This is a genomic window from Enterobacter cloacae complex sp. SHL022 (assembly GCF_049237785.1).
Lineage (GTDB): Bacteria > Pseudomonadota > Gammaproteobacteria > Enterobacterales > Enterobacteriaceae > Enterobacter > Enterobacter hormaechei_C.
On sequence record NZ_JBMKJH010000016.1, the window covers coordinates 1 to 54,312 of the forward strand.

Genomic DNA, 54,312 nt, shown 5'->3' on the forward strand with positions numbered 1-54,312 from the left:
CGCCGTAGCGCCGATGGTAGTGTGGGGTCTCCCCATGTGAGAGTAGGGAACTGCCAGGCATCAAACAAGAAAAACCCCGTACCGTAAGGTACGGGGTTTTTTGCTTTGGGCGCGGAAAACATGCCGGATGGCGGCTTCCCCTTATCCGGCCTACAATTGTTAAAACAATTTTAACAATGGTGCCGCTTTGACTCGTTCCTTTGATTATCAACAAGATTTTGCCAATATTAATTTTCGCGAACATCCCGAACGGTATCAGGTGGGCCGGGGTGAGCAGGGCGTATTGATGGTCGAGCCTTATAAAAGCGAAATCCTTCCACACTGGCGTTATAGAAATGCTGAAGTCGCAGCGCGTTCGGCAGAAGAGATCTACGCCCTCTTTGAAGAGTACCGCAGGAATAACGATTTTGTAGGTATGGATATGGCGCGTAAATTCATACAGATGGGATACACCCGTGCCCGGCGATACGCCAATCATAAAGGCGGAAAAAAGTATGATGAGAAGCGCCAGGTCAAACCCCTCGATCACGATCCAGTAAAAGCAGAGGCCGCTGCGGTATTCAAAACGTGGTGGGATAAAATTCGTGCCGATGAAGATTATTTGCAGCGAAAAAAGGCTCACCAGCAAGCGTGGGGATAATTACTACGTCCGCTAATAATTCGATACCTGATCGAGTTCACAAAATCCAATGAAACATATTGGAAACATTTTATTTACCTAACGATTCGTTTTAAATCCGGTTTTACTGTTTGTGGGCAATGGCCCGCAATGTGAGACAGGGGATTTTAAAATGACAGAAACCGTAGCCAGTGCAGATACGGATAACACAAATTTAGCAGGCAAGGATACTCGCCGTCGGGTTTGGGCAATTGTTGGAGCCTCATCGGGGAACCTTGTAGAGTGGTTTGATTTTTACGTCTATTCATTCTGTTCACTCTACTTTGCGCATATCTTTTTCCCATCAGGGAACACCACAACGCAGCTTCTGCAAACCGCAGGCGTTTTTGCCGCCGGGTTCCTGATGCGTCCCATTGGCGGATGGCTGTTCGGCAGGATCGCGGACAGGAAAGGGCGCAAGACATCCATGCTCATCTCCGTATGCATGATGTGCGTCGGCTCGCTGGTGATTGCCTGCCTTCCCGGATATGACACTATCGGAACATGGGCACCGGCGTTGCTGTTGCTGGCACGTCTGTTCCAGGGGCTGTCAGTGGGTGGCGAATACGGCACCAGCGCGACATACATGAGCGAAGTGGCTGTTGAAGGGCGCAAAGGTTTCTATGCATCATTCCAGTATGTAACCCTCATTGGCGGACAGCTACTGGCGTTACTGGTTGTGGTGATCCTTCAACAAATCCTTAGCGATGAAGATTTACGCGCCTGGGGCTGGCGCATACCGTTTGCCCTGGGGGCCGCCCTGGCGGTTGTGGCGCTGTGGTTACGCCGTCAGCTTGATGAAACCTCCCAACAGGAGGTCAGGGCGCTGAAAGAAGCCGGTTCGATGAAAGGGCTGTGGCGTAACCGCAAAGCATTTTTGATGGTACTAGGCTTTACCGCCGCAGGCTCGCTAAGCTTCTATACCTTCACCACCTATATGCAAAAATATCTGGTCAACACGACGGGCATGCATGCTAACGTTGCGAGTGTCGTCATGACGGTGGCGTTACTGGTCTTTATGCTCATCCAGCCGATTGTTGGCGCGCTGTCGGACAAAATAGGTCGCCGCACCTCCATGCTGATCTTTGGTGGCATGCTCACCCTGGGGACTGTTCCGCTTTTGACGGCGCTACAGCATACAACCTCTCCGTATGCCGCTTTCGCTTTGATTATGGTGGCACTTATTATTATTAGTTTTTACACGGCAATCAGTGGCATTTTGAAAGCGGAAATGTTTCCCGCACAGGTGAGGGCGCTGGGCGTAGGCCTCTCTTATGCGGTCGCTAACGCCCTGTTTGGCGGATCAGCAGAATATGTCGCGCTATCCCTAAAGTCATGGGGCAGTGAAACGACCTTCTTCTGGTATGTCACCATCATGGGGGCGCTGGCGTTTATTGTCTCCCTGATGCTGCATCGTAAAGGAAAAGGGATCCGCCTTTAATAATGCGCCATCTGCCAGACGGCGTAGCCGGTTGTTGCCCCGGCTACGTCCCAGGCAAAATCTTTCCAGCTCCAGCCGCTTCCCGAGGGGCGGCTATCCCAAAGTTCTTTTGATGCCCCCAGGCTAATGGAGAACATGAGCCCCATTGTGGCACTTCGATCCCGGCTATACCCCTGGTGCAGCGCATACTCATTACCCGCAGCGGACAACATTGCAGACGCCAGAAAGTGTTGAGCTTTATCCTGACCCGACCAGTTATCATTAGCCATATGGCTGCAACCGGTCAGGAAAAGAGGGATTATCAGGAAAGGCGTACGCATTAACAGACTCCATAAAAAAGCCCCGTCGATGACAGGGCTCGTGTATTACAGAATGCGGCTGATGAGGCGGTCGATACGGATCCGACGTAGACGGCGAATCAGCTTGCGAACTTTCACCGGATAATCAGCGATGCTTTGCAGATCGCGATAATGACGAACCACGGTGGTATGCGTGCGTATAAGCTCCAGCTCACGATCGCGTTTCGCGGCTAACGCATGCTGAGGATCATGAATAAGGATGGCGTTTTCCAGATCCAGACGCCAGGCGCGTGGGTTCAGGTTATTACCGGTCAGCAGCATCCACTCGTCATCCACCCACATCCCTTTGAGGTGATAGCTGTTGTCTTCATCTTTCCAGAGACGCACAACCAGCTGGTCCGTGTTCACATAGTACTGTAAACGGCTCAGGAAGCGGCGCAGGTTAATCTCATAGAGATAAGGCAGTGCGCCGATGATCTTGAAAGGCTGATCTTCCGGAATGAAAAAGTCATTTGCCGTTTTATCCCCGACAATGATTTCCACCTTTTTACCATCACGCAGCAGCTGAATGATATTACGCACCAGAACGGCGGGAAGGTTAAAGTAAGGGGTGCAGATGGTGAGCTTATGTTCAGCGCACGGCATCAAATGAAAGATGGTCTTGTTCAGCAGGCTGGATTTCCCCAGGCCTACCAGGGGCGTAACGGACAGTTCTTCATTACTGGCATCACCCTGAAAACGATAAACCGCATCGCGCAGTTCCTGGCGGAAGGAGCGAACGTCGTTTTTGATTTCCGGGCTTTTCGGGCGATGAGGATCGTCAAGACGGTGCACACCCCGACCATGAACCAGGTTTTTATCAACCCAGTTGAACATGATGTCAGCCATCTGCGGATTGCGGATCAGATGGTAGCGATCGTAGCGGTATTTATCGAGCTGATGGAGATACACATCATTCAGGCTGGCGCCGCTATAAAGGACGCTGTCATCAATGATAAATCCTTTAAAATGAAGAACGCCAAGCGCTTCACGGGTATTCACCGGTACGCCATACACCGGGATATCAATACCCGGATTTTCCTGGGCCGTGCGGCAATACCAGTCAGCATTGGTATTCGAGGCAGCCGCACCAATACGGCCACGCTGAGCACGGTGCCAGTCAACCAGCACGCGAACATCCAGTTCCGGACGCTGACGTTTCGCTTCATAGAGCGCGTTCAGGATCGCACGCCCACCTTCATCTTGTTCAAGATAGAGCGCCACAATGCAAATACGTCGCGTAGCGCTGGCAATCTTTTCAAGAAGCGTCTCCCGGAAATGAGCGGGAGCATAAAAGAACTCTACATCATCAACTGACTGAGAAATCTTCGGTAGTTGAGCAAGGTGTTGTTGATGTTTATTACGCTTAAATTTTGACAACATCACAGTGCGTTTCTTCTCTGTTCATTGAAGGGTTGTCTGTACCAGGCAAACAACATAAGCGGACAATGATACCCCAGTGCCGGTAAAAGTGGGTAACATTTCCAGCAGCTTACTCTTGTTTATCCGTCGAAGTCAGGCTGAGGGACAGAGAGACAATGCCTTCATCCAGCTGGATATCAACGTCAAAACCGAGCTTCCGCGCCAGGGTCACCATACCCCGATTGTTTGGCATAGTAATGCCATTCAGGCGTGACAATCCGTGATCGCGCGTATAACCAATGAGTTTTTCGAGCAGCCGTCTGCCCAACCCCAAACCCTTAAGATCGGAACGCACCAGTACGGCAAACTCGGCATCCACGTTATCCGGGTCGGAAATGGCACGCGTCACGCCGAGGATCTCCTCTCCCGCTCCGGAACGGCGGACCGCCACAATCGCCATTTCTCGATCGTAGTCGATCTGGGTCATATTGGCTAAATCGTCATGGGTAAATTCATTGATTTCGCTGAAATAGCGATAGTACAAATCTTCCTTCGTCACCTGCGAGATGAACGCCCGCAGCAGCGGCTCGTCTTCCGGCAGGATAGGGCGAAACAGCGCCCGCTCCCCATTTTTCATCTCCACCCACTCTTCCAGATGAAGAGGATAAGGACGAATGGCGAGACGGCTTTCCGGGTCACCGATATAGGGCGCAATATCCAGCGTCACGTCCAGGGCGGTAAATTCATTTCCGGAGGCAAGAAGGGGGTGAATATCCAGGCGCTGGATCTCCGCACAGTCAACAATGAGGTTGGAGACCTTCACCAGAAACTGGCTTAACCCGGCGATATCAAGCGGCCGCAGAGCGCTTCTCCCGCGGATTTTTTTGCTTTTGATGGCCTGAATAATTAAATAACGCGCCAGGTTCATGTTCAGAGGGGGAAGCGCGACAACCGCCTGTTCTTCTGGCCGCCACTCAACGCCGCCATCACCCAGCATAATGAGCGGGCCAAAAACCGGATCGTGTTCGACAACCACGCGCAGCTCCTGCGCACCCGCACGGTTGGCCATGCTCTGCACCAACAGGCCGTGGATCCTGGCCTGTGGCCACGTCATTTTTACGCGATCTATAATGGCATCCGCGGCCTGTTGTACTTCTGTCGCGGTGCGCAGATACAGCATGACGCCCTGCACATCCGATTTGTGCGGAATATCGGGAGAGCGCAGCTTCAGCGCGACCGGATAACCAATCTGCTCAGCAATATGTACCGCCTCAGCGCTGTCGCCGGCAATCCAGGTGGGCAGGGTTTGCATTCCATAACTGCCAAGAATGGGTTGTACCTCATGTGTATCAAGAGAAGTGGCGCCCTCTTCGATGGCCTGCTGCAAAAGCCTGTGCACATCCACCGAATTTGCGGTGAGATTGCCCGGCAGGGCAGGCGTTTCACGCAGCTGCTTCTGGTTGCGGCGGTATTCAACCATATGCATAAACGCGGTAATGGTGCCCTCTGGGGTACGGTAGGTTGGCAACCCGGCTTCACTAAACAGACGCCGTGCCTCCTGCGAGGAGAATTCGCCGCACCAGTTGGTCAGCAGGGTAACGTATTTACCGCGGGGATGGTTTCGGACCGCCTCAATCAGCGCACGCGCACTTTCGCTGCCTGGCGCAACCGCGCTGGGCGAATGGATAATCATCAGCGCATCAAAGTCCTGGCTATCCAGCAAAATCGTGATCGCCTTAATGTAACGATCGCTGCTGGCATCATCGCACAAATCGAGGGGATTATCGGGAACAACGCTTCCCGGTAACGCATCCCGCAGGCGCTGGAGCGTCTCTTCACCCAGCGTGGCCAGCTTGCCGTTGCGTAGCCAGAGCTCGTCCAGCGCCAGGGCGGCGGGAGCTGCACCGTTGCTGACAATCATCAGCTTTTCACCGCGCAGGGGGCGCATGTGGCTTAACGTTTCGACGGCGGAAAAAAGCTCGTGCGTATCCTGTACCCGCAGTAAACCGGCGCGCTGGATCGCTGCATCCCATGCGGGATCCATCCCGGAACGGGAATGTAGCAGGCGCTGAGCCGCGGGGCTGCGCCCGCTTTTGATGACCAGAATCGGTTTATTACGTGATGCGCTACGCGACGCCGACACAAAACGACGGGCGTCGCTCAGGTGTTCAAGGTAGAGCAGGATAGCGCTGGTTTTGCTGTCACGCGCCAGGAAATCCAACAGCTCATCGACGTCAATGTCCAGGCTGTCGCCGAGGGCAATGAAATAGGAAAAGCCCATCTCACGCTGCTGCGCCCAGTCGAGGATGGTATTGGATACCGCAGCCGACTGCGAAATAAAGGCCAGTTTGCCTTTACGGATCGGAACCGGGGAAAAACTGGCATTCAGCCCTTGCCAGGGCGCAAGCAGACCGAGGCTATTTGGACCAAGAATGCGCATCTGGTAGCGGCTGGCGCAGGTCAGCAGTTCGGGCTGCTGTTCAGGAGGCGAGGAAAGAATAATGCAGGTTTTACAGCCTTTCTGACCGAGCGACTCAAGCAATTCGAGGTTTCGTTTCGCATGCGTACAGAGCACGGCGAGGTCGGGAACAAACGGTAAACTTTGCACGTCCGGCCACGCCAGCACCCCCTGTACCGCCTTATAAGCGGGCGTAACGGGCATGACCGGGCCGTTAAACCCGCCAGCCAGCAGATTGCGCATCATCAGATACCCTGCGCGGTCCGGTTTCATCGAGGCGCCAATAACGGCAATGGATTTCGGACGGAGTAGCGCTTCTAACCCTCTCTGGCTCATGCAGGCCTCCTGTGAATGCAAGCGACCTGATGATTTTAAACGCTTTCTGCCTCAGTTGCTGTGACACTACCCTTATGAACGGTTTTTCCCGCAAGATAACGTTCGCGGAAGCAGGAGAAGTGACTGCCCAGCGCGCCGGCCGCCTGGGTATCGCCCGCCAGATCCAGTAGCGCTATGGCGACTTCAGCGGTGCAATATTGACCGTCGGCATGCGCTTCACGCAAGCGATAGGCCGAAACACGCGACAGATCGACGGAAATCACCGGCAGCGCATCAAGATAAGGGCTTTTGCGAAACATCTTTCTTGCTTCGGTCCAGGTGCCGTCGAGCATAATAAACAGCGGCGGCTTACCGGATGGTGGCGCCGTAAGTACCTGACGTTGTTCGCCTGCATATGATGCCGGGAAAACGACCATGGGCTGATAGTCCGGGCTTGCCACCAGGTCGAGCAGAGCCTGAGGTGGCTCAGTGCGCGACCACTGAAACGCTGCGGTGTTGGGCAGAATATCGGCGATCAAACGCCCTGTGTTGCTGGGCTTCATCGGTTCGGTATCGAACATGACCAGACAAAAGCGGCTTTTCGCCTCGCTCGGTGCAAGCGTTTCGCACAGACACACTTTCAGCGGTAAAAGGCAGCGCTGGCAGCGGCGAATACGATTGCCTCGGGCCAGAAAAGGGCGGGTGGCGCGCGCAAGGCGCTCGGCGCGTAATTGAAGTACAGCGTTATCAGTCATGGGCGAAAAGGCAGGAAAAACCCCATTTTCGCAGAGGAGAGAACGGGGCACAAGATATGCCCCGCGAATGTTACAGGGATTCGTTTAACCAGCTGTCGAAAGGCGCTTTCGGTACTGCACCATTGAGCATGTCGATCACTTCACCATTTTTGAAAATCATAATGGTTGGAATGCTGCGAATGCGAAAACGGGCGCTGAGTTCACGTTCCGCTTCGGTATTCACTTTGACAAAACGCATTTTCCCGCTGCGCTCTTCAGCCACGTCTTCGAAGATGGGCGCAAAGTTACGGCAGGGGCCGCACCACGGTGCCCAGAAATCGACCACAACAGGCAGATCGTCCTTGAGGAGTTTGTCCAGCGTAGCACCCGTCGCGTTAATGACATCGCCATCAAATAATTCGTGGCCACAACGCCCGCATTTCGCACCGTCATCCATCCGATCGTCCGGAATGCGGTTTAAAGCCTGACAGTTGGCACATACGGTATTCATAACTAACCTCTGATAGAGCCGTGGAACAACGGCAGAACGCCGATAATGTTTCTGATATGTTACATATTATCAGTGAGCCTGTATGAAACGACAACGCGTTTTATTCAATGGGAACAATAGTCACAGGCTTTTGTACGAAATTATGGCTATGAGCTTGCACATCGGGTAATCTGCGCGCTTCGCGCAGCGCTGGTGGAGAAAAGCATGAACGACGAAATGAAAAACAAAAGCGGCAAGGTCAAAGTGATGTATGTCCGCAGTGATGATGACTCTGATAAACGCACCCAAAATCCGCGTACCGGAAAAGGTGGCGGGCGTCCGGCGTCTTCTCGTGCAGACGGTGGCCGTCGCCCCGCCCGCGATGACAGAAATAACCGCGGCGATGACCGCAAACGTGATGACCGTAAGCGTGACGATCGCAAACGCGATGATTTTGTCCGCGACGGTGGATCGCCATGGCGTACCGTTTCTCGCGCGCCCGGTGAAGAGACGACCGAAAAAGCCGATCACGGCGGTATCAGCGGAAAAAGCTTTATCGATCCGGAAGTGCTGCGTCGTCAGCGTGCGGAAGAGACCCGTGTCTACGGTGAGAACGCCTGTCAGGCCCTGTTCCAGAGCCGCCCGGAGTGTATCGTTCGTGCATGGTTTATCCAGAGCGTGACCCCGCGCTTTAAAGAAGCGCTGCGCTGGATGGCGGCGAACCGCAAAGCCTACCACGTGGTTGACGATGCCGAGCTGACAAAAGCGTCCGGTACAGAACACCACGGCGGCGTCTGCTTCCTGATCAAAAAACGTAACGGCACTACCGTGCAGCAGTGGGTTAGCCAGGCGGATGCCGATGACTGCGTACTGGCGCTGGAAGATGTGGGTAACCCGCATAACTTGGGCGCTATGATGCGTAGCTGCGCGCACTTTGGCGTGAAAGGCGTTCTGTTGCAGGATGCCGCGCTGCTGGAATCCGGTGCGGCGATTCGTACCGCGGAAGGTGGTGCAGAGCACGTTCAGCCGATCACCGGCGACAGCGTGCTGGAAGCCCTTGAACAATTCCGTAACGCGGGCTACACCATTGTCACCACCTCAAGCCGTGCCGCTACGCCGTTGTTTAAAGCGACGTTGCCGCGCAAAATGGTGCTGGTGTTAGGTCAGGAGCGCGATGGTCTGTCTGATGCGGCACTCTCCAGCGCTGACCTGAGCGTCTCTATCGACGGCACTGGCAACGTTGAAAGCCTGAACGTATCCGTTGCGACCGGCGTGCTGCTGGCGGAATGGTGGCGTCAGAACAAGGCATAAGCCTTTTATGTGCCGGGCCTGACCCGGCACATTCAAACCCTACTCGCTCTCTGCCGGTAACACAGGCATCCAGTCAATCGGCTTTTCGCCACGCTTTTCCAGCCACTCATTCGTCAGAACAAAATGATTACTGCCAAAGAAACCACGATGCGCAGACAGCGGCGACGGGTGCGGCGCCTTCAGCACGTGATGACGCTGACGATCGATAATCGCCCCTTTCTTTTGGGCATGCGAACCCCAGAGTAAAAACACGACGCCTTCACGATGCTCATTGATCAGGCTGATAACCTTATCGGTAAAGGTTTCCCAACCCAGACTGGCGTGGGAGTGTGCCTGACCCGCCCGGACAGTTAATACGGTATTCAGCAACAGCACGCCCTGGCGCGCCCAGCTTTCCAGATAACCGTGATTAGGGCGGGTGAAACCCGGAATCGTTCCTTCCAGCTCTTTATACATATTCAACAGAGAAGGGGGGATGGCCACGCCCGGACGCACGGAAAATGCCAGTCCGTGAGCCTGCCCGGGGCCGTGGTACGGATCCTGCCCCAGGATAACCACCTTTACATCGCTCAGTTCGGTGTAGCGGAAGGCGTTAAACACATCTTTCTGCGGCGGATAAATTGTCTGGCCGGCCTGCCGTTCAGCCGCAACGGTACTGAGGGTATTTATAAAATAGGGCTGCTGCTTCTCTTCAGCCAGCACGTCATGCCAGGTTAAAGGTGTTGTCATCTCGCTCTCCTGCGAATCTCATTCTGTGTCTAGCTTACCTGTTAAACCCCAACGAGCAAAATTACCCGCGGAAAAGCAGGCTAAGTGACTCAATTTATGTTGAAAACCAGGCAGGATAAGTTGAATTAGTAACCCTTTAAAATTGATCTAAAACAAAAAATACAGACCACACTCTTTGTGTGGTTGGTGGTTTTGTTGATTTAAATCAATAAATCACCCGGGTCTGAATGTTATATATACACACAACAAACAATGGTTTTACCAATTGGCCGCAAAAGGCCAGCATCAGTTAATGTAGCCTAAGGGAGGCAACACATGATTACAGGTATCCAGATTACTAAAGCTGCAAATGACGATCTGCTGAACTCTTTCTGGCTGCTGGACAGCGAGAAAAACGAAGCGCGCTGTGTAGTAGCGAAAGCAGGTTTTGCGGAAGACGAAATCGTTCCGGTGAGCAAACTGGGCGAAATTGAATACCGTGAAATTCCAATGCAAGTGCAGCCAGAAGTACGCGTGGAAGGTGGTCAGCACCTGAACGTTAACGTCCTGCGTCGCGAAACGCTGATGGATGCCGTTGAGCACCCGGAAAAATACCCGCAGCTGACCATCCGTGTGTCTGGCTATGCGGTGCGTTTCAACTCTCTGACCCCGGAACAGCAGCGCGACGTTATCGCGCGTACCTTTACTGAAAGCCTGTAAGGTTTCAGCTTTGGGGGTGGAATAAAAAAGCCGGGAATGTCCCGGCTTTTTTTTACTCTTCCGTTTTTGTCTCTGACGCAGCAGAGCTTGGCTTACGGCGCTTACCAATATTTTTGGTATCGCGGTGGCGCTGTTTAACGCGCGGCTTCTCTTTTTCTTTCTCTTTTCTCTCAGCACGTTTCGCGAGCGCTTTCTTGGACGGTTTACCCGTCATTTTTTCACTCGGCGCACGTGTGGTCGGACGAAGTCCGTCAATCACGCGAGCTTTCAGCGGCTCCTCAACGTAGCGGCCAATTTTCTGTAGCAGCAAATAGTCGTGCGCTTCTACCAGAGAGATAGCAATACCTTTGCGGCCCGCACGGCCGGTACGACCAATACGGTGCAGGTAAGTATCACCGCTGCGCGGCATATCAAAGTTGATCACGTGGCTCACGTCCGGGATGTCGATCCCGCGCGCGGCAACGTCGGTGGCAACCAGCACATTCACGCGGCCATCGGTCAGGCGCTTAATCCCTTCGGTACGCTTAACCTGCGCCATTTCACCTTCGAGATAGCAGTTGTTGATACCGGCATTGCGCAGCATTTCTGCCAGTTCATGCACGCGCTCACGTTTGCGTACGAATACGATGGTACGGGTTGCCTCTTCCTGCTTCAGCAGGTGTTTCAACAACTCAACCTTATGCTCAAGGTTATCTGCGCGGTAGTACCACTGGTGGATCTTCTTACGCTCACGGGTCGATGGCGTAGCGGACACTTCCACCGGATCTTCCAGCAGACGTTCGGCGAAATCTTTAATGGCATCCCCTTCAAGGGTTGCCGAGAACAGCATTGTCTGGTTACGCCAGCGCGTTTCACCCGCGATGTGTTCGATATCCTGGGCAAAGCCCATGTCCAGCATGCGGTCAGCTTCATCGAGAATCAGCGTTTCCACTGCGCGGCAGTCGAAGTTCTCTTCTTTTATGTATTGCAGCAGACGGCCTGTCGTCGCGACAACGATATCCTGGTTTTCGCTGAACACTTCGGCGTGGTTCATATACGCTACGCCGCCGGTGATGGTCGCGATATCCAGATGGGTGTTCGCCGCCAGCTCACGCGCGTGTTCGGCAACCTGCATCGCCAGTTCACGGGTCGGGGTCAGGATCAAAATGCGCGGCGGGCCTGATTTTTTACGCGGAAAGTCGAGCAAATGCTGCAACACAGGCAGCAAGTAGGCTGCTGTCTTCCCCGTGCCGGTTGGCGCAGAACCGAGCACATCGCGGCCCTCAAGCGCAGGCGGAATGGCCGCGGCCTGAATGGCGGTCGGGCGTGTAAAGCCTTTGCTCTCAAGGGCATTGAGCAGGCTTTCATCGAGTTCAAGTTCGGAAAAAGTCGTTACAGTCATGTTCTACCTCTGTGTGGGGCGCTGATTATAGACGTTACGGCTGTAATCTTCATCTGTTTGTATGGATATCGCTTTTCGACCACTTCGCTTTCCCCTATGCTACTCCAGTTTCACTCAGAAGGTTGCCCTGACATGTCTCAACTCAAAGCGCAGTTGCGCCGCGATGGTTTTACGTTTAAACAGTTTTTTGTGGCGCACGATCGTTGTGCGATGAAAGTCGGTACAGACGGTATTTTACTGGGGGCATGGGCTCCTGTCGCAGGTGTAAAACGCATTCTGGATATTGGTACGGGCAGCGGACTTCAGGCGCTGATGCTGGCGCAGCGAACGGAAGAACACGTCACGATCGATGCCGTTGAGCTTGATCCTCAGGCGGCCCGGCAGGCAAGTGAAAACGCTGCCGACTCTCCGTGGGCAGAACGCATCAGGGTAGAATGCGCCGATGTCCTGACCTGGGCGCCGGAGCAGACCGCGCGTTACGATTTGATTGTCAGCAATCCGCCATATTTTACGCCAGGCGTGGAATGTGGCACGCCGGAACGCGAGCAGGCACGTTACACCGGCTCGCTCGATCACAAGGCGCTACTGACCAGTTCGGCGGAGCTCATCTCGGAAGAGGGATTTTTCTGCGTGGTCTTGCCTGTAAGCACGGGTAATACCTTCATTGAGATCGCACATGAGATCGGCTGGAATCTGCGTCTTCGTACCGATATTTCGGATACGGAAGGACGCTTACCGCACCGCGTGTTGCTGGCACTCTCGCCGAAAGAGGGCGAGTGCTTTATCGACAGGATGGTCATTCGTGGGCCAGACCAGCGTTATTCCGAAGATTACACAGCTCTGACCCAGGCCTTTTATCTGTTTATGTGAACCTGCGGCGTCAACACCGACGGCCCGGACGTTTCAAGCGGTTCGGGATAGTCCAGCGTATAATGCAGGCCACGGCTCTCTTTGCGCATCATTGCACAGCGCACAATCAGCTCGGCAACCTGCACAAGGTTGCGCAGCTCCAGCAGATTATTAGAAACGCGGAAGTTGGCGTAATATTCATCGATTTCCTGCTGCAACATCATGATGCGGCGTAACGCGCGTTCCAGACGCTTCGTTGTACGTACAATCCCGACATAATCCCACATGAAAAGCCGCAGCTCGTGCCAGTTATGCTGGATTACCACCAGTTCGTCCGGGTTTTCTACCCGACTTTCATCCCATGCCGGCAAGTGTGTTGTCGGACGTGCATAGGGCATGCGTTTGGTAATATCTTCCGCAGCCGACCACCCATACACCAGACACTCCAGCAGCGAGTTTGAGGCCATGCGATTCGCACCATGCAGGCCGGTATAGCTGACCTCGCCGATCGCATACAAACCATCCACGTCGGTACGACCATGATCGTCAACCATCACCCCGCCACAGGTATAGTGGGCGGCAGGTACAATCGGCACCGGATCGCGGGTTAGATCAATACCCAGACTCAGCAGCTTTTCATAAATCATCGGGAAGTGCTGGCGAATAAAGTCTGCCGGTTTATGGCTAATGTCCAGATACATACAGTCCACGCCAAGCCGCTTCATCTCGTGGTCAATGGCGCGGGCCACGATATCCCGCGGTGCCAGTTCACCTCGGGGGTCGAAGTCCGGCATAAACCTGGAACCGTCCGGACGCTTCAGATACGCGCCTTCGCCACGCAACGCTTCAGTTAACAGGAAGTTACGCGCCTGCGGGTGGAACAGGGCGGTAGGATGGAACTGGTTAAACTCCAGATTCGCCACGCGGCAACCTGCGCGCCAGGCCATGGCGATACCGTCTCCGGAGGCGATATCCGGGTTAGTCGTGTACTGGTAAACCTTGGAGGCGCCGCCGGTGGCCAGCACAACGGCTTTTGCCTGGCAGGTTTCCACCTTCTCTTTATTCCGATTCCACACCCATGCGCCGACAACACGGCGCGTGCCGGGCAGGCCAATTTTATCGGAAATAATCAGGTCGACGGCGTTGCTGCGCTCTAGTACCCGAATATTGGGATGGCTGAGGGCTTTGCTGACCAGCGTGGTTTCAACCGCTTTTCCGGTTGCATCAGCAGCGTGCAGAATACGGCGGTGGCTGTGCCCGCCTTCACGGGTCAGGTGATAGCTCTCTTCACCATTAGGCTGAACCTGCGTATCAAACAGCACGCCCTGATCGATAAGCCATTGCACGCAGTGGCGTGCATTGCTGGCGACAAACTCTGCGGCATGCTTATCCACAATCCCGGCGCCGGCAATCAGGGTGTCTTCTACATGCGAGGCAATGCTATCCGTTTCATCAAACACCGCGGCAATACCGCCTTGTGCATAGAAGGTGGAACCTTCGCTCATCGGCCCTTTACTCAGCACGATTACGTTCTGATGTTCCGCCAGGCGCAGTGCGAGGGAGAGGCCGGCAGCACCGCTGCCAATGATCAGTACATCACAATGAAGTTCAGGCGTCGTGTTCATGATGTTTGTTTAATTTACTAAACATGGTGTGGGGAGAATAGCATTGCGATGCGAGATATCGCACGTTTTTTTTGAGGTGTGTTGCAATGACTAAACGGAATCCCGGAGGTTAAATCTGCGCTAAATGGCCGGAAATATTTTGCGAAGCAGATCGTTAGCTTCAGATTTTGTGGTGAAATAAAGCCTGTGTTGCGTTACTCTTCTGACGATAAAGTTAATGATTCTTGTCAGAAAGCGGGTGCGTATCGTGAACAGACTTATAATGAGAGAAAATGAATGGTCTGCGGCGCGATGAACAAAAACAAAGGCGTTACGGAACTTATTGAAGAACAGACACTCTAATTCGGTGCTTGCTCAAAGTGCAATGTTGTTAGAGTGGCGTTTCGATAACGCGTGGAATTTGGTTTGGGGAGACATTACCTCGGATGAGCGAGCAGTTAACGGACCAGGTCCTGGTTGAACGGGTCCAGAAGGGAGATCAGAAAGCTTTTAACCTACTGGTGGTGCGCTACCAGCATAAGGTAGCGAGTCTGGTTTCCCGCTATGTACCGTCAGGCGATGTTCCTGATGTTGTACAAGAGTCTTTTATTAAGGCCTATCGCGCGCTGGATTCATTCCGGGGGGATAGTGCTTTTTATACCTGGCTGTATCGTATTGCAGTCAATACGGCTAAGAATTATTTGGTTGCTCAGGGCCGGCGTCCGCCTTCAAGTGATGTTGACGCTATCGACGCAGAAAACTTCGAAAGTGGCGGCGCGCTGAAAGAAATTTCGAACCCTGAGAACTTAATGTTGTCAGAAGAACTGAGACAAATCGTTTTTCGCACGATCGAGTCGCTCCCGGAAGATTTACGCATGGCAATTACGTTACGGGAGCTGGATGGCCTAAGCTATGAAGAGATAGCCGCCATCATGGATTGTCCGGTCGGCACGGTTCGTTCACGAATTTTCCGTGCGCGAGAAGCCATTGATAATAAAGTTCAACCGCTTATCAGGCGTTGACGATAGCGGGATACTGGAAAAGGTATTAGGCATGCAGAAAGAAAAACTTTCCGCTTTAATGGATGGTGAAACGCTGGATAATGAGCTGCTCGATGAGTTGTCTCATTCTCCCGAAATGCAACAGACCTGGGAGAGCTATCATCTTATCCGCGACACGCTGCGCGGTGATACCAGTGAGGTTCTCCATTTCGATATCTCAGCACGCGTTATGGCGGCCATTGAGAACGAACCTGTTCATCAGACCACGCCGCTGATTCCTGAAGCGCAGCCTGCACCTCACCAGTGGCAGAAAATGCCGTTCTGGCACAAGGTGCGTCCATGGGCCAGCCAGCTCACCCAGATGGGGGTCGCTGCGTGCGTATCGCTTGCAGTTATCGTTGGGGTCCAGCACTATAACACTCAGTCTGAAGCCAATCAGCAACCTGAAGCGCCAGTGTTTAATACGCTGCCGATGATGGGTAAAGCCAGCCCGGTTAGCCTGGGCGTACCGGCAGATGCCTCCGCAAGCGGCGGACAGCAACAGCAGGTACAGGAGCAGCGCCGTCGCATTAATGCGATGTTGCAGGATTACGAGTTGCAGCGCCGTCTGCACTCCGAGCAGCTTCAGTTTGAGCAGGCCCAAACCCAGCAGGCTGCTGTGCAGGTGCCAGGAAACCAAACTTTAGGAACGCAATCGCAGTAATGAAGCAACTTTGGTTCGCCATGTCTTTGATGGCGGGTAGCCTGTTCTTCTCTGCTAACGCCTCGGCTGATGTTTCATCCGGGGCGTTGTTGCAGCAAATGAATCTGGCCAGCCAGTCACTCAATTACGAGTTGGCATTTATCAGCATCAATAAGCAGGGTGTCGAATCGTTACGCTATCGCCACGCCCGCCTTGATAACCAGCCGCTCGCCCAGCTTTTACAGATGGATGGCCCGCGTCGGGAAGTGGTCCAGCGTGGGAACGAAATCAGCTATTTCGAGCCTGGCCTTGAGCCGTTTACGCTCAATGGTGACTACATCGTTGACTCCCTGCCGTCGCTCATTTACACCGATTTTAAACGTCTCGCCCCCTACTATGATTTTATCTCGGTGGGGCGAACGCGTATTGCCGACAGGCTGTGCGAAGTGATCCGCGTTGTTGCGCGGGATGGGACGCGTTACAGCTATATCGTCTGGATTGACGCAGAGACGAAGCTGCCGATGCGCGTTGATCTGCTCGATCGCGACGGTGAAACGCTGGAGCAGTTCCGTGTGATCTCCTTTGACGTAAACAGTCAGGTCGGCAACAGCATGCAGAATCTGGCCAAAGCCAGCCTGCCGCCTTTGCTTTCCGTGCCTGCCGGCGATTCTGTCAATTTTAACTGGGTACCATCCTGGATCCCGCAAGGGTTCAGCGAAGTTTCCAGCAGTCGTCGCCAGCTGCCTACTATCGAAACTCCGGTTGAGTCGCGACTCTATTCCGATGGGCTGTTTAGCTTCTCGGTGAATATTAATCGCGCTACGGCGAACAGTTCCGAACAGATGCTCCGTACCGGTCGCCGGACGGTCAGCACGACGGTGCGCGATAATGCGGAAATTACCATTGTCGGTGAATTACCGCCGCCAACGGCAAAACGTATTTCCGACAGCATTAAATTCAGGGCTGCGCAATGATTAAAGAGTGGGCCACGGTCGTATCCTGGCAGGATGGCGTAGCGCTTGTTAGCTGTGACGTTAAAGCATCATGCAGCAGTTGCGCTTCGCGAGCCGGTTGCGGCAGCCGCGTGTTGAATAAGCTGGGGCCGCAAACGTCGCACACTATTGCTGTGCCGAGCGATCAGCCGCTGGTGGCAGGGCAAAAAGTGGAGCTGGGCATCGCTGAAGGTAGTCTGCTCACTTCCGCCATGCTGGTTTACCTTTCTCCGCTGGCAGGTCTGTTCGTGATGGGCGGGGTTTTCCAGATGCTGTTCGGCACAGATTTGGCCGCCATGTGCGGGGCCGCGTTGGGCGGCGTGGGCGGGTTCTGGCTTGCTAAAGGCGTTTCCCCAAGGCTTGCCGCCCGGGAAGCGTGGCAGCCCGTTATCCTCAGCGTTGCACTGGCACCCGACCAACTTCGTGTTGAGACGCTCTCTTCTGAGGCCCGGTGATCTGCCGGGCTTTATTATTATTTACATCGCAATAAAGAAAACGCCGTCTCTTCGCGCTATACCTGGCTCTAAGTGCAGTTCCAGCTGACGAGGATGTAGTGTAGAATGCTGCGTTTTCGCACTGAAAAACGTCAGGCTAAGAACAGCGGCCTCCAGGAATTCGTAAGGCATAATTATTTAACTATATGAAGAACATACGTAACTTTTCGATCATTGCTCACATCGATAATTGATACCCCGCCAGCCTCCGCAAACCTCCGACAAAAACGCCTCAAGATCCCCATCAAATCAGCCTTTCCAAAAATTATACTGTTTGCATGTACAGTCAACCTACGACATCATAAGTCATGGTTTTTGTGTCCACCAGTGCGTCCATATCCTATGATGGACACATAACCCCCCGTTCTGATGGACACACGCAGGGACAAATCATGGCTATTTCAGATAGTTATCTAAAGTCGTGCCTTGGGCGCGAACGAGACAAAGTTGAAGAAAAGGCAGACCGTGATGGTCTGTGGGTACGTATCTCCAAAAAGGGGGCCGTTACTTTTTTCTACCGATTCCGCTTCCTGGGTAAACAGGACAAGATGACGATCGGCAGCTATCCGGAGTTCGGTTTAAAGGCTGCGCGCGATGAAGTGGCTAAGTGGGCCGCTATTCTTGCCCGTGGCGAAAACCCAAGGATCAGGCAAAGCCTCGACAAAGCCAAGATTAATAGCCAGTACACCTTCGAAGAGCTGTTCCGTGAATGGCACTCAATGGTCTGCATTCAGAAAGAATCAGCCGGGCAGGTCCTCCGCTCGTTTGAACTGCACGTTTTCCCCAAGCTCGGGAAATACCCTGCGCATCAGCTCACGTTACACAACTGGCTCACTGTCCTGGACAGATTGGCCCAGGGTTACAGCGAGATCACCCGGCGCGTGATCAGCAACGGCCGACAGTGTTATTCCTGGGCAGTGAAACGGCAGCTGCTGGAAGTTAACCCGCTGTCAGAAATGTCTGGGCGTGATTTCGGCATCCAGAAACAAATGGGTGAGCGAACCCTGGACCGTAAAGAACTGGCGATTGTCTGGCGAGCCATTGAGGATTCCCGACTCATTGAGCGAAACAAGATCCTCTATAAATTGTCACTGATATGGGCGTGCAGGGTCGGCGAACTCCGGCAGGCTGAAGTCGCACACTTTGATTTTGAAGAAGGGATCTGGACTGTTCCATGGGAAAACCACAAGACAGGGCGGAAGACAAAGAAACCGATAATTCGACCTATCATCCCGGAAATGCTCCCGCTGATAAAACGGGCCATTGAGCTGGCGCCTGGACGCTTTGTTTTTTCAAAATATGAAGACAAGCCGATGAGTGAAGGCTTCCATATGAGCATCAGCAGCAACCTGGTTAAGTTCATGCTCAAGGCTTATAACGAGCAGGTCCCACACTTTACTATTCATGACCTACGCCGAACTGCGCGAACGAATTTCTCAGAGCTAACCGAGCCGCATATCGCCGAGATAATGCTCGGGCACAAACTGCCTGGGGTGTGGTCGGTATACGACAAGCACACCTATGTTGAGGAAATGAGAGTGGCATATGGTAAGTGGTGGGCCCGACTTATGAGCATCGTCGAGCCCGACATTCTGGAGTTCACGCCGCGTCAGGTCGGGTGAGGCGGCCTTTATCATCACGCGTGAGGTTTAAGTGGGACATAGGCTTGCGGGTGGTCCTGGACATCTCTCTGATTTGCCAGGCTGTAACTTTGGTTTTTAACCATTTATTGGGGCCGCCCATGTAAGCGCAATCGGGCTCAGGGAAAGGGTTCTCGTTTGGGGCTCTTTTCCTGTAGCGTTCGAGCGTACGTGAGGAAATACACAGCTGCCCGCAGATGTCTTTAGTGCTCATCAGCTCAAATTTATTCGTTGCTTTGCTCATCTTTATTCTCCAAGGGCCCCTACCGGGGCCGTTTGATAATTCTTTATCAGGACACCTGGCCGGGAAGGGCACGCATGCGGCGCATGCCTGTCATTGCCGTGGCCACATAGCTCGTCTTGCGGTTCACCACCTCAACCCAGACCTTCACGCCTTCAACTCTCACCGTGTAGGTCTCTTTCATCTTGCTGCGCCCATAGTCGCCGTATCTTTGCTGGTGGGCAGCCAGCGCGATTTCGCATGCCTGACGCGCTAACGGGGATTGCTGGTTACCTCGGTTAATCAGTCGCATGGCCATCTCCTTCGATACGCTTAAACTCGATCACCCAGACCCATGGGTTAGCGCGCCAGCTGTCAGAACCGTAGATGGATTCCCACAGGTACTTAAATGCGCCTGTTGCCGTTGGTCTTCCGGTCATGTTGTGGCCTGCAATGCAGTCGTAACAGTCCTGTGAGTCAGCAAGTGCATCCATGTCGATGCCTTCCGCTTCTGCATCCGCTTCACTGATGCCATTCAAGCGCTCAATCCGCACCCCGGTAATCTCCAACGTGATGCGGCTCGCCCAGCGCGGCATGTGGATGCTTGGACGCCAGCGGCCTTCTTCTGGCCAGTCTGCTGGAGTTGTGGCGCGGTACGCTATGTCGTGGCTGTTCTGGTCGATGTTGTAGCGCGCCCACGTCTCGCGCACCCAGATGCGGTCGCCTGGCTTGCCAAATGCGCTGTTCAGATAGTTCCCTGCCGACAGCTCCCCTGCCAGTTCATTGTCAGCCAGCTCGCACCCAAGATTTCTATCCAATATCGGAAACTTTACCGGGCGCCGTGTCTGCGTCTTCCTGCCGTCGAGGATGGCGCGCACCATCTCGCTGTTAAAAATCATCCCGCGTTCGATAATTTTCGTCATGTTGTTACTGGGAGGGCGGACCCTCCCGCCTCCCTTAGTCCACGTATTCCGGTTTCATATCCGCCAGGGTGATGCTGAACTGATCGTGCAACTCGTCGCCCAAGTGACGCTTTGAAGATGCGAGCACACGCTCGGCTTCCGCGAACCGCTCTGTCGCGTCCGGTTCTTCCGGAGAAGGTAGGGAGTTGATAGCCGCCTCAACCTTGTTACGTGCATCGACCAGGTAGTACCGCTTAACGGCTTTGTTTTTCAGCTCGGTGAACAGTGCGGATCCAAGCGTCGCTTTAGCCGTTTCGATGTCGGCACGGACTGCTTTGGCGCTATCCACATCCTGAGCGGCCTCAATGCGGTCGCGGAAATCCTGGGCCAGGGTGTCGATATTTACAGATGGCTCCTGAGGATCCTGCGTGTTTACTACATTTTCACCTTTGATATCAGCCAGGCTCATTTTCTGAACCGGTGCCGGGTTAATTTCCCTTTCGGTGGGCTGCTCAATCTCATCAGGCGTGTAAACGCCTAGGATCACGTGCGGGCAGTACAAGCGCGCCCAATATTTCACGCCGAGATAGGCTATTTGCTGGTCGGGCTTTGAAACCCACAGCGGCGAATTTCGAGTAACTACCTGCGACAGGTAAAGAGGTTTATCCCAGGTGATTTCACTTTCACCACGAAGAATTGCTCCGACTTGAACATAGAGACCTTCTTCGTCTTCATCAGTCCAGTCGCGAACGCGTTCGGCAACAGTGTACTTACCGTTCTTACCCATTTTTTCACGGGTCACTTCTTTGGTTTTGGTGCAACGTTCCCAGTCGCCGCCGTAACGATAATGAAAACGGCCATGAATGGCACTGGAACTGGTAATTACGGCGTTAACAAGCTGCGCTTCGTAACCCAACTGGCCGTTGACCAGGTGAGTTTTTTGCGCCACCGCGTAAGGGTTCATGCCCCACTGCATGGCTTGCATAACAATCGCCATGCAATCCGCAGGCTTTCCTGCCAAGTGTGCCGGTACTGTAACGACAGACTGGGCCATCAGCCCGGCGAAAGCCTGCAACTGACCCAGTGCCTGAACGTTGAAAATTGAGTTGCTGGCAGAGATAGTGTTTGGAGCCTGCTGCTCAGCAGTTACGATATTCATGTTTTCCATCATCATTCCCCTTATGCCTGAGTACGCAGCGCTTCAAGGCGGCGCAGGTCGAAGTCGTTCAGTTCGTCGATGTAATCGTCGATGATTGGCGCTGGCCATTCCCCTGTGTCGAAGCCGGTTGCTATAGCGCGCATTGCTTTTCGGTACTCGAGCATGCCCAGTTCCAGAAGGTCTGCGGATGCCTCGATGATGGCGATCCAGTGGTAGTTCTCGTCTTTGTTGACGAAAATCCAGAAGAACTGGTCCAGCGCCGCGGTTTCGCAGTACATAGCCGCGCTCAGGTGATAATCACGTTCAATGATTTCCCGGTGTAGCCTGGCGCGCAGGCTTTCCTGCTTAACGTTCCACATGCTGATGGTTTTCAGGTCAGCACCAATACGCACGCCGTCCAGGTCGATCTCAAGGTCAGGGCGCACACGAACTTCCAGGCCCGTCTCCTCATCAAAGCCGAAGTAACTCACCTCGACGGCGCGGCTCGGGTGGGTCAGCAGCATGCCAGCGGTCGGGTGTGCCAGAAGCGCTTTTTGAATATTCAGTGCGGTGCCCAGCTGCTGGCGAGTGACCAGCACTTTCCCCTCCGGGTTATCGCGCCAGGCATCCAGCAGCTCGTCGGCAAACACGGCATCTGGTTTGACTGTCTTCACGGCCTGAATCAGATCTGCCTTCGTGCCAGAGACTTTCAGCGGTTGTGGCTTCTGTGCTTCCTGCGCCACCATGTCAGGGTTGATGATCGCTAACTGCTCGAGCAGCGCGTCACGGCTGCCGCTAGTTTTAACCGGCGTCGGCAGGGTGGCGTTGTACTCTTTGATGCAGGCTTTCATTGCCGTTGCCGTCTGCTTCTGGTCTGCATCGATACGCTGGAAGTTAGCTGGCAGCGTCATATAGTTCTGCGCTGTTTCTTCCAGGCTAGCGCCCAGCGGCACCTGAGCGGGCAGGGTAGCGTTGTACTCTTCCAGTAACACCTTGATGTCGTCGGCAGACAGCAGCGCCGGCAGGCTGGCGTTGTACTCATCGATAAAGGCGCGCAGTGTCGGCGTGGTGGTGAATGCGCCTTCCGGGATAACCGGTTCAATGCTGAACTCCGCATCCAGCTGTTCAGGCTGCAACGCCAGCGCATGCACTAAGTTGCCCATGTCCAGAACAGCGGAGCGCTCTTTGACGATGGTTTTTTCAACGTGGCGCGCATTGAAGTACATCAGGCTGACGCGGGCGTCTTTTACCTGGGTTGAGCTGATGCCGTTGGCGGCGTGGTAAACCTCGTTCGGAAGACCTTCATAGCGGCCTGGCTCGAAATAAGCAGGATATTCAACAGATGGTTCTTCCTGATGCACTTCTGGTTCGTGTTGTGCCGATTCTGGTTCGCTTTGAGCAGGTTCTGGCTCTTCCTTGATGGCAGAATCTGTTTTTTGGTGATCACCGGCCTGTTCCTGATTCGCCAGGCTTGGCGCGGCAGCGGCCAGTATCTCTACCGGAGCTACGGTAACTGCTTGCGTATCAACTGCATCAGCGCCTTCGCCTGGTTGTACCGGATCAGTATTTTCGACTTTCTCTGGCTGAGTCGTTTCCATCTGCACATCGCTGGTGGTCTCCGCTGCGTTTTCCGTTTTTTCGGCTTCATTTGAGGCGTTTTGGTTGAGCAGGGCATCAATGGAAAATATGCCGTTGCCCATACTTGTGATTTTCGGTTGTCCTTTCGCTTCCTCGGCGCGGCGGCGCGCACCTTCTTCACGAATCCGTTGTAAATTCTCTTCGTGAGTAGTGGTGGCCACACGCTGGGTCATTTCCCATTTCGGATCTGTTGGGTCGCTAATACCCTCGACAAACTCACCACGTTCGGCTGCCAGCTGCTTGCCCACGTTTTCACGTGAAATACCTGGAGCGGCAGAAGGCAGCGGCATTAACTCTGTTGTCGAATTGAAATTTGTTGTCATCGTTCGATTAACAAATTCCAAGTGAGCAGCAGGCGTCTTGTGGATGTTCTCAGGAGCGATACGCACCAGGTTAAAAATTGCCGTCCGGTTAACCGCCAGAACGCCGGGCTGGTTGCGCAGAATGCTGCTCCATGATTTCCACGGCTCCTCTTTTTTAGCGACAATTTCCTTCGCGCGGCGCAGAACGCTGCCTGGTATTTCGTGTGGGTTGAAGTCCATCGGCAGCAGGGCGCAGGCGATCTCGAGATCGAGAGAGTCCAGCGTATGGTGTGCGCCTTCGCCGCGGTCAGTAACATGGCCGCCATCAGCGTTAGTGCCGGAATCAGTACGCTGCACGCTGCTGATGCGGTTTCCGGCAGCCCAATCGCGCGCCAGGATGCCACGGTCAATGTAATCAGTTTCAGTCCATATTTTGGTGAAACGAAGAACCAAAGCGAGTTCGTGACGCTTCTCCTGGCTGAACACCTTGCGAATGGCGTCGGTATAGCGCCAAAGGTCTTTGGTATCGTAACCCTTAACCTCTTCGCAGTTTTCTGCCGCCAGCAGCAGGTTCTGAACGTAGCTGTTGTCAGTGTCCATCTCGAGCGTGCTGATAGCTTCGTACTCCTCGCGGGTTACGTGGTGGCGCATTTCGTCGGTGGTGAACTGTGAAAGAAGTTGTTTGCGGAAGGGCATTCTGCACACTGGATAACGGGTGTTTTCATCGTCGTGCTCGCCGATCTGGATACCGTCATCAATAGCGATATGCTGATCAGTTTCAACCCTGGCGTCGCTGGTTCTTTCTGATTTGAGCAGAGTAAGCTTTCCGTTCTTCCACTCTCTCACTACCTCATTACGGTCACCGGCATCAACTCTCAACCAGTCGGCCATGAAAGCAGCAAGTAGCTTTACTTCGTGCTCTTCATCTGGCGCGAATACCTGCTTAATCGCCTGGACCAGTTTCCATTCAGCGCTCAGGCTGAGTTCGGCAACTTCAGGGGTGTCATTCTTCGCCAGGAGCAGATTCTGGAGATAGGTGTTGCCTTCATCCAGCGACATTTCGCTGGCAGCCAGCTGCTGCTCTTTACTGATATGCGTCTGATATTTGTCGCAGGTCAGGTGGAAGGCAAAACGGACTGCTGGAGTACGGTTTTCAAGCGTAACACTCTCGTCGATAGTTTCGACTTTAACGGTCGTTTCCGGAGCGGAAGTGTTGTCCACAGGGCTAGTCGACTCAGCAACAGCCTTTGGCAGCCAGGTGCGTCCATCGTCCTGGAGTGCGTAGCGCTCGCACCAGGTGTAATCCACAGTGCCTTCTTCCGGAAGGTCGTTATATACGGGGAAATCGGTGCGGATCGGTTTGGCGTAGTCTTTACCGCGGCCAGTTTCTTCAATGCCTGCTTCTTCCAGTGCAACATCGAGTTGGAGATTGGCGCGGGCTGCACTTTTCGCAGTGAACCAAATAACCGCATCTTTCTTGCCAGATTTCTGACTGGCTTTGAGCAGATGGAAAAATTCCATGTCAGATCCTCATTTTTGGATGTAAGATCCCCGGGCCAGAAATAGCGCCCATTGGGGGTGTTTTTGGTTTGGTATAAATTCCGGTGTAACTTTGGTCGGTGTCACCGGACGTATAGGCCCGCTTCGGCGGGTTTTTACGTTATGCTTCGTGAGCCATCTGGTCGAACGAAGCGCAACGCACAGAACAGTAATCACGTTGTTCGCGTTTCAACTGCGAGCCGTGGATGAAGAGCAGTTTGTTTTTAACTTCCTTCCCTTGCTCGATCGGCTTGCGGCAGTACGCGCATTTCTTTTCCTGCATAACGCCCTCCGTTAATGGCTAAGGCCATTTCCAACGCCGTTTAAATAGACCTCAACCAGCAAATCTTTGGTGTAGGTGCGTTCGACGCCACGGTGAAGATACAGACGGCCTCGTGCATTAGCAGACGCGGTCCAGGTTGAATCTTTGTGTTTGACGAGCATGCCTGGCATAACTGCGCCGCGGTTGACCGTCTGGGTGCCATAGTGCTGATGAACCATGATGATTCCCTCTTGTTTGCCCTTGTCGCCAGGCTGGCGGAACATTTCTTAACCTGACAACGGTGCGCTTGTTGTCGATGAATTCAATGATGCAACATTAAGTTTCGCTTGTAAAGTGATGTGAAAGTATAAATTTCGTATCGAGGCAAAAAAAAGGCACCGTTCAGGTGCCATTCGATTTATCGTGATGAAAGATTTATTTGTGGTTGTTGTTTATCAGGTCGTAGACGTCGTTCTTGAGCAGCTCTAAATCATTCAAGACGCCTTTCGTATGAAGGATAAGACGTAGCTTCTCAGCTTCGGGAAGCTGATTGAAGAGAGAAAGCATCACTAATTCAGTTTCGTCCAGCTCCCTCTGAGAGCGTTCGGAGGAGTCAATTTCTTCTATGGGGAGAAAGAACCAGTGCTCGGGTTTACCCGTGGCAGCGGCTAACCGTTTTAGTCTTTCACCACTCGCAACGTTTTTCCCTTTGGCCCAATTTTGCACAGCCGTGTGAGAGAGCATGACTTTCTTGGCAAGATCGGATTTGTTCCAGCCGTTTTCTGTCATGACCTGTTGAATTCGCTTGGCAAACACTGGGTAGTTAATCTCATTCATACGCACATTTTACAACCTAAGGTTTCGCTCAGCACTAAAACAATATCTTTCGTTTGTTGAAACATAAACTTTCGTCATGTATGCTTCGATCCATCTACAAAAGGAGAGCACATGAACAAAGAAACTCAGCAAAAAATTAGTAACGCAGCTTCCCGGGCCTCTATTGGTAAGCATTTTGGTATCAGCGGTCAGGCTGTCGGGAAGTGGATTTATAAAAATGGAATTCCACAGAAACGCATCATCCCGTTATGCCAGCTCCTGGGCTGGGTGGTTACCCCTCATGAAATTGATCCCGAAGCATATCCAAATCCCACAGACGGGCTGCCAAAACAGGAGTCCTGAACATGCACGCCATTTCATATCAACAAAATACCGGATTAACTCCGGTTGCGATGATAAATCGCAATCAGCCAGGCGCGGCAGATAAGCACGAACAGATCCGCGATGCCGTTCGTGCCTGGGCCGCGTCACTGGATAACCAGGATGTCGTTGCCGGGATCATCGTTGAGGAGTGGGAACGACAGGGCGGCGCCGGGCTGGAATTTCCCGAAGACCTGAGCCGTAAGCGTCAGAAACTCTTCCGCTGGCTCGATGGTGATACGGAGTATGCGCGCAAAAACATCAGCCAGCTGTCGCCCGCGATCATCGCCGTTCTACCGCTTGAGTTCCGTGGCCGCCTGGTACCTCAGGACTGCTTTATGACGCGTTATGCAGCGATGGAGAAGGAGATCGGGGAAGCGAAACGCGCGGTGATTCTGAGGGCGCCGCAGCACCAGCTGGTGAAAGAGGTGAGGGAGGGCATTGAACACCTGCTGGCGCTTCTGCCTGGCGAGGCTGTTGTTCAGGTTCTGAGTGGTCTCGCAGTCATGGGCCCGGGCGTCATGTGAGGTGTGCAGTGAATCATGTCGAATTTATTGAAAAGCACGTTCGCGAAGAACTTATCCGGCAGGGCTTCACCGCAGCTGTCGCGCAGGGGGGGGGGCATTCCAGGCCGTCGATATGTACAAGCGAATGTCTCAGGCAAGTCGTAAGGGGAGGATTTTCGATGATGTTTTGCGTCACGCGAAGTTATGGGCTGAAAAACAGACTGTGCCGGCAGACCGGTTTGAGTCGAAGCGCATCAAGCGCGGTAAGCAGCAGGGGCTGTTCTGAAAGAGGTGAAGGCCGGGCCGCGCCAACGGAACCGACCTTCGATGTAATTCAAGGCGAAATTACGAGGGGATTATGACAGAAAAAACAGCTAGTAAAAAAGAAATACGAGATTTTTACATGTGCTCATTCTGCGGAGTTAAAAGCACCGAGTTCAATGGCTCACTTATTGCTGGGCCTGGTGGATGCATCTGTCAGGACTGCGTTTTTTTGTGCGTCGAGGTGATCTTTAAGCACTCAGCAAAAACTGACGAACCGACAGCACTTTAAGCATTCAGAGGTTTTTATGCGTGATTACGGCAAGGTGCATACATCTTTTTGGATAAGCGATGGAATGCGGCGAGTTTCTGATGATGCTCGTCTGCTTGCGCTGTACCTGCTCACGGGACAACACACGAACATGATTGGGTGTTTCCGTCTGCCTGATGGATACGTTTCAGAAGACCTTAACTGGAGTTCCGAAAGGGTTTCGAAAGGGTTTGATGAACTATCCAAGAACGGTTTCGCAACGCGTGATATTACCACGAAATGGGTTCTGATCAGGAACTTCATGAGCTGGAACCCTGTTGAGAATCCCAATCAGGGTATAGCGGCCATGCGCTTATTTTCACAGGTGCCGGATAAGTCGTCCGTCAAGCCAGAGCTGGCGCGGATTATGAATGATGCGATAGCTCATTTCGGAGGCGCAAAACTAAAGGGTTCTGAAAGGGTTTTGGAACCGTTCCTTAACCAGGAACAGGAACAGGAACAGGAACAGGAACAGGAAGAAGAAAACATTTTGGGGCATGGCTCCGCCACACCCCCAGGTAGTGATGACTCCTCCGATGGTGTGACCTCTCAGAAAAAAAATCCCTACCCTGACGACTTCGAACAGGCATGGGCGATTTATCCAAAGCGTTCAGGCGGCAACAGCAAGGCTGACGCCTGCAAAGCCTGGAAGGCCAGGGTTAAAACAGGTGCCACAGTTCAGGAGTTGCTTGACGGCACCCGGCGTTACGCTGAGTTCGTGAGGGCTACAGGGAAGCTGAATACGGAGTACGTGAAGCAGGCGGCAACGTTTTATGGCCCTTCGAAACACTATGAGGAAGCCTGGGAAGTGACGGCGCCATCAGGTATGCGCGATCTGAATGCCATTTCTCGTCCAGATAAATCCATCCCACCAGGGTTCAGGGGGTAGCGATGAAAAATATGATTGGTACTGGAAGCGCACTTGAGCGCCTGAAGAAAATTATCCCGGCCAGCGTTCAGCCAAAATTCACCAGCGTTGAAGAGTGGCAGGCGTGGCAGGAAACCGAAGGTCGTAAGCGGTCCGGAGAAATCGACAAGATGAACCAGCGCGCCCGCTCAGAAAAGATTTTTGGTCGTGCCGGCATCCAGGCACTGCATCGCAGTTGCTCGTTCGCCAATTACGAGGTGAAAGGGCCGGAGCAGCGCCAGGCATACAGCATGGCAAAAAGCTACGCGCAGAACTTCGGCGGCGGCAGCTTCGCAAGCTTTGTATTCAGTGGAGCGCCAGGAACCGGTAAGAACCACCTTGCCGCGGCAATTGGCAATCACCTGCTGGGTGCAGGCCACTCGGTTCTGGTAGTGACCATCCCCGACCTGATGCTCCGTGTTCGCGAGTGCTACGACGACGGGCAGTCCGAATCGTCCCTGCTAAACGACCTGTGTAACGTTGATCTCCTGGTGCTGGATGAGGTCGGTATTCAGCGCGGCTCCAGTGGCGAGAAGGTCATCATCAATCAAGTTATTGACCGTCGACTTTCCTCGATGCGTCCGGTCGGCATCCTGACCAATCTGAACCACGGCGAACTGGTGAACACCCTGGGCGCTCGCGTTATGGATCGTCTTCAGATGGATGGCGGTATCTGGGTGAATTTCGACTGGGAAAGTTATCGAAAAAACGTGTCGCATCTGCGTCCTGTTAAATAATTTCAGAGGAAAAACCATGGAAACCGTAATTCAAGCACTGGAAAAAATGGGCCGGGCGACATACCGCGAAGTTGCTGCACGTCTTGATATCGACCCGGTCGATGCGCTCACCATGTTACGTGAGCAGCGTGATCAGGGGTTATGCGATTTTGGAGACGGCGGCTGGTTCCTCGGTACCGTGAAAGGTCAGTCTCAGCAGTCAACGCCAAAGGCACCTGTTCATCCGGCGCCGCGTCTGAAAGGTGAGGAGCCGGAACCCGTTGATCCTGATGTCGTCCGACAGCAGCTGCGTGAGCAAGGGGCAATGACGACAGTTTCGCTGGCTGCGGCCGTCAATCGCAATGCCCGCGGAATGGTCTCTGTTCTTCGCGCGCTGGAGCGCCAGGGCGTTGTGGTGAAGAACGGGAAGGGCAAAGGCGTTACCTGGTCCCTTGCGGTTGTTACAGAACCCCTTAAGCAAGAACCGGTACCGGAGGCACCTGCCGCGCCGGAAGAAGCAAAACCAGTCGAACAGATCGTGAGTGAAATCCCCTCGTTCACCGAAGGGTGCGACGCAGTCGAAGCGGTACCAGCGGTGCGGGACATTTCTCGCGAAATCCGCCGCACCAGAAACAAGCTGGAGCAACTGACCAAACTGCGTGACGCGGTTCGTGTTATTGGTCGCCACAGAAATCTCGTGCAGCAGCTGACAGGGAGGGAATAACCGATGGCCAGAAAGAAAACCGACAGAGAACGCGCCCTGATCATCAACCGAATTATCGAACTGGTGAAGGAGCAGGGGCGCATCACCACGAATGACGTCGTTGCGATGTTCGGCCTTCACCGGACCACAGCGGATAAATATCTCCGCGTAGCGGTGGAGCAGGGTGGTCTAGTTCGCCACGGGCGCTGCGGTATCTTCCGTGACCTGCGGGCAACAATCGACTTTGACCTGAAACGTTTTTCACACAACAAGGCGGCGGCATGATTACCGAGAAAGACAACGTTTTTTATTGTGACTGCGGATTTTCTTTTGAGAGGGGGCGCAGCGGTGCGCATAGCTGTGAACTTGGTTTGCGTAAGAAACTTGCCGAGTCAGAAGCCAAGCTCGCTGCGCTGGCTGCGGAGAATGCGGGGCTGAAAAAAGTCCCGGCAACTGACAGCGAAACAATGCTGTTGGCTTTGGACGCATTCAACACGCACGGCTCCATGAGGCCTGATGTGGGCTTACAGCAGGCGATAAATGTCGTAATGCAACGTAGAGAAACCCCGGCCACCGATACTTTCCTAGCTGAAGTTCGGGCGCAAGCAGTGGAGATGTTCGCCAAAGAGATGCATGCAGATATCAGCGGTGATGATGCCCGCGAGTTCGCCGCCCAACTTCGCAAAGGAGCAGCATCATGAGCAATACCCTAAAAGAATAGCTCCTGAAGACCATTTCGGAGCTTGAAGAAGAGCGCGATGCAACGCCTGGCATCGTAAACGAAGATGCGGGCGCTTGCTGTGATGAAGTTAGCGCTGGAATCGCTCGAAGCGGGGACTGCCATTCTTTGCTGGCGTCGTGTGACCGTTGAGCCATACGGCCCTTAACCTTGGCATAACGGTAATTTTATCGGCTTCTCAAAACCCGTTGAGGGCATTGAGGACGAGTATTTACTCCGCCCCGCCAGCGCAGGTATCTGTTCCTGGTGAGCTGACACGCGAAGAGTACAAGTGTAGGTTCATGGAAGAGGACAACTTTGATGTCACTTTTCGTTGCGGCTGGAATGCCTGCCGCGCCGCCAATCTTCAGGGTAGCCAACCTGTAAGTAATAGTGATGAGTTGCCGCCGCAACAGCAGGTTGAATGATGGCTAAATCCCCAGCAGAGCACAGAAGTAATTCTCTATGGCCGGAGCGTAAAGGGTTTTATCCAGAAATGGCGGAATCAGTATTTTTCTGATATGGATTATGAGCTATTGTTTTAACAATAGCCCCCTCCTTTAACGTTTTTGTGAGTTAGCAGCACCTCTAACGGCACACATAAAATCACCAATACCAGCGCCGACGCTGTTCCCTTCGGCAACATAATCACCTTTGAAAGCTAACTTCCCATCCATATAGAAGAGTTTTATCTCTCCATATCCACTATCGCAGTCGGCATCTTTAATACTAACTTTGTAATACTCTACTTTTTTATTTTTTGTTTGATACATGAACAAGGCAGATGAATCACCTTTAACATTCCTGTATGTCCCTGCTTTTGCTGAAAAAACGCCATCATCAGCTGTGGTAACCTCAACCCAGTTACTTGTAGTTTCAGCAAAAGCGACACTCGCAACAAACAGAGCAGAAAAGCCCAGCGATGCGGTTTTCTTATCCATAATTAATATTCCATTTTTAATGTTTTGTTTGATTCTATCTTCGTCTCAAAAACCGTTCAACAAAACACCGCTTACCAACTTAAATGGGCACGGAGAGCCATTCAACCCCGTAGCCTTAGCAACGCAACGTGCGCGAGAATGCTTCGCTCGTGATTCGCTGTAAGAGAAGTTTCATTAGTGACGCAAAGCAAACCCGCTTCGGCGGGTTTTTTCTTTCTCATTAATCCGTTGCGGCAATGCTGTGCCTCCGCCATTCGCTGAGGCGCTGGTGAGGGCGAATCTTCCTGATCTTTGTGTGCCAAGAGAGTTGGCGGCCTGATGACAAGCGATATCGTATTGTGGTTAATATTGCTATCCTATCTGAGGAAAATCCTAATTATTAGGCTTCAGCTTTTTCTCGACACTCTGCTGAGGAATAATCTTGTCAGAAATATATCAAAGGACTAATCGTGAAAAAATTCCTTCTTCTGGGCATGGTGCTTCCAGTGTTATCAGGTTGCGTGATTAAAGAACAAACAAGATATGTAGAATCTCCAGTTGCTACCAATCTCAACAATCCGGCTGGTGCTGCCACAAAAAAATGCAGCATCACGAATTATAAAGAAGCAAAACTTGATAGCCAGTCTCCATCAGGGACTGTGATTATTGATTACGGTAATCGTTTCGATATTATGTTTGAAAATTTTGGAAACGGTGAGGTTTTCCATAGTCCTATACTGAATATTGCGAAAGAAAATATGATTATTGGCTATTCAGGGAGCATGATGTATAGCAAGGGAATAGGAAAGATGGCTGGGTTTTACGGAACCTATAATACAGAGTCAAAGTTCAACACCATATTCCAGTGCTATTAAGCAACGTATGTAAAAGCAACAAATAACCTGCCTTATTCGGCAGGTTTTTTTATGTCTAAAAGTTTATGTTTTTAACATTTTGTGCTCTTAACAGGTTGATCATTCTGAGTTTGCGGGTTACTGTATAAAAACACAGTATGTGCAAAGGAGGCCACCATGAAAGTTGAGTTAACCATTGATCGCACAAAGAAACTTCCTGATGGAGCAATGCCAGCGCTGGAAAAAGAACTGCTAAAACGGCTCCGGAATCAGTTCGAGGATTGCAGTCTGGTTGTTCGTCGTGCTGGTTCGGATGGGTTAAGCGTTTATGGTGGGGCAAAGGAAGCGAAGAAGACGGTTGAAGGTATCCTTCAGGAAACCTGGGAAAGTGCAGACGACTGGTTCTATTAAGGGTGTACTCAGGGGTAGCGCGCATTTTCAGAATACCGCAATTTGCGAATCCCTTTGATGCTGCTGCCGACAATTTCTAATCGCGTCTGTATGTCGCTCAGGGGGATTCCGTGGAGGGTGTAGTTCAGTCAGATCTGCGAGTGACCATAACCGATGGGAAAGGAAGGGAGTTGCTGTCCTTCAAGTTGGGGGCGGAAGAGCGCTATATAATTTCCACCAAAGATAGCTCCATAACTCACAGAAAACTAAGTAGGGATGATCGTTACTGGTCCAAAGAAACCATTATGGAAATTGTAAGGGAAATGGCTTCTAAAAATTGACTTGTCACTACGTACGCAATCATAATTCTTGAGCTGGCCTGAACAACCAGCAACCTGACCGCGATGCGCCACGGAGTGAACACCATGGCGCAGTTACAACTCATTAAGCAGTCCTCAGGGATCCTGATCCCGGCTACGCCGGAGACCAGCGATTTGCTGCAATCAAAAATCAAGCTCGGCGCCGTGCTGGTGGCCGACTTCAAACAGGTACGCAATCCTGCGTTTCATCGCCGCTTCTTCGCTCTGCTGAATCTGGGCTTCGAATACTGGGAGCCTACCGGCGGCGCAATCTCCTCCAACGAGCGCAAGCTGGTTACCGGCTACGCTAAATTCCTGGCTTCCTATGGCGGAAACGAAAGCGCACTGCTCGATGCCGCTGAGCACTATCTTGTGCAGGTTGCGAGCCGCCGCGTAACAAACGGGATCAGCCTCTGTAAATCTTTCGATGCATACCGCGCCTGGGTGACTATTCAGGCCGGGCATTACGACGCTATCAAACTTCCGGATGGCACACTTCAGAAGCACCCACGCAGTATTTCATTCGCCAACATGGACGAAATTGAGTTCCAGCAGCTGTACAAGGCCGCGCTCGATGTCCTCTGGCGTTGGATATTGTCAAAAGCGTTCAGAGACCAGGGCGAGGCGGAGAACGCCGCTGCGCAGCTCATGAGCTTCGCGGGGTGATGGGGATGAAGCATACCTGGTTTCATCATACCGATTGCACAACCCAGCAAGCCGAAGAACTCATGGCGGAATACCGGCGCCGCGGCGTAAAGGTAGAGCGCAGCCTGAACTCCGATTACATCACCTGGACCGTCAGCGCCCGGCTGCCTGAAGGCAATAAACCACCGCGTATAAATCGCCGGTGGCAAAACCGGATATGGGGGTGAGCATGGCTATTTATCGCAGCAAAAAATGGCTTGCCGCCGTTGGGCAGATCGAGCGTTGTGTTCTTTGTGGAGCATGGGGAACGCAGGTGGCACACCGGAACGAAGGGAAAGGCATGGGATTAAAAACCGATGACTGTGCGACAGCTGCGCTCTGCGTTTGCTGTCATGACAGCATTGATAACGGAAATAAGCTGAACAGGGAAGAGCGCCGGCAGCTTATGGACCGCGCGATTGTTCTGACAGTGATTGAAGTTGCCCGCCGCGGGCTGGTGGTGCCCGCATGAAAATTTACGAAATTACGCCGATTGGCAAACCACGAATGACCCAGCGAGACCGATGGCATAAACGCCCGGCAACGGCTGCTTACTGGGCATACAAAGAGCAGGTCCGGCTGCTGGGCATTAAATTGCCTGAAGCCGGATATCACGTCACTTTCGTTATCCCCATGCCAAAGAGCTGGAGCAAGGCAAAGCGGGAGCAATATGTCGGCCAGCCTCATCAACAAAAGCCGGACAAAGACAACTTGGAAAAAGCTTTGCTGGATGCAGTGTTTGACGAGGATAGCCATGTCTGGGACGGGCGGGTTACCAAAATCTGGGGAGAAACCGGGCAAATTATCATCGGGGAGGCCACATGAAGCCAGAAACGCTTGAGGTACTACGCGCGCGCTGGCAGCGCCTTCGCATTTACCGCTACCGGGGATCGGTGCTGGTGGATTACCGCATCTTCCGTAATTACATCAGAATTGAATCAAAGCAGAGGGGCACATGAAACTGGAAGCAGCACTTAAACATTTTAGTCCTCAGGGAATGCATATCAGCGAAGATGTAAAGGGAACCTCTCCGGATCGTCTCACCGGCACTGATGTTATGGCGGCCATTGGCACCACCAGCAGCCGTGCGCGCTTCGGCCTGGCTGCTTTCTTCGGCAAAGCCGGCATTAGCAAAACAGATGAACAACTCGCAGTTCAGGCGCTGGCGCAGTTTGCCATTAAAAACGCCCCTAAAAATGTCCGCAAAGCCGCTGGCGATAAGCTCGGAGCCTGCATGTTGACGCTGGCGCAGTTTGCTTTCGCGGAGTATTCCTGTTCGGCGGCTACCAGCGTGATGTGTCACAGCTGTTGTGGTACCGGCCGGACCACTAAAGAGCAGGTCACCCGCAAGGTTTCGTACCCTTGGGGTAAAGCGCCATACTGGGCCAGCCGCTCCCGTGCCGTTCGTCCGTCTGACTGGGAGCTGTGGACAGAGGTAACAGAGGTTGTACCGGCGGTCTGTGATGTTTGCGAAGGCAAGGGAACGATAAGCGCCCGTTGTCGTTGCGGCGGCATAGGTGAAGTGGTGGACCGTAAAGCAACGAAGGAACGTGGCGTACCAGTTTTCAAAACGTGTGAACGTTGCTCTGGTATTGGCTTCTCTGCTATCTCCTCGGCGACGGTATATCGCGTCATTCTGAAGCGACTCCCTGACCTTCATCAGTCATCATGGTCGCGTAACTGGAAACCACTCTTTGAAATGCTTGTGGACACGCTGCGCAAGTGGGAATGTCAAGCGGCTGTCGAATTCGAGAAGGCAACAACTTAATAATATGATCGAAGCAAATGACGACGCATTTTTGCATGTTAGGGTTGACTTTGCATAAAAATGTCCTGTATGATTTCCACAGTTGATTATTGCGACCAAATGAAATTAAACCCGCTTTAGTGCGGGTTTTTGTAGCTAATTCATTAATTTCCACAGACAAGATCAGCTATGTAAGCGGCTGCACTTGAGCCACCTTTAACATAATCATATTTTCCAGCAACTTTTCCGCTCATTTCATACATTGTTATTTCACCAAACTCATTTTTGCATGCTTTAGAAGGAATGGTGAAATGAGAGTAGAGAATTTTCGCACTGGAGTTCTTGGAAATTGGAACTTCTTGTATGATTATTGACCGAATACCTTTGTTTTCAGTCAATGAACGTTCCTTACCATAGAAGTTGAAATTGTTTGTATTTGTCAGAAAGATCCAGCCGTCAATTTTGTCAGCTGTGTATGCAGGAAGAGAAGAAATAGCTAATAAAAATGCTCCTGCTAACTTCAATTTTTTATGCATTAATGGTTTTCCTCGTTATCCATTTTTGACTGGTACGCTTAAAGATGACACATCATCATTTGGTGATCAGGTTATCGGCACCATTCGCAAGCTATTTAATTAAAATTTCTGGTCGTGATCCGGCGTGCCTTTGCCATATCCGCGTCATGAGTTACACGATGGGTCACAGAACCTTCCGAGTGTGAGCCATAGGAATATGGCAAAGCGATTTTTTACCGCGATGCTATAGTTAAAGTGGCATTCGATAATGCTCTCGATACTGAAAATACTGGGTGGGGAGACACCCGCTTCGCAGAGACAACTGCATGACCCATGACCAGCAACCCAATGCTGGTCTTTTTTTTCCACTGGTCAGTGCACGGAGCTTCTACCTCTGTGGTTCAAGGTTCGAATCCTCGATGGTGGACCATTAAGCACTACAACATTCGTTTACTGAAGGCTACCATCCGTCGGCCTTTTATATGCTCTTGACTATGCAAGCATGTTTTACAGAAAGGTGCTTGCATATGTCAGGCGACAAGAAAGATCCAAAGGGTAAAGCTAAGGGCGGGGTTGCCAGGGCGAAGTCTCTTACTAAAGAGCAGCGTTCTGACATTGCCAAAAAGGCTGCTGCTGCAAGGTGGAGGGATAAAATTCACAAAGCCACCCATATGGGTAATTTCAAAGATGAATTTGGAATAGATGCTGAGTGTTATGTCTTAAGTGATGAATCGAAAACCGCAGTAGTTACTAAGGCTGGACTTGCTCGACTTTTAGGTATCGGCAACTTCGCAAGGGATGTCGATAAACTACTAAGCGCTGGTTACATGAAGGAGTTTGGTGGTCCAAGTTTAAAATCGAAAATTGAAAATCCTATTAATTTTCAATATAGTGGGCAGTCCAAAAACATCAATAACGCTCATGGGTTTGATATTGATGTGATCGTTGATATCGGAAAGGCGCTGATAGATGCAAAAAGTGCCGATGCTCTGCCACCGTCTAGAATCCCTGCTGCCGATACAGCTCAAAAACTAATAAATGCTTCCGCTAAATCAGGTATAAAAGGCGTAGCCTATGCATTGGCCGGTTATCGACCTGAAGTTCAAGAGGTAATCGATGCTTTTAAGGCATTTGTACGAGAGGAAGCCCGCCAATATGAGAAAGAGTTTCCCGACGAGTTGTATGAGGAATGGTATCGGTTATATGGACTTAATCGTCCGGAAAAAGGCAGGCCGATCCGCTTTGGACAGTTGACTAATATGCAAATTTACGTCCCACTGGCTAAGAGTAAGGGGAAGATATTAGAGCAAATTCGCGCCAGTAGGGATGAGAATGGAAAGCAATCAGATAAGTTACACCTCTTCCTTTCTGAAATTGGCGTCAAGGCCTTACGACAACACATCGGCAAACTTCTTGGCGTTGCAGCAATGAGCGACAACAAAGAGGAGTATGAGGCCGGCATTGAAAAAGTTTTTGGCCGTATCAAGCCAGAATTATAAACTTTCTGCCCGGCCACCGCGCCGGGTTTTTATTGTCTAAAGTCTTTCCCAATACTGCCGATAATCTTCGTTCTGAAATTGAAAAAAATAAATATCTGCATTCGTTGCCCGCTCCCGTGCGGGCTTTTTTTATTCCCCTCATTACTGAGAGGATACACAGCTATATGAGGGGAGACCTATGTCCGATCCATTTTCCGGCACAGGGCTGGCCGGTTTAGCTTTGACTGGAGCCAGTGTTTACGGTCTATTGACCGGAACTGATTACGGTGTTGTTTTTGGAGCATTTGCAGGCGCAGTATTCTACATAGCGACAGCGGCTGACCTGAGTGTGTTACGTCGCCTGGCATACTTCTTCGTGTCGTATATCGTCGGCATTCTTTGTTCGGGGTTGTTGGGGGCAAAACTCACATCCTGGACGGGGTACACCGAGAAGCCTCTGGATGCTATTGGTGCCGTAATAGCTTCTGCGTTAGCCGTTCAAATCCTTACGTTCCTGAACAAGCAGGACATCGGCTCGCTGGTGGCGCTGATAACGCGCCGGGGAGGTTCAGGTGGTACTAAATGACCCAACAGCAACTATCAACGCGCTGCTCTGCGCCGGAGTTGTAATTACTCTGATGTTTTACCGCCGTGGTGATTCGCGGCATCGGCCATGGATTTCGCGTTTAGCCTGGCTGATTACCGTCACTTACAGCGCTGTACCGCTGGCGTACCTGTGTGGGATCTACCCGCATTCATCATGGGCCACCATTGCGGCCAATATCATATTCCTTTCCGTGCTGGTGGCCGTCAAAGGCAACGTTGCACGTCTGGTTGATCATCTGAGGCACTAATGAACCAATCACAATTTCAGAAGGCGGCTGGTATCAGCGCGGGATTAGCTGCGCGCTGGTTTCCGCATATCGACGCCGCCATGAAGGAATACGGCATCACCGCACCGCTTGATCAGGCCATGTTTATTGCCCAGATGGGGCATGAAAGCACCAGATTTACCCGACTGGTGGAGAACCTGAATTACGCGGTTGAAAACCTGGTACCGACGTTCGGCAGCCACCGCATCACTCAACAGCAATCCGCCGCACTTGGCAGAACGGCAACGCAACCGGCAAACCAGAAAGCGATCGCCAATCTGGTATACGGTGGTGAGTGGGGAAAAGAACACCTTGGCAATCAGGTCGCTGGTGATGGCTGGAAATATCGCGGTCGTGGGCTGAAACAGATTACCGGCCTGAGCAACTATCGCAGTTGTGGCCAGGCGTTGAAACTGGACCTTGTTACTCATCCGGAGCTGCTTGAAAAGGATGAATACGCCGCGCGCTCTGCCGCATGGTTCTATGCCTCCCGCGGTTGCCTTCTTCATTCCGGCGACATTGAGCGCGTGACACTGTTAATCAATGGCGGCCGCAACGGGCTGGATAAACGCCGTGCGCTGTTTAATCTGGCGAAATCAGTTTTGGTGTGAGGTGAGAGTGGGTATCGAAACGATAATCGGGCTGGCCGCACTGGTGATTTCCGCCATTGCAGGCGCTTTTGGCCTGGGCCATATTCGCGGCACCAGCAAAGCTGAAGCGAAAGCCGACCAGCAGCGCACCAAAGATAACGCAGCGGCAACGGTCGCAGCAGCCGAACGCCGGGTAGAAGCAACGAAAGAGGCCAGCAATGTACAGCAGACTGTTAACCATATGTCTGACGACGATGTTGATCGCGAGCTGCGGGACAACTGGACCCGTAAGGGTTGAGGTAGCCGATACGTCTTGCGACTGGGTTAAACCCATCTACTGCACAGCGCACGACTGGGATGTACTGGACAGGCAGACGAAGCGCGACATCCTGGCGCATAACAAAGCGTGGCAGGCGAACTGCAAGTAGGCCTTAATTGAAAGATAACTAAATAAATTTTCCAAATGGTCGTTATATAGAGAGTGTGTTTAATTAAGGGGGCAAACAATGCCTTTTCTCATGGTGTTCTTTGTTGTCATTATGGTGTTACTCCTCTGGAAGGCAGGAATACCCCAGGCTATCATTATGTTAATCATACCCATCATGTTTAGTACTTTGGGAGGTATGGTTGCCGCCGTGGGAGTAAGCGCGTTCGCTACACCTATTGTTGGAGTGCCTGTTGGAATCGTTGTATTTTTAATGTTGATGGGTAAGTTTTTATCCAGAAGGTAACCTAAATCCAATACTGAGGACAGGCATGTCACATGAATAGCTATGGCTTTCTTATGCGCATTCTTCATCTATTACAAAGCTCATCTGCTGGTTGCTAATGATGATAAAATGCAGAGTCCCATGGATTTTGGGGTAGGAAAAGCCTGGATATGATGCTAGAAATCATAACATTAAAAAGACCGTGAGATGCAGTATGAAAATCTTAGGATTGGATGAGTACAGAACCCTTCGTGAGGGAGGGACAATGAAGTATTTTGAACTGGAACGCATGCCTAACAGCACTTGGGTTGCCATTTTCGAAAGTTTGTTTGCCGAAAAGGATGAAAAGGCGTGGGTAGAGGGTTACTGCATTGTGACGAACTGCTCAAACAGTGAAGTATCCACCCGGTTCATATACTTGAAAGAAAAGTGCGAAGAAGCGAACTCTATATACAGGGTTAAGCATTCTGCACTATAACTAATTAAATAAACTTAAACTCCTGGTGATTTGTTTGCTGCCATTTTCACTTCTTTCAGAATTGAATTCAGGTGTATGAGTTAAAAAAGACTTTTGGGATATTAAAGGTAACGTAAATCACAGGCAAAAGATTCGTCAATGTGATTGAGTGTTCATGGGACTAACAATCTTCTCTTGTAAGGAATTATGTGTAGAAGGAGATTTTATGGCACAGCTATTGATTTTTGCTGATGATGAGCCTGCTAAGTTGCTGAAAATTCGAAGTTATCGGAGCAAGATTCTTTATCTGTATGCTAATGATGAGGTGAGGTGTTTGGATGTGGTGATTTTTTTTTCAACTTTTCTGAAAGGCGAAAGTGGAGCCATATTGGTGGCAGCCGACAGATACGTGAGCAGGAAAGAAATTATCGAGGCTTATGATGCTCTGATTGGTTGAAAGCAGCGAGACTGGCGCGTAGCAGTAGGATGGGTCATGCTTGGTTCTATACGTCAGTAGAGTGATACAGGAGTTCATATCGGCCAGACGAAGCGTGATGCTACTTTAATCCAGCGGGTGAGCGCTTAATATTGTTTGTCCCAACGGTTCGAACCCATTTCTGATTACCACATTCAAGCCACTGGCACTCGCTGGTGGCTTTTTTTATTGGAGTGAATAATGGCAAAACCGGACTGGGGAGAGCTTCAGCAACGGTTCCTGTCCGAACATGCCGCAACCGGCGTATCACCAAAGGAATGGTGTGAAGCGCAGGGACTGAACTACGCTACCGCCCGTCGATATATCAAAAAAACTTCTGCGCAAAAACCTGCGCAGAAAAAAGTGCGCATTGCGCAGAAAGAACAAAGCGCAAATGAGCTGATGGATGATGATGGACTTACTGCTCAGCAACGCTTATTTGTTGCGGAATACCTAAAGGATGGTAACGCCACACAAGCAGCTATCAGGGCGGGTTACAGCAAAAAATCCGCTGAACAAATTGGTTATCAACTCCTTCAGAAAACTTCAGTTGCCCAGGCTATTGCACAACAACAGAAAGCCTCCATTGCGCGCACGCTTGGCGGTGCCGATGAAGTCCTCGCGCAGATGTGGCAGCTTGCCACCTTCGATGCAAACCAGCTATCGCAGTATCGCCGCGGCGCGTGTCGTTACTGCTGGGGATTCGGTCACCAGTACCAGTGGCGCGATATGGTGGAGTTCGAAGAGAAACGACTCGAAGCGCTTGAGCGGAAAAGTCGCGAGCCCGCTGATGTTGGTGGCTATGGCTATGACCATAATCGTGAGCCTAACCCTGCCTGCCCACGCTGTAACGGCGATGGTATCGGCCAGCCTTACTTCGCTGATACGCGTAAACTCTCGCCAGTCTCGCGACTCGCTTACTCCGGCGTAAAGGTCGGAAAGAACGGCGTCGAGATAACCGCTATCAGCCGTGAGCGTATGTTCGAAGCCGTAATGAAACGGCTTGGCCTGGCGGATAGCGAGTTCGCTCAGCGTCTCCAGCAGATCGAAATCGACCGCCGGCAGCTGGAGGTTGAGAAACTCCGCAAAGAGCTGGCCGGTGATGGTGATGGTGACGAACCGACCCCAGTTCAGATCAATATCAACGTAGTGGACGCGAGGGCGGAAGATGGGGATCAGCCCGACACTTAACATTCCTCAGGCGCGTTTCCTCGCGATGCAGCACAAATTCAAAGCCTACGTTGCCGGGTTCGGTTCCGGTAAGACGTGGGTGGGTTGTGGCGGCATCTGTAAGGGGATGTGGGAGCACCCTAAAATCAACCAGGGTTATTTCGCGCCGACGTACCCGCAGATCCGTGACATCTTCTACCCGACGATTGAGGAAGTGGCCTTTGACTGGGGGCTGAGCGTCATAATCAATGAGGGGAACAAAGAGGTTCACTTCTACGAGGGGCGACGATACCGCGGAACCACAATCTGCCGCTCAATGGAGAAGCCAGGCTCGATAGTTGGTTTCAAAATCGGTAATGCGATGGTGGATGAACTGGACGTCATGGCGGCTGCCAAAGCGCAGCAGGCCTGGCGAAAAATCATCGCCCGTATGCGTTACAAAGTCGACGGGTTGCGTAACGGCATCGATGTAACGACTACGCCGGAGGGCTTCAAGTTCGTCTACCAGCAGTTCGTGAAGGCGGTCCGCGAAAAGCCTGAGCTTTCTGCTCTGTATGGGCTGATTCAGGCCAGCACGTTCGACAACGCGAAGAACCTGCCCCCGGATTACATTTCCTCGCTGCTGAGTTCTTATCCTGATGAACTGATTCAGGCATACCTGCGCGGGAAGTTCACCAACCTCAACAGTGGGACCATTTACCACACCTTTAACCGTAAACTGAACAACTGTTCTGACGAGATTCAGGATGGGGATCCGTTGTTTATCGGTATGGACTTCAACGTAGGGAAAATGGCCGCGATTGTTCACGTAAAGCGTAACGGGCTACCGCGCGCGGTTCGCGAACTGGTGAAAGTCTACGACACGCCGGCGATGATTAAGCGTATCCAGGAAGAGTTCTGGCGATATGAGGATGGGCGTTATGTGAAGAGCCGGGAGATTTACATCTACCCGGATGCGTCAGGCGACTCCCGCAAATCGCAGAACGCCAGCAAGACGGATATTGCCCAGCTTAACGATGCCGGCTTCAGTGTCATCGTTGATGATGCCAACCCGCCGGTTAAAGACCGCATTAACTCAATGAACGCCATGTTCTGCAACGCCAACGGTGAGCGCCGCTATCTGGTCAACGTCCAGAATTGCCCGGTCTACACCGAGAGCCTCGAGCAGCAAATCTGGGCGGCTAATGGCGAACCGGATAAATCAGCGGATAACGATCACCCCAATGATGCTGGTGGGTACTTCATTGTGAAGGATTACCCCATCGTGAAACCGGCATACTCAATCACCATGGACACCACTTTCTGATATGGCAAACGACGACATCACCTGGGTTCGACCAGAACACCGGGCGGCTTCTGCTGCCTGGCGGAAATACAGAGACTTTTGCAAAGGCGCTGAGGCCGTAAAAGCGGCGGGCAATAAGTACTTGCCTTATCTCGATCCAACCGATAAATCCACGCGCAACCGTAAGCGCAACGAGGACTATCTGCGCCGCGCTGTATTTTACGCCATTGCCGGCAATACGAAGATCGGCATGCTTGGCATGGCGTATCGCAAAGACCCAACGTTTAACGGCCCGGAGAAGCTGAAATACCTGCTGGATAATGCTGACGGGGCGGGTACCAGCATTTATCAGCAGTCGCAGCTGGTGGTTGAGAACGTGCTGGAGGTGGCGCGTGATGGGCTTTACGTTGACTATGCAGAGGCATCAGACGAAGCGATCATTCTCCGCTATCCGGCAGAGAACATCATCAACTGGCGAACAAAGCGAATTAACGGACGCGATCAGCTGGTACTGGTGGTCCTGCGCGAATGCGTAGAAGAGCCGGATGGTTACGCTTACAAGGACGAAATTCAGTACCGCGAGCTGGCGCTGGAAGAAGGGAAGTTTATCTGCCGTGTATGGCGCCGGGCAGGTGGCACCGCAAGCGGAACCTACAGCGTTGACAGTGAATACCACCCTAAGCCGAAAGGGAAGGACTACTGGGACGAAATCCCGTTCACCTTTGTCGGTGCTCAGAACAACGATCCCACTATCGATGATTCACCGCTGGCCGCGCTGGTGGAGATAAACCATGGCCATTATCGAAACAGCGCTGACTATGAGGACAGCGTGTGGTTCTGTGGTCAGGTGCAGCCGTATATGACTGGGCTTGATACCAACTGGCGAGATCACCTTGAGAAGACCGGAGTAAAAATTGGTTCCCGTTCACCGCTAATGCTTCCCAAAGATGGCTCGTTTGGCTATGCCCAGGCGCAGCCGAACATGCTGGCTAAAGAGGCCATGGACAGCAAACGCGATTACATGGTGCAGTTGGGCGCCAGGTTAATTGAGCAGAACGCCACGGCGAAGACTGCAACACAGGCAAGCGGTGAACAGAGCGCATCAACATCAGTGCTGGGTATCTGCGTTTCAAACGTTTCCGAGGCTTACACGCTGGCGCTGGGCTGGTGTGCGAAGTACCTCGGAATTAAGGACGAATCGACGAGCTACACCATCAACCAGGAATTTATCGCGAAGGTTGCCGAATCCGGGATGGTTACCGCGATTGTTAATGCATGGCAGTCCGGCGCACTGCGCGATACTGACATGATTCGGGCGCTTCAGAAACTCGACCTCATCAACCCGGCAGACAGCCCGGATGATGTGATTGATGCGCTCCGCAATCAGGCGCCCTCATTGACCGGGGGCTGATATGGCAACAGTCAACGAAAGTTTGCGGGATGAGGCCATTACCCATTCCGTCTGGATTAGCCGCTATGCGACGGGCGTGGCTAACCGAATGGTGAAGCTGCTCAACGAGACAGACGCAGAACTGTCTGCCCGCCTGCTGGATGCACTGGATCGGCTCCCGGCTGATAGCTTCACGGTTACACGTCTGGAAAGCTTGCTCGGCAGCGTACGCGAACTTAACCATCAGGCTGTCGCTTCGATGCAGTCCGGGCTGGAAGGGGAACTGCTTGCGCTTTCCAGGAATGAGGTCAGTTATCAGCTGAGCCTGTTCGATTCCCTTCTTCCCTCACAGGTGCTGGCACGCTACCCGCTACAGGGAATCACCGCCGATATGGTTTATGCCGCGGCGATGGCTCAGCCATTTCAGGGGCGCCTGCTGAGTGAGTGGGCGGAGAATCTGGAATCGGACAGGCTGGCGCGGATCGTAAACGCTGTACGCCGTGGCTATCTTGCTGGCGACACGGTTGAATCCATCTCCCGAAGCGTGCGCGGTCATGCCAATAAAGTCTATCGCGACGGCGCGCTTCAGATGAGCAGGGCAAACGCCGCAAGCATCGCTAAAACAGCCGTTAATCATCTGGCTGCCACCGCGCGCAACAGCTTCACCAGCGCCAACAGTGACATCGTGAAGGGTAAGCAGTGGCTGTCTACGCTGGACAATAAAACCAGCCACGACTGCATTATTCGCGACCTGCTGCGATACACGCTGGATAATAAACCGATCGGGCATAAAGTACCTTACCTGCAAGGGCCCGGGAAAATTCATTTCTGCTGCCGTTCTACCGAAACCCTGATTCTTAAGTCGTGGCGCGAACTCGGTATCGATATCGATGAAATGGACGATGGTACCCGCGCCAGCATGGACGGACAGGTATCGGCGAAAACCACGTATCTGGAATGGCTGAGGCGACAATCGGCGCAGCGACAGGATCAGGTTCTGGGTGCCGAGCGTGGCCGTCTGTTCCGCGCGGGTGAAATCGACCTGGCTGATATGTTCACTGACAAAGGCGAGTGGATCAGCATGGAGCGTCTTAAGCAGCTATCAGGCGCTTGAACCTGACAACCATCACTTTCTACACGCCCTGGCATCCGCCGGGGCTTTTTTATGGGCGAGGCCCGACAAAATCCCGAGGGGAAATTATGTTAATTCGAAACATGCTTCTGAAATATTACGCACCTGAAAGCGGCGGTGAGGGCAGTGGTGGTGGCGGTATCGAAATCACCCCCGAAATCCAGAAGCTGATTGATGAGCGTGTGACCAGTGAAGTTACAGGCCTGAAATCAAAAAACTCTGAGTTGCTGGGCACCATCAAGCAGCAAAAAGAAAACCTGTCACGTTTTGACGGTATCGACCCAGACGCTGTACGCGGCATTCTCCAGCGTTTTTCTGACGATGAAGAGGCGAAGCTTATCGCCGCCGGAAAAATTGACGAGGTGCTGGATAAGCGTACCGAGCGCATGCGTGCTGACGTTGATAAGCAGATCAAAGCGGCGAACGAGCGCGCGGAAAAAGCTGAAGCGTTCTCCAACAAATTCCGGGATCGGGTTCTCGGGGATGCAATCCGTGCAGCAGCCTCCAAAGCGGGCGCGCTGCCTGAAGCTTCTGACGATCTTATTCTGCGTGCCAAAGGCACATTCCAGCTCAACGACGAAGGCGAGGCCGTAGCAGTTGATGCAAATGGCGATGTTCTGTTCGGCAAAGACGGCAAAACCCCACTAAGCCCGCTTGAATGGGCGGAGTCTCTCAAGGAGACGGCTCCACATCTGTTCCCGCGCGCAGAAGGCACGGGCGCGGGTGTACACAAGCCAAACGGTGGTGGAAGCCTGAAACGTTCCGAAATGAGCGCCAGCGACAAAGCGGACTACATCCGCAAACACGGCCAGCAGGCCTTCCTCAAACTTCCGAAATAAGGGATTCAAACCATGGCAACGACTGTTAATTCCGACCTGGTTATTTATGACGATCTGGCGCAGACCGCGTTTCTTGAGCGTCGCCAGGACAACCTGGAAGTGTTCAACGCTTCCTCCAACGGTGCGATTTTGCTGGATAACGAACTGATTGAAGGTGATTTCCGCAAGCGAGCCTTCTACAAAGTGGGCGGTTCTATCGAATCGCGTGACACGAACTCCACCGATAAAGTGACCGGCAAGAAGATTGGCGCCGGTGAATCCGTATCCGTCAAAGCACCGTGGAAATATGGCCCGTATGAAACCACCGAAGAGGCATTCAAACGCCGCGGCCGCTCTGTCGACGAATTCTCCGAAGTGATCGGCGTTGATGTGGCAGATGCCACGCTGGAAGGCTACGTGAAATATGGTCTGAAAGCACTGACTGCGGCGATTGGTGCTAACACCGACATGGTCGTAACCGCCGACATTGCGACCGACGGTAAAAAGACCCTGACGCGTGGCCTGCGTAAATACGGCGACAAGTTTAACCGCGTGGCTCTGTTCGTGATGCACTCTGCGACCTACTTCGACATTGTTGATGAGGCGATTGCCAACAAAATCTACGAAGAAGCTGGCGTGGTGGTTTACGGCGGGCAGCCTGGCACGCTGGGTAAACCTGTGCTGGTAACCGACACCATGGACGCTGATGCGATCCTTGGGCTGGTGGCCGGCGCAGTGACTGTTACCGAGTCTCAGGCACCAGGCTTCCGTTCCTACGATATCAACGATCAGGAAAACCTTGCGATTGGCTATCGCGCTGAAGGTACCGTGAACGTTGAACTGCTGGGCTACAGCTGGGATACCGCCAAAGGTGATAATCCTGACCTGACCGCCATCGGTACCGCGGGCAACTGGAAGAAACACTTCACCAGTAACAAATCCACTGCGGGCGTTCTCATCAAACTGGAATCCGCGGTGGGGGAGTAACTCTGTCAGCGGATAAAACCTCCGCAACTGCTGACAGCACAGACGCGGTAACTGTTTCTCTTAAGTACACGCTGAATGGCTCCGGTGTATCCGGTAAAACCGTCGCGTGGACTTCCACAGGCGGCACGCTTAGCACGGCCAGTTCTCAAACCGGCTCTGCTGGTGGTGCAACGGTGAAACTCACATCAGACGTTGCTGGCACCTTCACGGTAACCAGCACGGTTGAAGGAGTGGCGAAAACCACTGATGAGATCACCTTCACTGCGCCTGCCGGAGAATAACGAATGGGGCGAAAGCCCCATAAACAGGATGATTCGATGATCAATACCGATATCACCTCTCCTGATGCCAACAGCTACGTCAGTGAAGAGGATCTTGCCTCATTTGCGGAAATACGCGGCATTGAACTGCCTGGCAAGCTCACACCTTTGCTGATTAAGGCAATGGATTACCTGGAGGGGCTGGACTGGGTAGGCTCAAAAGCTGACCCGAGACAGGCTCTGGCATGGCCACGCGTGAATGTCGTTCTGGATGAACATGATTTCCCGCCGGATGAAGTTCCACGGCAGGTTTTAACCGCGCAGTGCATGCTGGCGGTAGAGGCAATCGACGGAGATTTACTCTCCAGCGTGCGCGAAGCCGCTGTGAAAACTGAACGTGTGGAAGGTGCTGTCACCATGACCTATGCGGTCGCAGATGGTGAAGTTTTCACGCCGTCCTATCCTGCTGTCATGGCGCTGTTAGGCGACCTTGCTGGTGGTCGAGGTTTCGCCATCAATGCATTTGCAGAGAGGGTCTGATATGGCGATTGATTACCTACGTATGCAGGCCAGAACAACGCGCATGCTCAGGCAGAACGGAGCGTTATACAACGTCACCCGCAAGGGTTCAGTAACGGTTATCGGTGGAGTCGAGCATAAAACGGATGATGTTCAGTTTACTGCGATCGGCGTTAAAACGGAATACGCACCCGGCGAAATAGATGGAACGGTCATCGTTAACGGCGACGTGCAGATCGTTTTTACGGCAGAGCAGGAAATTAAAATCGGCGACGTAGTCGATATTGATGGCACAGCCCACCGGGTTATCAAACCCAACCCGGCAAAACCTGCCTCGCTGGTACTCTGCTACAAAGCGCAGTTGAGGGCATAGCATGGGAGAGAACACGGCATTCCTCGCTGAAATCACAGCATTCGTCAATAAGGCGAAAACGAATCAGGAAGCAGTGGTGCGCGCCGTCGGAATCAAAATTCTTAACCAGCTGGTGGTGATGTCCCCAGTGGGCAACCCGGAGTTGTGGGAAGTTAACCAGACAGCCGTTTCCTATAATCGCGCTGTTTACGACCATAACGAGGCGCAGCGGGCAAATCCCGACAACCTGACCAAAACCGGGCGACTGAAGAAAAAAGCCCGGGTGGTGGATGGGATGGATATCAAAGCACCGCCGGGGTATACGGGCGGACGCTTTCGCGGTAACTGGCAGGTATCGTTTGATGCTCCGACAACTGATGAAACGGGACGAATAGACAAGACCGGCGACCTGACAAAAGCAGCCGGGAACTACACGCTGTCACTGTTCAAAGTCGGGATGAAGGCCATTTATTTCTGCAACAACGTCCCGTATGCATACCCGCTTGAAATGGGGCATTCCACACAGGCACCGGGCGGAATGGTCCGTATAACCGCTGCTGAGTTTCAACGCTTCTTTGAGGAAGCTATCAAGGAGGTGTCCTGGTGATTCCTGATATTGCATCTGCACTGGCCGCCAGACTGGGTACCTGGGCCGATGCCGAGGGCATTTCAGTTGCATGGGAGAACGTGCCGTTTACACCTCCTGCTAACGACATATACCTGGCCGTACACGATATGCCCGTTACGCCGCGGACAATCGATCTCGGATTGCGCTGCCGGACTTATTCAGGCGTGTACCAGATCAATGTCGTGGCGCCAGCCGGCTTAGGCCGTACCTCAGTCGTTTCTCTGGCGGGCAGATTAGTGGAATTGTTCCCTGAGGGGCAGGAAATTGCAGGAAGTGACTTCACCTGCTGGATCACCAGCACGCCAGCAATTTTTCGCGGTATCCCGACAGCTGTTTCCTACACCATTCCCATCAGCCTGAACTACCGGGCCGACATCATTAACTGACCCCGTCAAAATCATCGGCCATTGTGCCGGTTTTCTAATTTCACAGGAGTAACCATTATGGGCTTCGCACTGCCTAACGGCGCTCATGTTTATCTGGCCTCGGGCTACGGCCCAGCCATTACTTTCACCGGCGCGACGAATGCTGAGCACGCGGTGATCACCGTCAGCTCCGCGGACGATATCGCGGTCGGTGATATCGTTCACGTGAACTGCAACTGGTCGGGTATTGATAACGTTATCGCGAAAATCGACGCGATTGCGGAGAATGCTGTCACTCTTCGCAACATCAATACCACCAACAAAAACAAATACGCGGCTGGCGGCGGTTCCGGCTCTATTCGCAAAATTGAAGAATGGACCGAACTGCCACAAATCACTGAGGTATCGAAATCCGGTGGTGATCAGAACACCACGCAGATTCAGTTCCTCAGCGATGACCGTCAGCGCAACCTGAATACCTATAAATCTGCCGTCTCTCAGACTTACTCGATCGCTCACGATTCAAGTCTCCCGGTATATCCGTTGCTGCGCCAGCTGGATGAAGACGAAGAGACTGTGGCGGCTTATATGTACGTTCCGAAGGCGAAGGAGAATCGTTACTGGGCGGCCACGGCATCTTTTGACGACACGCCGACCACGGCGGTGAACGAAGTCGAAACGGTAAGCGTCGTGCTGAACCTGCAATCGCCAGCAATGACGTTCTACAAAATCACAGGCGCCGCGGCATAAGCCAGGCATAACGATAGTCTAAGCCTCCTCCATGGAGGCTTTCTTTCACTAAGAGGCAACGATGGCGACTAAATTCACCCTTCAGCCCAAACCAACTTTTAAGGCCAACGTCTCGATCCCGCGCGCTGGCGATGAGGATGGCGTGCTGACATTCACATTCAATCACAAGCCACTCAAAGAACTGGCGGATCTGGAGAAAATGGAAGGCAAAACCGCCACTGATTTTCTGATGGAAATCATTGCTGGCTGGGCACTTCCCGATGCATTCAACGCGGAAAACCTGTCGGTGCTGCTGGAAAACTATCCGGCGGCAATGAAGGCAATCCCGGAAACCTACTACCGAGAGTTGATGGGGCAGCGCGAAAAAAACTGATAGCGGTTGCCTCTGCATTCTATACGCCTGAACCCACAGCGGCAGACCTGGCACCCTATGGGCTTACGCCGGATGACTATGACGATCAATACATCGACGTCTGGCCAGATGTATGGCCTTCATTCCTGGTGTTTCAGGCTGTCAGCACGCAGTGGCGCACGGGCATGGGAGGCGCATCAGGTCTTGATTACAACGTGCTGCCCTGGGTGATGCGCCTGCACAACGTCGACGACGAGGCAACCGCGCTTTCGGACATCCGAATCATGGAGTGCGCCGCACTAAAAGTTATGCATAAAGAGAGGGCGGAATGAGTAACGACATCGCCACGATTTCCCTGCGCGTAAATACCACTGAGCTGGAGCGTGGTAACCAGGCACTGGATCGCTTTCAGGAGACTGCGTCCGCCGCGGCAGGTAAAGCGGATGACCTGAACAGTACGTTCCGCACCGGGATCGACAACCAGAAAAAAAACAGCGAAAGCCTGAAACAGCAACGGCAGGAACTGCAAAACCTGCTGAATAAAATCAGCCCTGTTAACAAGGCGCTGGACGAGCTGGATACCATTCAGGAAAGCCTGTCTAAATTCCGGAGCAAAGGTCTGGTGGGTGACGAGGATTTTACTCGTTACAACAGCGTGCTTGAGACGACCCGCGCGAAACTGGCGCAGGTCATGGAATCTGAAACAGCAGAGGGCCGAGCTCGCATTGAACAGGCACAGGCAGCGCAACGGGCAACTGCCGCAGGCAAAACTTTTATCGACTCACTTGAGGACCAGGTTGCAGCTATCGGAAAAACCCGTGCAGAGTTACTCGAACTGAAGGCGGCCCAGCTTGGCGTGTCGGACCGCGCTGCGCCAATGATTGCCCGACTAAAAGAGCAGGAAGAGTCCTGGAAATCTGGAGCTATCAGTGCGGGGCAGTACCGTAATGCCATGCGTTACCTGCCAATGCAAATGACGGATATTGTGACCTCACTGGCCTCCGGTATGCCGGTTTATATGGTTGCTATCCAGCAGGGGGGGCAGCTGCGTGATTCCTTTGGTGGGGTGGGGAACGCGCTAAAAGCGATGTTATCCATGGTCACCCCGGCGCGTGTAGCGATTGGTGGTCTGGCCGGTGCAGTTCTCCTTGCCGCGAAGGCAGGATCTGATTACTTCACTGCCTATGACGAAATCAATAAAGCTATCATCCGCACCGGAAACATTGCCGGTACGTCAGCGCTACAGATTATGGCATCCTCCCAGTCAATCTCTGCTTCAACCGGGGCTACGGTGGGCACTGTCCAGAGTCTGATGACAGAGTTAGTTGGTATCGGCTCAATGTCTCAGCAACAGCTTGAGAAAGCTACCAAAGCGACAGCGCTGGCAGTTGAAACTGGTATTGTTTCGGCTCAGGACATTACCAAGGCTTATAAGGATATTGAAAAGGATCCGGTTAAGGCTCTTCAGAACCTTAATGAGCAATTCAACTTTCTTACCGTTTCACAGCTTAAGCACATTGACGATTTAGTTAAGCAGAAAGACCAGACCGCTGCCGTTACTCAAGCTATGGATTTGTTTGGCGACACGATGGCAGAGCGTGGAGAGCAGGCTTACGACTCGCTGACACCATTTGGCCGCCTGTGGCTTGATATCAAGGGATGGGCGTCTGAGGCTATGCAGAGCATCGGTCAGTGGGTGGCTGAACTGGCATCAAACACGCTAAAGGAATTTAACGCAATTTATTACAGCGTCGCGATAGTTTTCCAGAAGCTGAACCAGATTATTTCTTCTTCTATCGCGGCTGCGATTAATCTCGTTCCTGACTGGGCGAAAACTGATACTTTGCAAGGATGGCAGGACTATAACGAACAAATGGCCGGCGCTTATGGTAACAGCGTATCTCAGCTGAAAAAGGACTGGGACGCAGCTGACATTAGCGCAGGCAAGTACCTCGATACATCCCGCAAGATAAGCTCCGCGACCACTGAGAAGGATCGGCAGACAGTCGCTTCGTTTGGCAAAAAAACGAAAACAGGAAAACAAGGCACTGTGTCGGCTGGCGACCGCAGTACTGACACTGCTCAGGCCGAATTGCTGGCGCTTCAGGCGCAGTTGCGTGCTCTTCAGCAGTATAAAGGGCTGAACGACACTATCAGCCAGCAGCGCAAAGATCTGTGGACCACTGAGGCGAAATTTCAGGTGCTGGAAGAAGCCTCGCGTTCACGTTCACTGACGAAGCAGGAACAATCCCTGCTGGCGAGTAAAGACCAGGTGCTTCAGTTGGCACGGCAGAAAGCCCTGTTGGGTGATCAGATTACCGCACAGGAACAGCTGAACAAGCGAATGGATACCTCTCAGAAATATGTTACGCAGATGGCTGAGAAACAGGCTGCTTTGGTTGGTGGAGCTGGAATGAGCGAGCGGTTAGCTCAGCGTGAACTCGCGAAAAGTCAGCTTGCCGCAGGTTGGGTGAACGCCGGCGGTTCTCTGGAGGACGTTGGTTATCAGAAGCAGCTCAAAGCGGCGAATAATTACTATGCCGCAGAGGACAGGTTGCGTGGCGACTGGTTGACCGGCGCGAAAAAGGGCTGGGCTGAATTTGAGGACTCCGCAACCAATGTTTACTCCCAAGTGCAGACGCTCACCAGTAATGCGTTCGCCGGCATGGCCAGCACTCTAACGGACTTCTTTACTACTGGAAAAGCTAACTTCTCAGATTTCCTGACAACCTTTTTGAAAGGAACTGCCCAGATGCTGACACAGTTGGCGCTGGTCAACGGAATGAAGTCTGCCTTTGGTGGGACCTCATTTGGTTCATTTTTTGGATTTTCTGATGGTGGCGCAGTTCCGGAATTTGATACTGGCGGCTACACGGGGGATGGAGGAAAGTATCAGCCAAAAGGCGTGGTGCATGGTGGCGAATTCGTATTCACCAAGGAGGCAACCAGTGCGCTGGGTGTTGGCAACCTTTACGCTTTGATGCGAGGTGCTCAGGGCTATGCAAACGGCGGGTATGTTGGTACTGCGCCAATGTATGGGCTACGAACATCAGGTGCTGGCGGCGTTAATGTCCAAACTTCCGTGGTGGTACAGAACCAGGGCAACCAGCAGCAATCTTCCGGGAGTAACGACGCTATTTCACGTGCTTACAAGCAGACTATCGATCAATCTGTTCGGGCAGGTATTGCGAAACAACTTCAGCCTGGCGGCCTTATATGGAATGCAACAAAATCAAGATAAGACGCTTCGGTGTTTTTTTTGATCATATTATTCATTGTGTTAAGATGTTTCCGATTGCAATTAAAGGAAACGTACAATGAAGAAGGTAGTGGCCTTAGCTCTTGGGGCTTTAATGTTGTCTGGCTGTACTGTTCGTGTTGCTGATATGACCGTTGGTAGTACCAAAAATTACAACCTGAATGCAGCTAAGTTTGAAAAAGGTCAACGTGTGACTGGTGAAGACAAAGCTCCAATTGTTATTTTCCCGCTGGGCATTCCAAGCGTTAAAACTGCAATGGATCGGGCTATTGAAAAAGATAAGTGTTCCGTAGGCTTAAGCGATGTTGTTATTTATCAATTAAACCACGCATTTCTGTTCGGCACATATGGTTACCGTGTTGAAGGCACGCAGATTATCGACAAGTCTCAGCTTGGTTGTGAAACCCGCTAATCTTCTTCTCATACTGTCACAAGCCACCTTCGGGTGGCTTTTTTTATGGAGCAAACATGGCCCTGGAAACGTTCACCTGGCGGAC

67 protein-coding genes and 1 pseudogene (1 of these 68 only partly in view) are annotated in these 54,312 nt (G+C 52.5%); 50 read left to right on the forward strand and 18 right to left on the reverse strand.

Annotation, left to right across the window (positions count from 1 at the left end; genetic code table 11):
* Positions 1–187: 187 nt before the first annotated feature.
* Together ACOTZD_RS21905 and ACOTZD_RS21910 are read left to right on the forward strand one after the other, a co-directional pair.
* Positions 188–640 carry a DUF4385 domain-containing protein gene (locus tag ACOTZD_RS21905; protein WP_174402422.1) on the forward strand — a complete coding sequence of 151 codons (453 nt, stop codon included), beginning with the start codon at positions 188–190 and terminating at the stop codon, positions 638–640.
* 151 nt (positions 641–791) lie between these two features.
* Positions 792–2,099, forward strand: coding sequence for an MFS family transporter (locus ACOTZD_RS21910; RefSeq protein ID WP_048208219.1), 1,308 nt, complete (start codon positions 792–794; stop codon positions 2,097–2,099).
* Here the strand turns inward: ACOTZD_RS21910 and ACOTZD_RS21915 are convergent.
* The 5 genes from ACOTZD_RS21915 to trxC form a co-directional block, all read right to left on the reverse strand.
* Positions 2,096–2,419 (reverse strand): YfiM family lipoprotein, encoded by a 324-nt coding sequence (locus ACOTZD_RS21915; protein ID WP_003860739.1) that lies wholly within the window; start codon positions 2,417–2,419, stop codon positions 2,096–2,098. The two genes, ACOTZD_RS21910 and ACOTZD_RS21915, sit on opposite strands and share 4 nt — an antisense overlap.
* A 45-nt stretch (positions 2,420–2,464) precedes the next feature.
* On the reverse strand, positions 2,465–3,820 hold the full coding sequence (gene pssA, locus ACOTZD_RS21920; RefSeq protein ID WP_026094276.1) for a CDP-diacylglycerol--serine O-phosphatidyltransferase: 1,356 nt from the start codon (positions 3,818–3,820) through the stop codon (positions 2,465–2,467).
* Positions 3,821–3,929: 109 nt separating this feature from the next.
* Complete coding sequence (locus tag ACOTZD_RS21925; RefSeq protein ID WP_174402421.1) at positions 3,930–6,593, reverse strand: bifunctional acetate--CoA ligase family protein/GNAT family N-acetyltransferase; 2,664 nt, start codon at positions 6,591–6,593, stop codon at positions 3,930–3,932.
* A 35-nt stretch (positions 6,594–6,628) separates the two neighbouring features.
* Positions 6,629–7,327, reverse strand: a complete 699-nt coding sequence (gene tapT / locus ACOTZD_RS21930) for a tRNA-uridine aminocarboxypropyltransferase (RefSeq protein ID WP_003860734.1) — start codon at positions 7,325–7,327, stop codon at positions 6,629–6,631.
* Positions 7,328–7,397: 70 nt separating this feature from the next.
* Positions 7,398–7,817, reverse strand: a complete 420-nt coding sequence (gene trxC / locus ACOTZD_RS21935; protein ID WP_003860733.1) for a thioredoxin TrxC — start codon at positions 7,815–7,817, stop codon at positions 7,398–7,400.
* Positions 7,818–8,021: 204 nt separating this feature from the next.
* On the opposite strand from trxC, the gene ACOTZD_RS21940 reads away from it, so the two are divergent.
* A complete protein-coding gene (locus tag ACOTZD_RS21940; RefSeq protein ID WP_023314680.1) occupies positions 8,022–9,107 on the forward strand; it encodes a tRNA/rRNA methyltransferase in 1,086 nt (361 codons plus the stop codon).
* Positions 9,108–9,146: 39 nt separating this feature from the next.
* Here the strand turns inward: ACOTZD_RS21940 and ung are convergent, their stop codons facing one another.
* Positions 9,147–9,836 carry a uracil-DNA glycosylase gene (gene ung / locus ACOTZD_RS21945; RefSeq protein WP_003860729.1) on the reverse strand — a complete coding sequence of 230 codons (690 nt, stop codon included), beginning with the start codon at positions 9,834–9,836 and terminating at the stop codon, positions 9,147–9,149.
* 315 nt (positions 9,837–10,151) lie between these two features.
* On the opposite strand from ung, the gene grcA reads away from it, so the two are divergent.
* On the forward strand, positions 10,152–10,535 hold the full coding sequence (gene grcA / locus ACOTZD_RS21950; RefSeq protein WP_003860727.1) for an autonomous glycyl radical cofactor GrcA: 384 nt from the start codon (positions 10,152–10,154) through the stop codon (positions 10,533–10,535).
* A gap of 52 nt (positions 10,536–10,587) precedes the next feature.
* Here grcA and srmB read toward each other — a convergent pair whose 3' ends face one another.
* Positions 10,588–11,916 (reverse strand): ATP-dependent RNA helicase SrmB, encoded by a 1,329-nt coding sequence (gene srmB, locus ACOTZD_RS21955; protein WP_174402419.1) that lies wholly within the window; start codon positions 11,914–11,916, stop codon positions 10,588–10,590.
* A 132-nt stretch (positions 11,917–12,048) separates the two neighbouring features.
* Here srmB and trmN point away from each other — a divergent pair, with 132 nt between their 5' ends.
* The gene (trmN, locus tag ACOTZD_RS21960) at positions 12,049–12,786 is read left to right on the forward strand and encodes a tRNA(1)(Val) (adenine(37)-N(6))-methyltransferase TrmN (RefSeq protein WP_045894642.1); all 738 of its coding nucleotides are present in this window, start codon (positions 12,049–12,051) and stop codon (positions 12,784–12,786) included.
* Here trmN and nadB read toward each other — a convergent pair.
* On the reverse strand, positions 12,771–14,390 hold the full coding sequence (nadB, locus tag ACOTZD_RS21965) for an L-aspartate oxidase (protein ID WP_045894643.1): 1,620 nt from the start codon (positions 14,388–14,390) through the stop codon (positions 12,771–12,773). The two genes, trmN and nadB, sit on opposite strands and share 16 nt — an antisense overlap.
* Before the next feature lie 425 nt (positions 14,391–14,815).
* Between nadB and rpoE the strand changes: the two genes are divergently transcribed.
* The 5 genes from rpoE to ACOTZD_RS21990 all read left to right on the forward strand — a co-directional run bounded on the left by rpoE (position 14,816) and on the right by ACOTZD_RS21990 (position 19,160).
* Positions 14,816–15,391, forward strand: a complete 576-nt coding sequence (gene rpoE / locus ACOTZD_RS21970; RefSeq protein ID WP_006176728.1) for an RNA polymerase sigma factor RpoE — start codon at positions 14,816–14,818, stop codon at positions 15,389–15,391.
* A 31-nt stretch (positions 15,392–15,422) separates the two neighbouring features.
* Positions 15,423–16,073 carry an anti-sigma-E factor RseA gene (gene rseA, locus ACOTZD_RS21975; RefSeq protein WP_003860719.1) on the forward strand — a complete coding sequence of 217 codons (651 nt, stop codon included), beginning with the start codon at positions 15,423–15,425 and terminating at the stop codon, positions 16,071–16,073.
* A complete protein-coding gene (gene rseB / locus ACOTZD_RS21980) occupies positions 16,073–17,026 on the forward strand; it encodes a sigma-E factor regulatory protein RseB (protein ID WP_003860717.1) in 954 nt (317 codons plus the stop codon). The genes rseA and rseB overlap by 1 nt, the downstream gene beginning before the upstream one ends.
* Positions 17,023–17,499, forward strand: coding sequence for a SoxR-reducing system protein RseC (rseC, locus tag ACOTZD_RS21985; RefSeq protein ID WP_006811609.1), 477 nt, complete (start codon positions 17,023–17,025; stop codon positions 17,497–17,499). The genes rseB and rseC overlap by 4 nt, the downstream gene beginning before the upstream one ends.
* A 431-nt stretch (positions 17,500–17,930) precedes the next feature.
* Positions 17,931–19,160 carry a tyrosine-type recombinase/integrase gene (locus ACOTZD_RS21990; protein WP_006811608.1) on the forward strand — a complete coding sequence of 410 codons (1,230 nt, stop codon included), beginning with the start codon at positions 17,931–17,933 and terminating at the stop codon, positions 19,158–19,160.
* On the opposite strand, the gene xis is transcribed toward ACOTZD_RS21990, so the two are convergent.
* From xis to ACOTZD_RS22030, 8 genes and pseudogenes are all read right to left on the reverse strand, one after another.
* A complete protein-coding gene (xis, locus tag ACOTZD_RS21995) occupies positions 19,138–19,422 on the reverse strand; it encodes an excisionase Xis (RefSeq protein WP_023314677.1) in 285 nt (94 codons plus the stop codon). The two genes, ACOTZD_RS21990 and xis, sit on opposite strands and share 23 nt — an antisense overlap.
* Positions 19,423–19,468: 46 nt before the next feature.
* The gene (locus tag ACOTZD_RS22000) at positions 19,469–19,711 is read right to left on the reverse strand and encodes a DUF4060 family protein (protein WP_126490762.1); all 243 of its coding nucleotides are present in this window, start codon (positions 19,709–19,711) and stop codon (positions 19,469–19,471) included.
* Positions 19,698–20,321, reverse strand: coding sequence for a morphogenetic protein (locus ACOTZD_RS22005; RefSeq protein WP_126490763.1), 624 nt, complete (start codon positions 20,319–20,321; stop codon positions 19,698–19,700). Before ACOTZD_RS22005 ends, ACOTZD_RS22000 begins: the two co-directional genes overlap by 14 nt.
* 34 nt (positions 20,322–20,355) lie before the next feature.
* Positions 20,356–21,505, reverse strand: a pseudogene (locus tag ACOTZD_RS22010) (RecT family recombinase).
* Entirely contained in the window at positions 21,480–24,899 is a 3,420-nt protein-coding gene (locus tag ACOTZD_RS22015) for a RecE family exodeoxyribonuclease (protein WP_174402418.1), read from the reverse strand. The pseudogene ACOTZD_RS22010 and the gene ACOTZD_RS22015 overlap by 26 nt, the downstream one beginning before the upstream one ends.
* A 139-nt stretch (positions 24,900–25,038) precedes the next feature.
* Entirely contained in the window at positions 25,039–25,200 is a 162-nt protein-coding gene (locus ACOTZD_RS22020; RefSeq protein WP_006811603.1) for a YdaE family protein, read from the reverse strand.
* Between the two features lie 11 nt (positions 25,201–25,211).
* Positions 25,212–25,418: a phage encoded cell division inhibitor protein gene (locus ACOTZD_RS22025; protein ID WP_032674134.1), complete on the reverse strand. Its 207-nt coding sequence runs from the start codon at positions 25,416–25,418 to the stop codon at positions 25,212–25,214.
* A 196-nt stretch (positions 25,419–25,614) separates the two neighbouring features.
* Entirely contained in the window at positions 25,615–26,016 is a 402-nt protein-coding gene (locus tag ACOTZD_RS22030; RefSeq protein ID WP_006811601.1) for a helix-turn-helix domain-containing protein, read from the reverse strand.
* Positions 26,017–26,127: 111 nt separating this feature from the next.
* Between ACOTZD_RS22030 and ACOTZD_RS22035 the strand changes: the two genes are divergently transcribed.
* From ACOTZD_RS22035 to ACOTZD_RS22075, 9 genes are all read left to right on the forward strand, one after another.
* On the forward strand, positions 26,128–26,358 hold the full coding sequence (locus tag ACOTZD_RS22035; RefSeq protein ID WP_006811600.1) for a helix-turn-helix domain-containing protein: 231 nt from the start codon (positions 26,128–26,130) through the stop codon (positions 26,356–26,358).
* 2 nt (positions 26,359–26,360) lie between these two features.
* Complete coding sequence (locus ACOTZD_RS22040) at positions 26,361–26,903, forward strand: toxin YdaT domain-containing protein (protein WP_006811599.1); 543 nt, start codon at positions 26,361–26,363, stop codon at positions 26,901–26,903.
* Between the two features lie 382 nt (positions 26,904–27,285).
* Entirely contained in the window at positions 27,286–27,435 is a 150-nt protein-coding gene (locus ACOTZD_RS22045) for a ClpX C4-type zinc finger protein (protein ID WP_223832652.1), read from the forward strand.
* A 16-nt stretch (positions 27,436–27,451) separates the two neighbouring features.
* Positions 27,452–28,342: a hypothetical protein gene (locus ACOTZD_RS22050; protein ID WP_174402417.1), complete on the forward strand. Its 891-nt coding sequence runs from the start codon at positions 27,452–27,454 to the stop codon at positions 28,340–28,342.
* A gap of 2 nt (positions 28,343–28,344) precedes the next feature.
* The gene (locus tag ACOTZD_RS22055) at positions 28,345–29,097 is read left to right on the forward strand and encodes an ATP-binding protein (protein ID WP_006811596.1); all 753 of its coding nucleotides are present in this window, start codon (positions 28,345–28,347) and stop codon (positions 29,095–29,097) included.
* Positions 29,098–29,113: 16 nt separating this feature from the next.
* Positions 29,114–29,800, forward strand: coding sequence for a DUF1627 domain-containing protein (locus tag ACOTZD_RS22060; RefSeq protein ID WP_006811595.1), 687 nt, complete (start codon positions 29,114–29,116; stop codon positions 29,798–29,800).
* Between the two features lie 3 nt (positions 29,801–29,803).
* Positions 29,804–30,064, forward strand: a complete 261-nt coding sequence (locus ACOTZD_RS22065) for a DUF977 family protein (RefSeq protein WP_006811594.1) — start codon at positions 29,804–29,806, stop codon at positions 30,062–30,064.
* Positions 30,061–30,480 (forward strand): hypothetical protein, encoded by a 420-nt coding sequence (locus ACOTZD_RS22070; RefSeq protein WP_023304246.1) that lies wholly within the window; start codon positions 30,061–30,063, stop codon positions 30,478–30,480. The genes ACOTZD_RS22065 and ACOTZD_RS22070 overlap by 4 nt, the downstream gene beginning before the upstream one ends.
* 319 nt (positions 30,481–30,799) lie before the next feature.
* A complete protein-coding gene (locus ACOTZD_RS22075; protein WP_006811591.1) occupies positions 30,800–30,925 on the forward strand; it encodes a hypothetical protein in 126 nt (41 codons plus the stop codon).
* Between the two features lie 132 nt (positions 30,926–31,057).
* On the opposite strand, the gene ACOTZD_RS22080 is transcribed toward ACOTZD_RS22075, so the two are convergent.
* Positions 31,058–31,438 carry a hypothetical protein gene (locus ACOTZD_RS22080; RefSeq protein ID WP_006811590.1) on the reverse strand — a complete coding sequence of 127 codons (381 nt, stop codon included), beginning with the start codon at positions 31,436–31,438 and terminating at the stop codon, positions 31,058–31,060.
* A 449-nt stretch (positions 31,439–31,887) separates the two neighbouring features.
* Here ACOTZD_RS22080 and ACOTZD_RS22085 point away from each other — a divergent pair, with 449 nt between their 5' ends.
* From ACOTZD_RS22085 to ACOTZD_RS22120, 8 genes are all read left to right on the forward strand, one after another.
* Positions 31,888–32,292, forward strand: coding sequence for a hypothetical protein (locus tag ACOTZD_RS22085; RefSeq protein ID WP_006811589.1), 405 nt, complete (start codon positions 31,888–31,890; stop codon positions 32,290–32,292).
* A 156-nt stretch (positions 32,293–32,448) separates the two neighbouring features.
* Positions 32,449–32,682 carry a DinI family protein gene (locus ACOTZD_RS22090; RefSeq protein ID WP_006811588.1) on the forward strand — a complete coding sequence of 78 codons (234 nt, stop codon included), beginning with the start codon at positions 32,449–32,451 and terminating at the stop codon, positions 32,680–32,682.
* 404 nt (positions 32,683–33,086) lie between these two features.
* Positions 33,087–33,686, forward strand: a complete 600-nt coding sequence (locus ACOTZD_RS22095; protein ID WP_023314675.1) for a DUF1367 family protein — start codon at positions 33,087–33,089, stop codon at positions 33,684–33,686.
* Positions 33,686–33,892 carry a hypothetical protein gene (locus tag ACOTZD_RS22100; protein WP_023314674.1) on the forward strand — a complete coding sequence of 69 codons (207 nt, stop codon included), beginning with the start codon at positions 33,686–33,688 and terminating at the stop codon, positions 33,890–33,892. Before ACOTZD_RS22095 ends, ACOTZD_RS22100 begins: the two co-directional genes overlap by 1 nt.
* A 2-nt stretch (positions 33,893–33,894) precedes the next feature.
* The gene (locus ACOTZD_RS22105; RefSeq protein WP_022651648.1) at positions 33,895–34,176 is read left to right on the forward strand and encodes a DUF1364 family protein; all 282 of its coding nucleotides are present in this window, start codon (positions 33,895–33,897) and stop codon (positions 34,174–34,176) included.
* A complete protein-coding gene (locus ACOTZD_RS22110) occupies positions 34,173–34,529 on the forward strand; it encodes a RusA family crossover junction endodeoxyribonuclease (protein ID WP_006811583.1) in 357 nt (118 codons plus the stop codon). The genes ACOTZD_RS22105 and ACOTZD_RS22110 overlap by 4 nt, the downstream gene beginning before the upstream one ends.
* Positions 34,526–34,663: a YlcG family protein gene (locus ACOTZD_RS22115; RefSeq protein WP_006811582.1), complete on the forward strand. Its 138-nt coding sequence runs from the start codon at positions 34,526–34,528 to the stop codon at positions 34,661–34,663. Before ACOTZD_RS22110 ends, ACOTZD_RS22115 begins: the two co-directional genes overlap by 4 nt.
* Complete coding sequence (locus tag ACOTZD_RS22120) at positions 34,660–35,472, forward strand: antitermination protein (protein ID WP_006811581.1); 813 nt, start codon at positions 34,660–34,662, stop codon at positions 35,470–35,472. Before ACOTZD_RS22115 ends, ACOTZD_RS22120 begins: the two co-directional genes overlap by 4 nt.
* 143 nt (positions 35,473–35,615) lie before the next feature.
* Here the strand turns inward: ACOTZD_RS22120 and ACOTZD_RS22125 are convergent, their stop codons facing one another.
* A complete protein-coding gene (locus ACOTZD_RS22125; RefSeq protein ID WP_006811580.1) occupies positions 35,616–35,987 on the reverse strand; it encodes a hypothetical protein in 372 nt (123 codons plus the stop codon).
* 506 nt (positions 35,988–36,493) lie between these two features.
* Here ACOTZD_RS22125 and ACOTZD_RS22130 point away from each other — a divergent pair.
* From ACOTZD_RS22130 to ACOTZD_RS22240, 23 genes are all read left to right on the forward strand, one after another.
* The gene (locus ACOTZD_RS22130; RefSeq protein WP_421636368.1) at positions 36,494–37,465 is read left to right on the forward strand and encodes a P63C domain-containing protein; all 972 of its coding nucleotides are present in this window, start codon (positions 36,494–36,496) and stop codon (positions 37,463–37,465) included.
* A 178-nt stretch (positions 37,466–37,643) separates the two neighbouring features.
* Positions 37,644–38,030: a phage holin family protein gene (locus ACOTZD_RS22135; protein WP_006811578.1), complete on the forward strand. Its 387-nt coding sequence runs from the start codon at positions 37,644–37,646 to the stop codon at positions 38,028–38,030.
* Positions 38,017–38,298, forward strand: a complete 282-nt coding sequence (locus ACOTZD_RS22140; RefSeq protein ID WP_022651286.1) for a phage holin family protein — start codon at positions 38,017–38,019, stop codon at positions 38,296–38,298. The genes ACOTZD_RS22135 and ACOTZD_RS22140 overlap by 14 nt, the downstream gene beginning before the upstream one ends.
* Entirely contained in the window at positions 38,298–38,927 is a 630-nt protein-coding gene (locus ACOTZD_RS22145; RefSeq protein WP_023304238.1) for a glycoside hydrolase family 19 protein, read from the forward strand. The genes ACOTZD_RS22140 and ACOTZD_RS22145 overlap by 1 nt, the downstream gene beginning before the upstream one ends.
* Before the next feature lie 7 nt (positions 38,928–38,934).
* A complete protein-coding gene (locus ACOTZD_RS22150) occupies positions 38,935–39,204 on the forward strand; it encodes a hypothetical protein (RefSeq protein ID WP_023314673.1) in 270 nt (89 codons plus the stop codon).
* 1,095 nt (positions 39,205–40,299) lie between these two features.
* Positions 40,300–40,530, forward strand: a complete 231-nt coding sequence (locus ACOTZD_RS22155) for a hypothetical protein (RefSeq protein WP_003859853.1) — start codon at positions 40,300–40,302, stop codon at positions 40,528–40,530.
* Positions 40,531–40,749: 219 nt separating this feature from the next.
* A complete protein-coding gene (locus tag ACOTZD_RS22160) occupies positions 40,750–41,739 on the forward strand; it encodes a terminase small subunit (protein WP_023314672.1) in 990 nt (329 codons plus the stop codon).
* On the forward strand, positions 41,717–43,024 hold the full coding sequence (locus tag ACOTZD_RS22165) for a terminase large subunit domain-containing protein (protein ID WP_045349479.1): 1,308 nt from the start codon (positions 41,717–41,719) through the stop codon (positions 43,022–43,024). Before ACOTZD_RS22160 ends, ACOTZD_RS22165 begins: the two co-directional genes overlap by 23 nt.
* Position 43,025: 1 nt before the next feature.
* On the forward strand, positions 43,026–44,414 hold the full coding sequence (locus tag ACOTZD_RS22170) for a DUF4055 domain-containing protein (RefSeq protein WP_045911871.1): 1,389 nt from the start codon (positions 43,026–43,028) through the stop codon (positions 44,412–44,414).
* Position 44,415: 1 nt separating this feature from the next.
* Positions 44,416–45,507, forward strand: a complete 1,092-nt coding sequence (locus tag ACOTZD_RS22175; RefSeq protein ID WP_126490778.1) for a hypothetical protein — start codon at positions 44,416–44,418, stop codon at positions 45,505–45,507.
* 86 nt (positions 45,508–45,593) lie between these two features.
* Entirely contained in the window at positions 45,594–46,364 is a 771-nt protein-coding gene (locus ACOTZD_RS22180) for a hypothetical protein (protein ID WP_126490777.1), read from the forward strand.
* A gap of 12 nt (positions 46,365–46,376) precedes the next feature.
* Positions 46,377–47,330, forward strand: coding sequence for a major capsid protein (locus ACOTZD_RS22185; RefSeq protein WP_045911869.1), 954 nt, complete (start codon positions 46,377–46,379; stop codon positions 47,328–47,330).
* A gap of 2 nt (positions 47,331–47,332) precedes the next feature.
* Complete coding sequence (locus ACOTZD_RS22190) at positions 47,333–47,611, forward strand: Ig-like domain-containing protein (protein WP_198922624.1); 279 nt, start codon at positions 47,333–47,335, stop codon at positions 47,609–47,611.
* Between the two features lie 36 nt (positions 47,612–47,647).
* The gene (locus ACOTZD_RS22195; protein ID WP_045343117.1) at positions 47,648–48,130 is read left to right on the forward strand and encodes a DnaT-like ssDNA-binding protein; all 483 of its coding nucleotides are present in this window, start codon (positions 47,648–47,650) and stop codon (positions 48,128–48,130) included.
* 1 nt (position 48,131) lies between these two features.
* The gene (locus ACOTZD_RS22200) at positions 48,132–48,482 is read left to right on the forward strand and encodes a hypothetical protein (protein ID WP_045343118.1); all 351 of its coding nucleotides are present in this window, start codon (positions 48,132–48,134) and stop codon (positions 48,480–48,482) included.
* A 1-nt stretch (position 48,483) separates the two neighbouring features.
* Positions 48,484–49,068 carry a hypothetical protein gene (locus tag ACOTZD_RS22205; protein WP_045911868.1) on the forward strand — a complete coding sequence of 195 codons (585 nt, stop codon included), beginning with the start codon at positions 48,484–48,486 and terminating at the stop codon, positions 49,066–49,068.
* Positions 49,065–49,475: a DUF4128 domain-containing protein gene (locus ACOTZD_RS22210; protein WP_045911867.1), complete on the forward strand. Its 411-nt coding sequence runs from the start codon at positions 49,065–49,067 to the stop codon at positions 49,473–49,475. Before ACOTZD_RS22205 ends, ACOTZD_RS22210 begins: the two co-directional genes overlap by 4 nt.
* A gap of 57 nt (positions 49,476–49,532) precedes the next feature.
* Positions 49,533–50,204, forward strand: a complete 672-nt coding sequence (locus tag ACOTZD_RS22215; RefSeq protein WP_045911866.1) for a phage tail protein — start codon at positions 49,533–49,535, stop codon at positions 50,202–50,204.
* Positions 50,205–50,265: 61 nt separating this feature from the next.
* Positions 50,266–50,577, forward strand: a complete 312-nt coding sequence (locus tag ACOTZD_RS22220; RefSeq protein ID WP_022651271.1) for a phage tail assembly chaperone — start codon at positions 50,266–50,268, stop codon at positions 50,575–50,577.
* A 47-nt stretch (positions 50,578–50,624) separates the two neighbouring features.
* On the forward strand, positions 50,625–50,888 hold the full coding sequence (locus tag ACOTZD_RS22225; protein ID WP_045911865.1) for a DUF1799 domain-containing protein: 264 nt from the start codon (positions 50,625–50,627) through the stop codon (positions 50,886–50,888).
* The gene (locus tag ACOTZD_RS22230) at positions 50,885–53,797 is read left to right on the forward strand and encodes a phage tail tape measure protein (protein WP_126490776.1); all 2,913 of its coding nucleotides are present in this window, start codon (positions 50,885–50,887) and stop codon (positions 53,795–53,797) included. Before ACOTZD_RS22225 ends, ACOTZD_RS22230 begins: the two co-directional genes overlap by 4 nt.
* Positions 53,798–53,873: 76 nt before the next feature.
* Entirely contained in the window at positions 53,874–54,227 is a 354-nt protein-coding gene (locus ACOTZD_RS22235; RefSeq protein WP_020690998.1) for a hypothetical protein, read from the forward strand.
* Positions 54,228–54,283: 56 nt separating this feature from the next.
* A protein-coding gene (locus ACOTZD_RS22240) for a phage tail protein (RefSeq protein ID WP_121478696.1) crosses the window boundary here: on the forward strand, positions 54,284–54,312 show its 5' end (the start). Its footprint extends 319 nt past the window's final position; only the first 29 of its 348 coding nucleotides appear in the window; the start codon lies at positions 54,284–54,286; its stop codon lies off the right edge, out of view.

Coding starts and splice junctions, on each gene's coding strand:
- ACOTZD_RS22125 (WP_006811580.1), bottom strand. CDS start 35,987: ATGCATAAAAAATTGAAGTTAGCAGGAGCATTTTTATTAGCTATTTCT.
- rseB (WP_003860717.1), top strand. CDS start 16,073: ATGAAGCAACTTTGGTTCGCCATGTCTTTGATGGCGGGTAGCCTGTTC.
- grcA (WP_003860727.1), top strand. CDS start 10,152: ATGATTACAGGTATCCAGATTACTAAAGCTGCAAATGACGATCTGCTG.
- ACOTZD_RS22025 (WP_032674134.1), bottom strand. CDS start 25,418: ATGGTTCATCAGCACTATGGCACCCAGACGGTCAACCGCGGCGCAGTT.
- ACOTZD_RS22030 (WP_006811601.1), bottom strand. CDS start 26,016: ATGAATGAGATTAACTACCCAGTGTTTGCCAAGCGAATTCAACAGGTC.
- pssA (WP_026094276.1), bottom strand. CDS start 3,820: ATGTTGTCAAAATTTAAGCGTAATAAACATCAACAACACCTTGCTCAA.
- trmN (WP_045894642.1), top strand. CDS start 12,049: ATGTCTCAACTCAAAGCGCAGTTGCGCCGCGATGGTTTTACGTTTAAA.
- ACOTZD_RS22160 (WP_023314672.1), top strand. CDS start 40,750: ATGGCAAAACCGGACTGGGGAGAGCTTCAGCAACGGTTCCTGTCCGAA.
- ACOTZD_RS22045 (WP_223832652.1), top strand. CDS start 27,286: ATGTGCTCATTCTGCGGAGTTAAAAGCACCGAGTTCAATGGCTCACTT.
- rpoE (WP_006176728.1), top strand. CDS start 14,816: ATGAGCGAGCAGTTAACGGACCAGGTCCTGGTTGAACGGGTCCAGAAG.
- ACOTZD_RS22170 (WP_045911871.1), top strand. CDS start 43,026: ATGGCAAACGACGACATCACCTGGGTTCGACCAGAACACCGGGCGGCT.
- ACOTZD_RS22180 (WP_126490777.1), top strand. CDS start 45,594: ATGTTAATTCGAAACATGCTTCTGAAATATTACGCACCTGAAAGCGGC.
- xis (WP_023314677.1), bottom strand. CDS start 19,422: ATGAGCAAAGCAACGAATAAATTTGAGCTGATGAGCACTAAAGACATC.
- ACOTZD_RS22090 (WP_006811588.1), top strand. CDS start 32,449: ATGAAAGTTGAGTTAACCATTGATCGCACAAAGAAACTTCCTGATGGA.
- ACOTZD_RS22020 (WP_006811603.1), bottom strand. CDS start 25,200: ATGCAGGAAAAGAAATGCGCGTACTGCCGCAAGCCGATCGAGCAAGGG.
- ACOTZD_RS22005 (WP_126490763.1), bottom strand. CDS start 20,321: ATGACGAAAATTATCGAACGCGGGATGATTTTTAACAGCGAGATGGTG.
- ACOTZD_RS22065 (WP_006811594.1), top strand. CDS start 29,804: ATGGCCAGAAAGAAAACCGACAGAGAACGCGCCCTGATCATCAACCGA.
- tapT (WP_003860734.1), bottom strand. CDS start 7,327: ATGACTGATAACGCTGTACTTCAATTACGCGCCGAGCGCCTTGCGCGC.
- ACOTZD_RS22235 (WP_020690998.1), top strand. CDS start 53,874: ATGAAGAAGGTAGTGGCCTTAGCTCTTGGGGCTTTAATGTTGTCTGGC.
- rseC (WP_006811609.1), top strand. CDS start 17,023: ATGATTAAAGAGTGGGCCACGGTCGTATCCTGGCAGGATGGCGTAGCG.
- ACOTZD_RS22035 (WP_006811600.1), top strand. CDS start 26,128: ATGAACAAAGAAACTCAGCAAAAAATTAGTAACGCAGCTTCCCGGGCC.
- ACOTZD_RS22165 (WP_045349479.1), top strand. CDS start 41,717: ATGGGGATCAGCCCGACACTTAACATTCCTCAGGCGCGTTTCCTCGCG.
- ACOTZD_RS22205 (WP_045911868.1), top strand. CDS start 48,484: ATGGGAGAGAACACGGCATTCCTCGCTGAAATCACAGCATTCGTCAAT.
- ACOTZD_RS22070 (WP_023304246.1), top strand. CDS start 30,061: ATGATTACCGAGAAAGACAACGTTTTTTATTGTGACTGCGGATTTTCT.
- ACOTZD_RS22130 (WP_421636368.1), top strand. CDS start 36,494: ATGTCAGGCGACAAGAAAGATCCAAAGGGTAAAGCTAAGGGCGGGGTT.
- ACOTZD_RS22040 (WP_006811599.1), top strand. CDS start 26,361: ATGCACGCCATTTCATATCAACAAAATACCGGATTAACTCCGGTTGCG.
- ACOTZD_RS22080 (WP_006811590.1), bottom strand. CDS start 31,438: ATGGATAAGAAAACCGCATCGCTGGGCTTTTCTGCTCTGTTTGTTGCG.
- ACOTZD_RS22050 (WP_174402417.1), top strand. CDS start 27,452: ATGCGTGATTACGGCAAGGTGCATACATCTTTTTGGATAAGCGATGGA.
- ACOTZD_RS22000 (WP_126490762.1), bottom strand. CDS start 19,711: ATGCGACTGATTAACCGAGGTAACCAGCAATCCCCGTTAGCGCGTCAG.
- ACOTZD_RS22120 (WP_006811581.1), top strand. CDS start 34,660: ATGAAACTGGAAGCAGCACTTAAACATTTTAGTCCTCAGGGAATGCAT.
- rseA (WP_003860719.1), top strand. CDS start 15,423: ATGCAGAAAGAAAAACTTTCCGCTTTAATGGATGGTGAAACGCTGGAT.
- ACOTZD_RS21990 (WP_006811608.1), top strand. CDS start 17,931: ATGGCTATTTCAGATAGTTATCTAAAGTCGTGCCTTGGGCGCGAACGA.
- ACOTZD_RS22100 (WP_023314674.1), top strand. CDS start 33,686: ATGGGGATGAAGCATACCTGGTTTCATCATACCGATTGCACAACCCAG.
- ACOTZD_RS21915 (WP_003860739.1), bottom strand. CDS start 2,419: ATGCGTACGCCTTTCCTGATAATCCCTCTTTTCCTGACCGGTTGCAGC.
- ACOTZD_RS22110 (WP_006811583.1), top strand. CDS start 34,173: ATGAAAATTTACGAAATTACGCCGATTGGCAAACCACGAATGACCCAG.
- srmB (WP_174402419.1), bottom strand. CDS start 11,916: ATGACTGTAACGACTTTTTCCGAACTTGAACTCGATGAAAGCCTGCTC.
- ACOTZD_RS22145 (WP_023304238.1), top strand. CDS start 38,298: ATGAACCAATCACAATTTCAGAAGGCGGCTGGTATCAGCGCGGGATTA.
- ACOTZD_RS22055 (WP_006811596.1), top strand. CDS start 28,345: ATGAAAAATATGATTGGTACTGGAAGCGCACTTGAGCGCCTGAAGAAA.
- ACOTZD_RS22105 (WP_022651648.1), top strand. CDS start 33,895: ATGGCTATTTATCGCAGCAAAAAATGGCTTGCCGCCGTTGGGCAGATC.
- ACOTZD_RS22015 (WP_174402418.1), bottom strand. CDS start 24,899: ATGGAATTTTTCCATCTGCTCAAAGCCAGTCAGAAATCTGGCAAGAAA.
- ACOTZD_RS21910 (WP_048208219.1), top strand. CDS start 792: ATGACAGAAACCGTAGCCAGTGCAGATACGGATAACACAAATTTAGCA.
- ACOTZD_RS22230 (WP_126490776.1), top strand. CDS start 50,885: ATGAGTAACGACATCGCCACGATTTCCCTGCGCGTAAATACCACTGAG.
- ACOTZD_RS22075 (WP_006811591.1), top strand. CDS start 30,800: ATGGAAGAGGACAACTTTGATGTCACTTTTCGTTGCGGCTGGAATGCC.
- ACOTZD_RS22135 (WP_006811578.1), top strand. CDS start 37,644: ATGTCCGATCCATTTTCCGGCACAGGGCTGGCCGGTTTAGCTTTGACT.
- ACOTZD_RS22095 (WP_023314675.1), top strand. CDS start 33,087: ATGGCGCAGTTACAACTCATTAAGCAGTCCTCAGGGATCCTGATCCCG.
- nadB (WP_045894643.1), bottom strand. CDS start 14,390: ATGAACACGACGCCTGAACTTCATTGTGATGTACTGATCATTGGCAGC.
- trxC (WP_003860733.1), bottom strand. CDS start 7,817: ATGAATACCGTATGTGCCAACTGTCAGGCTTTAAACCGCATTCCGGAC.
- ACOTZD_RS22200 (WP_045343118.1), top strand. CDS start 48,132: ATGGCGATTGATTACCTACGTATGCAGGCCAGAACAACGCGCATGCTC.
- ACOTZD_RS22195 (WP_045343117.1), top strand. CDS start 47,648: ATGATCAATACCGATATCACCTCTCCTGATGCCAACAGCTACGTCAGT.
- ACOTZD_RS22185 (WP_045911869.1), top strand. CDS start 46,377: ATGGCAACGACTGTTAATTCCGACCTGGTTATTTATGACGATCTGGCG.
- ACOTZD_RS22175 (WP_126490778.1), top strand. CDS start 44,416: ATGGCAACAGTCAACGAAAGTTTGCGGGATGAGGCCATTACCCATTCC.
- ACOTZD_RS22215 (WP_045911866.1), top strand. CDS start 49,533: ATGGGCTTCGCACTGCCTAACGGCGCTCATGTTTATCTGGCCTCGGGC.
- ACOTZD_RS22060 (WP_006811595.1), top strand. CDS start 29,114: ATGGAAACCGTAATTCAAGCACTGGAAAAAATGGGCCGGGCGACATAC.
- ACOTZD_RS22220 (WP_022651271.1), top strand. CDS start 50,266: ATGGCGACTAAATTCACCCTTCAGCCCAAACCAACTTTTAAGGCCAAC.
- ACOTZD_RS22155 (WP_003859853.1), top strand. CDS start 40,300: ATGGCACAGCTATTGATTTTTGCTGATGATGAGCCTGCTAAGTTGCTG.
- ung (WP_003860729.1), bottom strand. CDS start 9,836: ATGACAACACCTTTAACCTGGCATGACGTGCTGGCTGAAGAGAAGCAG.
- ACOTZD_RS21925 (WP_174402421.1), bottom strand. CDS start 6,593: ATGAGCCAGAGAGGGTTAGAAGCGCTACTCCGTCCGAAATCCATTGCC.
- ACOTZD_RS22115 (WP_006811582.1), top strand. CDS start 34,526: ATGAAGCCAGAAACGCTTGAGGTACTACGCGCGCGCTGGCAGCGCCTT.
- ACOTZD_RS21940 (WP_023314680.1), top strand. CDS start 8,022: ATGAACGACGAAATGAAAAACAAAAGCGGCAAGGTCAAAGTGATGTAT.